The organism is Pseudomonas sp. NCCP-436 (assembly GCF_019656335.1).
Lineage (GTDB): Bacteria > Pseudomonadota > Gammaproteobacteria > Pseudomonadales > Pseudomonadaceae > Aquipseudomonas.
Window position 1 is genome coordinate 1 of sequence record NZ_BPLZ01000021.1, and the last position, 48001, is coordinate 48001.

46 protein-coding genes and 1 tRNA gene are annotated in these 48001 nt (G+C 59.2%); 31 read left to right on the top strand and 16 right to left on the bottom strand.

All coding sequences use genetic code 11. From position 1 onward, the window contains the following. Positions 1 to 157: DUF5447 family protein (locus NCCP436_RS16420; RefSeq protein WP_220805085.1), on the bottom strand; the 157-nt coding region annotated here is incomplete at its 3' end. Between the two features lie 14 nt (positions 158 to 171). Further along, entirely contained in the window at positions 172 to 444 is a 273-nt protein-coding gene (locus NCCP436_RS16425; RefSeq protein WP_220805044.1) for a helix-turn-helix domain-containing protein, read from the bottom strand. A 450-nt stretch (positions 445 to 894) separates the two neighbouring features. Between NCCP436_RS16425 and NCCP436_RS16430 the strand changes: the two genes are divergently transcribed. Then, positions 895 to 1548, top strand: coding sequence for a hypothetical protein (locus tag NCCP436_RS16430; RefSeq protein ID WP_220805045.1), 654 nt, complete (start codon positions 895 to 897; stop codon positions 1546 to 1548). A 23-nt stretch (positions 1549 to 1571) separates the two neighbouring features. Beyond that, the gene (locus tag NCCP436_RS16435) at positions 1572 to 1907 is read left to right on the top strand and encodes a hypothetical protein (protein ID WP_220805046.1); all 336 of its coding nucleotides are present in this window, start codon (positions 1572 to 1574) and stop codon (positions 1905 to 1907) included. A gap of 145 nt (positions 1908 to 2052) precedes the next feature. On the opposite strand, the gene NCCP436_RS16440 is transcribed toward NCCP436_RS16435, so the two are convergent. From NCCP436_RS16440 to NCCP436_RS16450, 3 genes are all read right to left on the bottom strand, one after another. Beyond that, complete coding sequence (locus NCCP436_RS16440; protein ID WP_220805047.1) at positions 2053 to 2790, bottom strand: retron Ec48 family effector membrane protein; 738 nt, start codon at positions 2788 to 2790, stop codon at positions 2053 to 2055. Beyond that, the gene (locus tag NCCP436_RS16445) at positions 2783 to 3976 is read right to left on the bottom strand and encodes a reverse transcriptase family protein (protein WP_220805048.1); all 1194 of its coding nucleotides are present in this window, start codon (positions 3974 to 3976) and stop codon (positions 2783 to 2785) included. The genes NCCP436_RS16440 and NCCP436_RS16445 overlap by 8 nt, the downstream gene beginning before the upstream one ends. A gap of 649 nt (positions 3977 to 4625) precedes the next feature. Then, positions 4626 to 5093, bottom strand: a complete 468-nt coding sequence (locus NCCP436_RS16450; protein ID WP_220805049.1) for an Lrp/AsnC family transcriptional regulator — start codon at positions 5091 to 5093, stop codon at positions 4626 to 4628. A gap of 196 nt (positions 5094 to 5289) precedes the next feature. Between NCCP436_RS16450 and NCCP436_RS16455 the strand changes: the two genes are divergently transcribed. From NCCP436_RS16455 to NCCP436_RS16465, 3 genes are all read left to right on the top strand, one after another. Beyond that, positions 5290 to 8757, top strand: a complete 3468-nt coding sequence (locus NCCP436_RS16455) for an indolepyruvate ferredoxin oxidoreductase family protein (RefSeq protein WP_220805050.1) — start codon at positions 5290 to 5292, stop codon at positions 8755 to 8757. Positions 8758 to 8837: 80 nt separating this feature from the next. Beyond that, complete coding sequence (locus NCCP436_RS16460; RefSeq protein ID WP_220805051.1) at positions 8838 to 9944, top strand: Glu/Leu/Phe/Val dehydrogenase dimerization domain-containing protein; 1107 nt, start codon at positions 8838 to 8840, stop codon at positions 9942 to 9944. Between the two features lie 76 nt (positions 9945 to 10020). Then, positions 10021 to 10095: transfer RNA gene (locus tag NCCP436_RS16465), tRNA-Arg, on the top strand. Between the two features lie 178 nt (positions 10096 to 10273). On the opposite strand, the gene sstT is transcribed toward NCCP436_RS16465, so the two are convergent. Then, positions 10274 to 11497, bottom strand: coding sequence for a serine/threonine transporter SstT (sstT, locus tag NCCP436_RS16470; RefSeq protein WP_220805052.1), 1224 nt, complete (start codon positions 11495 to 11497; stop codon positions 10274 to 10276). 323 nt (positions 11498 to 11820) lie between these two features. Here sstT and NCCP436_RS16475 point away from each other — a divergent pair, with 323 nt between their 5' ends. Both NCCP436_RS16475 and NCCP436_RS16480 read left to right on the top strand, forming a co-directional pair. Continuing rightward, a complete protein-coding gene (locus NCCP436_RS16475) occupies positions 11821 to 13062 on the top strand; it encodes a glutamine synthetase family protein (protein ID WP_220805086.1) in 1242 nt (413 codons plus the stop codon). A gap of 197 nt (positions 13063 to 13259) precedes the next feature. Continuing rightward, positions 13260 to 14582, top strand: a complete 1323-nt coding sequence (locus tag NCCP436_RS16480; RefSeq protein ID WP_220805053.1) for an MFS transporter — start codon at positions 13260 to 13262, stop codon at positions 14580 to 14582. 24 nt (positions 14583 to 14606) lie between these two features. Here NCCP436_RS16480 and NCCP436_RS16485 read toward each other — a convergent pair whose 3' ends face one another. The 4 genes from NCCP436_RS16485 to flgA form a co-directional block, all read right to left on the bottom strand. Beyond that, the gene (locus NCCP436_RS16485) at positions 14607 to 15356 is read right to left on the bottom strand and encodes a flagellar brake protein (RefSeq protein ID WP_220805054.1); all 750 of its coding nucleotides are present in this window, start codon (positions 15354 to 15356) and stop codon (positions 14607 to 14609) included. Between the two features lie 90 nt (positions 15357 to 15446). Further along, positions 15447 to 15914 carry a flagella synthesis protein FlgN gene (locus NCCP436_RS16490; protein ID WP_220805055.1) on the bottom strand — a complete coding sequence of 156 codons (468 nt, stop codon included), beginning with the start codon at positions 15912 to 15914 and terminating at the stop codon, positions 15447 to 15449. A 50-nt stretch (positions 15915 to 15964) separates the two neighbouring features. After that, a complete protein-coding gene (flgM, locus tag NCCP436_RS16495) occupies positions 15965 to 16300 on the bottom strand; it encodes a flagellar biosynthesis anti-sigma factor FlgM (protein ID WP_220805056.1) in 336 nt (111 codons plus the stop codon). Positions 16301 to 16435: 135 nt separating this feature from the next. After that, on the bottom strand, positions 16436 to 17191 hold the full coding sequence (flgA, locus tag NCCP436_RS16500; RefSeq protein ID WP_220805057.1) for a flagellar basal body P-ring formation chaperone FlgA: 756 nt from the start codon (positions 17189 to 17191) through the stop codon (positions 16436 to 16438). A gap of 77 nt (positions 17192 to 17268) precedes the next feature. Here flgA and NCCP436_RS16505 point away from each other — a divergent pair, with 77 nt between their 5' ends. The 13 genes from NCCP436_RS16505 to flgL all read left to right on the top strand — a co-directional run bounded on the left by NCCP436_RS16505 (position 17269) and on the right by flgL (position 30826). Beyond that, positions 17269 to 18201, top strand: a complete 933-nt coding sequence (locus tag NCCP436_RS16505) for a chemotaxis protein CheV (protein WP_220805058.1) — start codon at positions 17269 to 17271, stop codon at positions 18199 to 18201. Positions 18202 to 18243: 42 nt separating this feature from the next. Then, positions 18244 to 19071 carry a protein-glutamate O-methyltransferase CheR gene (gene cheR / locus NCCP436_RS16510; protein WP_220805059.1) on the top strand — a complete coding sequence of 276 codons (828 nt, stop codon included), beginning with the start codon at positions 18244 to 18246 and terminating at the stop codon, positions 19069 to 19071. Between the two features lie 241 nt (positions 19072 to 19312). Further along, entirely contained in the window at positions 19313 to 19714 is a 402-nt protein-coding gene (gene flgB / locus NCCP436_RS16515) for a flagellar basal body rod protein FlgB (protein ID WP_220805060.1), read from the top strand. Between the two features lie 11 nt (positions 19715 to 19725). Next, positions 19726 to 20169, top strand: a complete 444-nt coding sequence (gene flgC / locus NCCP436_RS16520) for a flagellar basal body rod protein FlgC (RefSeq protein WP_220805061.1) — start codon at positions 19726 to 19728, stop codon at positions 20167 to 20169. Positions 20170 to 20191: 22 nt separating this feature from the next. Continuing rightward, positions 20192 to 20857, top strand: coding sequence for a flagellar hook assembly protein FlgD (gene flgD / locus NCCP436_RS16525; RefSeq protein WP_220805062.1), 666 nt, complete (start codon positions 20192 to 20194; stop codon positions 20855 to 20857). A 39-nt stretch (positions 20858 to 20896) separates the two neighbouring features. Beyond that, positions 20897 to 22444 carry a flagellar hook protein FlgE gene (locus NCCP436_RS16530; protein WP_220805063.1) on the top strand — a complete coding sequence of 516 codons (1548 nt, stop codon included), beginning with the start codon at positions 20897 to 20899 and terminating at the stop codon, positions 22442 to 22444. 210 nt (positions 22445 to 22654) lie between these two features. Next, positions 22655 to 23395: a flagellar basal body rod protein FlgF gene (locus NCCP436_RS16535; RefSeq protein WP_220805064.1), complete on the top strand. Its 741-nt coding sequence runs from the start codon at positions 22655 to 22657 to the stop codon at positions 23393 to 23395. A gap of 46 nt (positions 23396 to 23441) precedes the next feature. Next, positions 23442 to 24227, top strand: coding sequence for a flagellar basal-body rod protein FlgG (gene flgG / locus NCCP436_RS16540; RefSeq protein WP_220805065.1), 786 nt, complete (start codon positions 23442 to 23444; stop codon positions 24225 to 24227). A gap of 40 nt (positions 24228 to 24267) precedes the next feature. Further along, complete coding sequence (gene flgH / locus NCCP436_RS16545) at positions 24268 to 24966, top strand: flagellar basal body L-ring protein FlgH (protein WP_220805066.1); 699 nt, start codon at positions 24268 to 24270, stop codon at positions 24964 to 24966. A gap of 86 nt (positions 24967 to 25052) precedes the next feature. Next, positions 25053 to 26252 (top strand): flagellar basal body P-ring protein FlgI, encoded by a 1200-nt coding sequence (locus NCCP436_RS16550; RefSeq protein ID WP_259651515.1) that lies wholly within the window; start codon positions 25053 to 25055, stop codon positions 26250 to 26252. Positions 26253 to 26262: 10 nt separating this feature from the next. Further along, entirely contained in the window at positions 26263 to 27423 is a 1161-nt protein-coding gene (flgJ, locus tag NCCP436_RS16555; protein ID WP_220805067.1) for a flagellar assembly peptidoglycan hydrolase FlgJ, read from the top strand. A gap of 9 nt (positions 27424 to 27432) precedes the next feature. Continuing rightward, positions 27433 to 29508 carry a flagellar hook-associated protein FlgK gene (flgK, locus tag NCCP436_RS16560; protein WP_220805068.1) on the top strand — a complete coding sequence of 692 codons (2076 nt, stop codon included), beginning with the start codon at positions 27433 to 27435 and terminating at the stop codon, positions 29506 to 29508. Between the two features lie 73 nt (positions 29509 to 29581). Continuing rightward, on the top strand, positions 29582 to 30826 hold the full coding sequence (gene flgL / locus NCCP436_RS16565) for a flagellar hook-associated protein FlgL (protein ID WP_220805069.1): 1245 nt from the start codon (positions 29582 to 29584) through the stop codon (positions 30824 to 30826). 58 nt (positions 30827 to 30884) lie between these two features. Here the strand turns inward: flgL and NCCP436_RS16570 are convergent, their stop codons facing one another. Continuing rightward, the gene (locus tag NCCP436_RS16570) at positions 30885 to 32228 is read right to left on the bottom strand and encodes an NCS2 family permease (protein WP_220805070.1); all 1344 of its coding nucleotides are present in this window, start codon (positions 32226 to 32228) and stop codon (positions 30885 to 30887) included. A 589-nt stretch (positions 32229 to 32817) separates the two neighbouring features. Here NCCP436_RS16570 and NCCP436_RS16575 point away from each other — a divergent pair. From NCCP436_RS16575 to NCCP436_RS16590, 4 genes are all read left to right on the top strand, one after another. Further along, on the top strand, positions 32818 to 33582 hold the full coding sequence (locus NCCP436_RS16575; RefSeq protein ID WP_220805071.1) for a GntR family transcriptional regulator: 765 nt from the start codon (positions 32818 to 32820) through the stop codon (positions 33580 to 33582). Between the two features lie 94 nt (positions 33583 to 33676). Next, entirely contained in the window at positions 33677 to 34126 is a 450-nt protein-coding gene (locus NCCP436_RS16580; protein ID WP_220805072.1) for a YcgN family cysteine cluster protein, read from the top strand. A gap of 101 nt (positions 34127 to 34227) precedes the next feature. After that, on the top strand, positions 34228 to 35463 hold the full coding sequence (locus NCCP436_RS16585; RefSeq protein WP_220805088.1) for a hypothetical protein: 1236 nt from the start codon (positions 34228 to 34230) through the stop codon (positions 35461 to 35463). A gap of 86 nt (positions 35464 to 35549) precedes the next feature. Further along, positions 35550 to 35855 carry a hypothetical protein gene (locus NCCP436_RS16590; protein WP_220805073.1) on the top strand — a complete coding sequence of 102 codons (306 nt, stop codon included), beginning with the start codon at positions 35550 to 35552 and terminating at the stop codon, positions 35853 to 35855. A 14-nt stretch (positions 35856 to 35869) separates the two neighbouring features. On the opposite strand, the gene NCCP436_RS16595 is transcribed toward NCCP436_RS16590, so the two are convergent. After that, positions 35870 to 37915, bottom strand: a complete 2046-nt coding sequence (locus tag NCCP436_RS16595; RefSeq protein ID WP_220805074.1) for a S9 family peptidase — start codon at positions 37913 to 37915, stop codon at positions 35870 to 35872. A 188-nt stretch (positions 37916 to 38103) separates the two neighbouring features. Between NCCP436_RS16595 and NCCP436_RS16600 the strand changes: the two genes are divergently transcribed. The 3 genes from NCCP436_RS16600 to NCCP436_RS16610 all read left to right on the top strand — a co-directional run bounded on the left by NCCP436_RS16600 (position 38104) and on the right by NCCP436_RS16610 (position 39975). Next, positions 38104 to 38526 (top strand): MFS transporter, encoded by a 423-nt coding sequence (locus NCCP436_RS16600; protein ID WP_220805089.1) that lies wholly within the window; start codon positions 38104 to 38106, stop codon positions 38524 to 38526. 149 nt (positions 38527 to 38675) lie between these two features. Next, positions 38676 to 39449, top strand: a complete 774-nt coding sequence (locus NCCP436_RS16605; protein ID WP_220805075.1) for a class II glutamine amidotransferase — start codon at positions 38676 to 38678, stop codon at positions 39447 to 39449. Position 39450: 1 nt separating this feature from the next. After that, complete coding sequence (locus tag NCCP436_RS16610) at positions 39451 to 39975, top strand: DUF2937 family protein (RefSeq protein WP_220805076.1); 525 nt, start codon at positions 39451 to 39453, stop codon at positions 39973 to 39975. A gap of 53 nt (positions 39976 to 40028) precedes the next feature. Here the strand turns inward: NCCP436_RS16610 and NCCP436_RS16615 are convergent, their stop codons facing one another. Both NCCP436_RS16615 and NCCP436_RS16620 read right to left on the bottom strand, forming a co-directional pair. Continuing rightward, complete coding sequence (locus tag NCCP436_RS16615; RefSeq protein WP_220805077.1) at positions 40029 to 41207, bottom strand: VWA domain-containing protein; 1179 nt, start codon at positions 41205 to 41207, stop codon at positions 40029 to 40031. A gap of 135 nt (positions 41208 to 41342) precedes the next feature. Then, entirely contained in the window at positions 41343 to 42188 is an 846-nt protein-coding gene (locus NCCP436_RS16620) for a MoxR family ATPase (protein WP_220805078.1), read from the bottom strand. A 295-nt stretch (positions 42189 to 42483) separates the two neighbouring features. On the opposite strand from NCCP436_RS16620, the gene cysK reads away from it, so the two are divergent. Further along, a complete protein-coding gene (gene cysK, locus NCCP436_RS16625) occupies positions 42484 to 43455 on the top strand; it encodes a cysteine synthase A (RefSeq protein WP_220805079.1) in 972 nt (323 codons plus the stop codon). A gap of 63 nt (positions 43456 to 43518) precedes the next feature. Here the strand turns inward: cysK and NCCP436_RS16630 are convergent, their stop codons facing one another. Together NCCP436_RS16630 and NCCP436_RS16635 are read right to left on the bottom strand one after the other, a co-directional pair. After that, complete coding sequence (locus tag NCCP436_RS16630) at positions 43519 to 43992, bottom strand: peroxiredoxin (protein WP_220805080.1); 474 nt, start codon at positions 43990 to 43992, stop codon at positions 43519 to 43521. Between the two features lie 69 nt (positions 43993 to 44061). Continuing rightward, positions 44062 to 44619 carry a glycine cleavage system protein R gene (locus NCCP436_RS16635; protein WP_220805081.1) on the bottom strand — a complete coding sequence of 186 codons (558 nt, stop codon included), beginning with the start codon at positions 44617 to 44619 and terminating at the stop codon, positions 44062 to 44064. Positions 44620 to 44820: 201 nt separating this feature from the next. On the opposite strand from NCCP436_RS16635, the gene dapA reads away from it, so the two are divergent. From dapA to NCCP436_RS16650, 3 genes are all read left to right on the top strand, one after another. Then, complete coding sequence (gene dapA / locus NCCP436_RS16640; protein ID WP_220805082.1) at positions 44821 to 45699, top strand: 4-hydroxy-tetrahydrodipicolinate synthase; 879 nt, start codon at positions 44821 to 44823, stop codon at positions 45697 to 45699. 17 nt (positions 45700 to 45716) lie between these two features. Next, on the top strand, positions 45717 to 46832 hold the full coding sequence (gene bamC, locus NCCP436_RS16645) for an outer membrane protein assembly factor BamC (RefSeq protein WP_220805083.1): 1116 nt from the start codon (positions 45717 to 45719) through the stop codon (positions 46830 to 46832). An 89-nt stretch (positions 46833 to 46921) separates the two neighbouring features. Further along, positions 46922 to 47791, top strand: a complete 870-nt coding sequence (locus NCCP436_RS16650) for a phosphoribosylaminoimidazolesuccinocarboxamide synthase (RefSeq protein WP_220805084.1) — start codon at positions 46922 to 46924, stop codon at positions 47789 to 47791. Positions 47792 to 48001: the final 210 nt, after the last annotated feature.

Below are 48001 nucleotides of genomic sequence, written 5' to 3' on the forward strand. Positions count from 1 at the left end.
GACCATTTACCTTGGACCATTGCGCGGGGCGGCACTCGGTGCATGGTGTGGATCGGGAGATAGCAGGCTTGGGCGGTTCCCAGGTGCGGTTTACCCAGCACACAGAGCAGTCGCAGTTTGCGGCGTGTGGCTGGCGTAGATACCGAGAGAGATTCATGGTCAGTCGCCTGCTTAATCATCGGAGTAATCCCCCGCGCAGAAGATGGTTTTGCCTCGGTCGAGGTCGCGGCGGATGCGGTGCAGGTTGATGACGCGGTGACGGCCGATCTTCACGGTCGGCAGGGCGTGGCTTTCGATCCAGCCGCGCACCACGTCTTCGGTGATCTGCTCCATGCCCAGGAGCTGAGCCAGCACGTATTTCGTGCAGAACGGTGCGTCGCGGAAATCCGTTACGCGTTGGGTGTCTCCCGAAATCGAAAGCCCCACTACACCAGACTGTTCCATAGCTGTACCTTATGTTTCACCAATGACGGCAAATTATATGAATTTGCCATATGTGCAAACCATAAGGGCAATTTGTCATTTTGTACATATGACATGCCATGAGTATTTGTAATGACGGACAAGCTGTCTGATAGAGCCCTTCAACTGATCAACGCTGCGAGCTTGGTAGAGCTTTCAAAGGCTGGAGAGACCGACTACCCGCGCTGGGTGAACATTAAGCGGGGGAGGGCGCGTGTCGGTGCGGATGAAATCGAGATACTAGGGAAGCTATACCCTAGCTATAGGTGGTGGTTGCTTACTGGCGAAGTGATGCCAGAGAATGGCCAGACGAGCCCCGCCTATGACGAAGCCAACCGAAACTTGGCCAATCCAAACGCGGGATAGCGATCACCCAGGAAGTAGCTAGACGCTGGTACGCCCGTAATAGGACAGAGCAAGCAAAGGACTGACATGAGAGCTGAAAGAGATGATGCCCCGTTCTTGCAACGAGGACGGAAGAAGCGGAATGAAATAGCAAAGTGGCTTTTCGCTGGCTTGGTCGGCTCAGGCATAACGCTCGCAGCGCTGTACGGTGCTGGATTGAAAATTCCATTGAAAGACGGATTTGCACCCTCGCAGATTGAACCGCAGCAAGCGAACGAGTGGAGTTCCGCCGTACCGGAGCCATCAAGCCCAACTGCAGAGGAAATGTTTTGGGCCGAAATTGCCAAGCGAGAGCAGGAAGAGCGAGAGCGTAACCAGCCGAAGCAAACCGTCTTCAACGATCAGAACTATATTCCGCGTGGGGCCACGAATACCTACACGCCTGCAACCATACCGCAAATGTCATACAACCAAGGTTCCAGCACCCAACCACGCCAGGTGACTAAGCGAACCCATAGCTCCAATTGGTACTGGGAAAACGGGCACAACAAGCGCCGTATAAGCGGGCGGTTTGAGTGGGTAGAGGTAGACGGCTCTATTGAGTGGGGCAGTGTTTGCCGTAACTACCGCTCAGGTTCTCTGGAATATCGAGATTGCCGAAAGGGCGCAAAAGTCGCATTCAAGAACATGTGCGGCAGCTACCGCCCTGCATGCGCAGCAGAAAACGGATTTCGCCCATAGCTTTGTTCCTAGGGAGGAGAAAAATGAACAGGATGTTGTTGGCGCTAGCGCTGACCATAAGCTCCACTCTAGCCCTTGCAGAAGAATCCAAGCCCGTTGCCACCCAAGTGGGTGATGCTCTCAGACCTGCTGCCGAAGCCTACGGCAAAGGCATGCAGAAGCTGGTGAACGAACTGTTCGCTGGATCCAAAGGCCCCATGGGCGAAGCCGCCCGAGCCAATCTCAAAGCCCAAGATAAACGAGAACGCGAAGCCAATCGCGGGGTTCGTCGCACCATGAAGGAATGCATCAAACCTGGGAACGTCATTGATGATGACGTGAAAGAGTGCATAGAGGGTTTGCGAGCCAAAGAGTGGTGAAGTGCGCAGGAGACCTAGACTCCTTGGCTCAGTAAGGTGGTTGTAGCGGATTTGGTATGGCTGTTAAGCGGGGAAACGGTCTATCGCAAAAGCCAATATATATTCGAAGCTATGCTCGTGCGGTATTGTTAACTGCTGTGAACAGTCAAACATATTTCCGCTTCAGTAATTCAGGTACTTTGTCCGAGTAGCAAAAAGATTTATTAACACTATTTATCAAGGAAAAAATCTGATCCTCTATCTCGTAGAATTCATTCCTAGGCTGATGGCTCAAGGATATTCCAATGGAAAGCACGGCTTGCATTATGCGCTGTTGATGTGGCATGTATCTAAAAGAGCCTTGAGTGGCTGTTTTGGCTTGTTCGTTTGAGCAAGATATTTCTCCGTTTAATTCGTCGATCAATTTGCAGTATTCGTCTGATATGTTTGTTTTTCCAGTGCGCGAGTTAGAGAAGATTAGGTTGTACCAAACAAAGACATCTACAGATGCTGGGGAAATACGATTGCGCTTGGATATTTCAGAGGATATGTAGTTTTGGAATGTGGAAAAATGTGATATGTGGTTTGATAGTGCGGTAGCGCTCGCGCTGTTTAGGAAGCTCATTAAGGCAACTATAATGCCTCCGACGGTTGCTAGGCTGACTAAGAGATTAAGTGTTGAGTCTAATATTTGAAACGATTGCTCGAATAGGGTAAAAAATCTTTCCACGCAAGCGTTGTGAAGGCAGAAAGATCTAGTAAACTCGCCTCCAAAAAATCCAGTGACAAAAAATACAATTGCGCTGGTGGTTAGTCCGATTAGGGTGACGGCAATTAGGCCGGCTGCCAAGTAATTTAGGTATGGATAGTCATTCCATAAGTCTTTGATTTTTTTCTTAATCATATGAGGGTTTCAAGCCTTTAAGGGATGCCCTGATTTCCTTGGCTGATGCAGGAAAAGAACGCTCAAGGACAATTAATCTTTCCTGTAACTTGTAATAACGTTTGGCGTACCAATAGGTATCTCTTTTCGAGTCCTTGTCACGCATGAGCCGCTTGAGCATGGCTCTAGCGCGATCAATATCCTTCTTGGACGGCAAGGGAAAAACTTTGCGTAGTCGGTCCAGTAGCGGCTGGTGCCTATTGTGGCCAACTCTTACTAGCTTATTGACTCTGCCCATGCAGCGGTTAAAGTCATGCCTATAAGCATGTGTGGTTCTATAGCCACGCTCTGAGGCAAGTGACTCTATATTTTTAACTGCGGCTCTAATTCTGGAAACCTCCCCAGATGGAAGTCTGGGCTGAGGGAAGGAAACCCTTAATCCGTGTACGCTTAGAGGCTCGCTAGAAATATAGATAGATTTGGTCTTTGCGACATTAAGTGGAAGCTCTTTGGCGGTTAGCATGCCTTTAATAATGTCTAGTGCGTAGCTGAAGTCGTAGTTGTTGGACTTCGAGGAGACTGTAATGTCATCTACTAAACGTGTATACGTAAGACCTTTTCGTGAAAGTTTTTCAACTACTGAGCCTTCAACATCGTAAAGGCACAAGCTTGCAAGGTAACTAGATGTTAATGCGCCCTGGACTGGTCGAGAGTGAAAGCAGCAGATATTAGTAAGTGTCTCGGATACTTCTTGGTCGAACTTCAAAAAATTTCTAAAAATGTCGAGTACTAAGTCTTCATGTATGTTGTCGAAAAAGTCCTTGATATCTACCTTTAAAATGCTTTTTGCGCCACAATGTTTTGCTGCGCATGAAACATAATCTTTATTAATTATATGTGTCATGCTTTGATCAAGTTGATTTGGTACTGAGCCAAATAGATGATCGGGCCATTTTATGACGCTTGGCTTGGAAAATATTCTTTTATTTATTCTTCTTTGGATTTTTCTGAGAAGAAAGTGTGGGTTGTGAACAATTCTGTCAGTGCCATCGCTTTTTGCGCGAGTACTAACTTTATATTTTTCTTCATCAGAAAGAGAGAGTGCGCTGTAGATTTCTGATAAGGAAATATCAAGTGCACTACATAGGTTTTCAATGCTTGCGATTGAGCGTTTTGAAACCTTTTTGGGTGCGAGCTGAGTAGCCATACAGAATCCATTAAAAATAGGTTTGGCCAACCCATACTCAAGGGTGCAGCGAAGGATGGTGCATTCATCGATCAGATCGCTGGCAGCTGCCATCCTTCACATGGCCAAACCCACCGTCCCTGTCTCCTCCAGGTTTTTCGGAGGGGATCGGAGGTGCGAGCCTCCGGACAAGCCCAAAGCTATGCTTCAGACGCTCGTAACGAGCAAATTCCAGGATCTAATAAAATCGATTGCAGCACATAAGCGGTACGCTTACGCACAAATCATGCTACATACAGGAAAACAGGATGGCAATAGGCCTCTAGCGGGTGACTACATCGGTCGAAATTTTTGGAAAGGACTGGTGTAACCAGCATGGGGGAGGGGCGTAAGCCCCGTTTTATGTGGCTCTCTGGCTCAGTGGGGCGGCCTGTAGCGGATTCATAATGCTGATGTCCCAGGTTCAAGTCCCGGTGTAGCCACCATAAAATTCAAGGGGTTAGCGCAAGCTAGCCCCTTTTTATTTGGGTCGGTGTCCCCTGGCTGTCCCTTTCTTCGACTGCCCCACCAGCTGATCTCATAGCCCGCATTGATGACGATGTGCCCGAACAGGATTCGCGGTGCCCGGCCGTTGCATCGCTGTACGATCTTTGACGCTGTGTGGCGTAGCTCAGTCCAGTGGCAGCTCGGTGGTGCGTTTGACCTCGCTCATGGCGATATGGGAGTGCGCCTCTTGAACATGCGGACGCTGCAGCAGGTGGTCGCGCAGGAAGCGTTCGTAGTCGGCAATGTCCCGAGCTATTACCTTGAGCAGGTAGTCCGAGCCGCCTGCCATGCTGTAGCACTCCAACACCTGCGGATAGCCCACTACAGCCTGCTCGAACTCATCCAGATTGCCGCGGCCGTGGGCCGACAGCTTGATGTCGACGAATACCGTGATGCCGAAACCCAGCCGCTTGTGGCTGAGCAGGGCGACCTTGCGCTCAATCAGCCCTTCCTCCTGCATGCGGTTGATCCGCCGCCAGCAGGGCGACTGTGACAGCTCGACCTTTTCTGCCACCTCGGCGGCGGAGAGATCGGCGTTGTGCTGCAGCAGGCGGAGGATCCGGCGGTCGATGGGGCTTAACTTGTCCTGCATGAACAATTCTCTTTTATTGGATTTATTGGATTGATCATGCGAAGTATGGCCGTTCCTTCGTGAAAATAGAAAGAAAAAAGCTGAACCCTCCAGTCATGCTTTAGGCATCCGCTGCAGCGATCCTGCGGCAGGTGTTAGCGGAGCGTGCCTACCGTCGCGCTCCATGTGCTCGCCATAAAAATAAAAGGAGCGCTCCATGTCACTGGCCGAAATCCGTCTGGATGACAAATACCGTCTTGCCACCGGTCATCTCTACCTGACCGGTACCCAGGCGTTGACCCGCCTGCCCATGCTGCAGCGTCAGCGTGATGCCGCCTTCGGACTCAATACTGCCTGCTTCATTTCCGGTTACCGTGGTTCGCCCCTGGGGGGGCTGGACAAGAGCCTCTGGGACGCACGCGAGTATCTCAAGGAAAACCACATCCATTTCCAACCGGGGGTCAACGAGGAGCTGGGCGCCACTGCGGTATGGGGCAGCCAGCAGGCCAACCTGTTCCCGGGCGCCCGCTATGACGGCGTGTTCGCCATGTGGTACGGCAAGGGCCCGGGGGTCGATCGCAGTGGCGACGTGTTCAAGCATGGCAACTCTGCCGGTGTATCAAAGCATGGCGGTGTACTGCTGCTGGCCGGTGACGACCATGGTTGCAAGTCCTCGACCATTGCCCACCAGAGCGAGCATGCGTTCATCGCCGCGTCGATTCCGGTACTGAACCCGGCCAACGTTCAGGAAATTCTCGACTACGGCATCATCGGCTGGGAGCTGTCGCGTTACAGCGGCTGCTGGGTGGCGCTCAAGACTATTGCCGAGAACGTCGACTCTTCGGCCGTGGTGGACGTCGATCCACTGCGCATCCAGGTGAAGATCCCCGAGGATTTCCAGTTGCCGGAGGATGGGGTGCATATCCGTTGGCCGGATCCGCCCCTGGCGCAGGAAAAGCGCCTGAACGTCTACAAGATCTACGCTGCGCGGGCCTTCGCTCTGGCCAACAATCTCAATCAGGTCAAATTGGACTCTCCCAATCCGCGGCTGGGCATCATCACCACCGGTAAGTCCTACCTAGACGTGCGCCAGGCGTTGGATGACCTCGGTCTGGATGAGCAGCTCTGCGCTCAGGTTGGCCTGCGCGTGCTCAAGGTCGGTATGAGCTGGCCGCTGGAGCCGGTTTCGGTGCATCAGTTCGCCGAAGGGCTGGACGAGATTTTGGTGGTAGAGGAGAAGCGCAGCATCATCGAGGATCAGTTGACCGGCCAGCTCTACAACTGGCCGGTGGGCAAGCGCCCGCGGGTGGTCGGCGAGTTCGACGAGCACGGCAACTCGCTGCTGCCCAACCTCGGCGAACTGACTCCGGCAATGATCGCCCGGGTGATCGCCAGACGTCTGGCGCCGATCTACACCAGCGCCACCATCGAGGAACGCCTGGCCTTTCTCGATGCCAAGGAGGCGGCGCTGGCCGCGCCCAAGCACCATACGGTGCGCACGCCGCATTTCTGCTCCGGCTGTCCACACAACAGTTCGACCAAGGTGCCTGAGGGCAGTCGTGCTCTGGGCGGTATCGGCTGTCACTACATGACCCAGTGGATGGATCGCAGCACCGATACCTTCACGCAGATGGGCGGCGAGGGGGTTACCTGGATCGGTCAGGCACCCTTCACTGATACCCCGCATGTGTTCCAGAACCTGGGGGATGGTACCTACTTCCACTCCGGCCACTTGGCTTTGCGCGCGGCCGTGGCCGCCGGGGTCAACATTACCTACAAGATCCTCTACAACGACGCGGTGGCCATGACGGGCGGTCAGCCTATCGACGGCGAGCTACGTATCGATCAACTGAGTCAGCAGGTCTATGCCGAAGGTGTCCGGCGCATAGCCCTGGTCAGTGATGAGCCGGAAAAATATCCGAGCCGCTCCACCTTCGCTCCAGGGGTGACCTTCCACCACCGCCGCGAACTGGATGCCGTGCAGCGTGAGCTGCGCGAGTACAAGGGCGTGTCGGTCATCCTCTACGATCAGACCTGTGCCACCGAGAAGCGCCGCCGGCGCAAGCGCGGCAAGCTGGCCGATCCGGCCAAGCGCGCCTTCATCAACCCAGCAGTGTGCGAGGGTTGCGGCGATTGCAGCGTGAAATCCAACTGCCTGTCGGTGCTGCCGCTGGAAACCGAGCTGGGGCGCAAGCGGCAGATCGACCAGAACGCCTGCAACAAGGACTTTTCCTGCGTCGAGGGCTTCTGCCCTAGCTTCGTCACCGTGCATGGCGGTGACCTGCGCAAGCCTGAGGCGGTCGGCCGCGGGGCGCTGTTCGTCGCCTTGCCGGAGCCGAAGCAGCCGGCCCTGTCGCGGCCGTGGAATATCCTCCTGCCGGGTGTTGGCGGCAGTGGTGTGACAACCGTTGGCGCTCTGCTGGGCATGGCCGCGCATATCGAGGGCAAGGGTTGCACGGTGCTGGATCAGGCAGGGCTGGCGCAGAAGTTCGGTCCGGTAATCACCCACATCCGCATTGCTGCGCGGCAGAGCGACATCTACGCAGTACGCATCGCCGCCGGCGAGACCGACCTGTTGCTGGGCTGTGATCTGGTGGTTTCGGCCAGCGAGGAGGCACTGGCCAAGCTCAATGACAAGATTGCCCATGCCGTGGTCAACAGCCACGAGGCACCGACAGCCGAGTTCACCCGCAACCCGGATGCGCAGGTGCCGGGTGCAGCCATGCGCGAGGCCATCAGTGAGGCGGTGGGCGCTGACAAGACCCGTTTCGTCGATGCTACTCGCCTGGCTACCCGGCTGCTGGGCGACAGCATCGCCACCAACCTGTTCATGCTCGGTTTCGCCTACCAGCAGGGGCTGGTGCCGGTTTCAGCCGAAGCCATCAACAAGGCCATCGAACTCAACGACGTATCGGTGGAACTCAACCAGCAGGCCTTCCTCTGGGGGCGGCGTGCTGCCCACGATCTGACCGCGGTGGAGAAGGTCGCCGCGCCGGAAGTGATTGAGGCGCCTCACTGCCGGACACTGGATGAAATCGTCGCCGATCGCGTGCAGCGTCTGACTGCTTACCAGAATGCCGGCTACGCCGAGCGCTATCGCGAACTGGTCGATCGGGTGCGTCGGGCTGATCAGGACACTGAGCAGCGCCTGAGTAAGGCCGTAGCCCGTTACTACTTCAAGCTGCTGGCTTACAAGGACGAGTACGAGGTGGCGCGGTTGTACAGTGATGAGGCCTTCCGCAAGCAGCTTGAGCAGCAATTTGAGGGTGACTACCGCCTGCAGTTTCATCTGGCACCGAGCTGGCTGAGCAAGCCGGATGCGGTCACCGGTCAACCGCGCAAGCGCAGCTTCGGCCCGTGGATGCTCAAGGCTTTCGGGGTGCTGGCGCGTCTGAAGTTCCTTCGTGGGACTCCCTTTGATCTCTTTGGTTATAGCGCCGAGCGACGTCTGGAGCGTGAGCTGATCGAGGAATACGAGGCCAACGTGGCCTATCTGCTTGGCGAGCTGAAGGCTGACAACTACCGCACGGCCTTGGCACTGGCCGAGCTGCCGGAGCAGATCCGTGGTTACGGCCACGTCAAGGAAGCGAGCGTGGCCCGGGCGCGTGAGCAGGCCGGGCAGCTCAAGGTGCGTTTACGCGTCAGCGAGATTGTCGCCGTGCAGCTGTTCGAGCCGGCTGCCTGATCCCTTTCTCTCTCCTTGTCCCTCTCCCTTATGGGGGAGAGGGAGCTTTTGAATAATCAGAACAAGAACGAGGTAGCAGCATGTCCGTTTTCACGCACGTTGATTTCGACCAGCACGAACAGGTGGTTTATGGCTACGACCGGGCCAGCGGTCTGAAGGCCATCATTGCCATTCATGACAGTACCCTGGGGCCGGCCCTCGGAGGCTGCCGGATGTGGAACTACACCAGTGACGAAGAGGCCCTGCGCGATGTGCTGCGTCTGTCCCGAGGCATGACCTATAAGTCCGCACTGGCCCGTCTGCCGCTGGGTGGTGGCAAGGCAGTGATCATTGGCGATCCGCACACCGGCAAGAGCGAGGCGCTGTTCCAGGCCATGGGCGATCTTGTCGACAGCCTGGGCGGGCGCTACATCACTGCTGCCGACTCGGGCACCGGGGTGAACGAGATGCGCATCATGGCCGAGCGTACCCGTTATGTGGCTGGCGCTGGGCAGCGCGAAGCTTTCGATGGCGGCAGCCGCGATGGTGATCCATCACCGTCCACAGCCTACGGTGTGTTCATGGGGATTCGTGCGGCGGTTCAGCATCGTCTGGGGCGCAGTGATCTGGACGGCATCCGCGTGGCCATCCAGGGGGTGGGGCAAGTTGGTTTTCACCTTGCCCGGCTGCTTCGTGAGGCCGGTGCCAGACTGTGGGTGACCGACATCCTGGAGGCCAACGTCCAGCGAGCGGTCAGCCAGTTGGGGGCTACAGCGGTAGCCCAGCATGACATTTATGGTCTCGACGTAGATGTATTCGCTCCCTGTGCATTGGGTGCGATCATCAATCTGCAGAGCATTGAAGCGTTGCGGGCACCGATCATTGCGGGGGCGGCCAATAACCAACTGGCAGATAGCAGTCTGGCCGAGACGCTGCGCCGTCGTGATTGCCTGTATGCGCCGGACTACGCCATCAATGCCGGTGGAATCATTGATGTCTGTTATGAGCGTACCGGTGGCAGCGTGGCTGAACTAAAAGCTCACATTGAAGGAATCGGACAGACCCTGACGGAAATCTTCCAACGTGCCGAGCGTGAAGGTGCTACCACCTGCGCAGTAGCAGACAGCATGGCGCTGGAGCGGCTGCGTAGCGGGGCATCGTGGGTATCTGCCGGTACACCTGCAAGGACGCAAAACTGGCAGCGCTGAAGCAAATGCCGCTTGTGACATGACAAATGGAAACATCGTAGTTAAGATGCCGCCCGGCCGTTGCCAATACGGCCGTGTCCCCTTAGTTCAACGGATAGAATAAGCCCCTCCTAAGGGCTAGATGCTGGTTCGATTCCAGCAGGGGACGCCATAGACATTCTCCCGCATCCTCCCGGATAAGACGGGAACCAGGACAAACCGGCCGCTCGAGCCGGTTTTCTTTTGCCTGCAGTTTTTGCTTAAGGTGGGTGCACTGACTTTGACGGAAGCAGGTTGCTGCCTGTCTGACCGCTGCCGCGGGAGGATAAGAAGAGGGCGCGCCTGAAGCCTCAGTTGCGATGTTGTTCTTGCGCCATGCAGGCAGCTGCAGTGAACAGGACGTCGGTGGAGGAGTTCAGCGCGGTTTCCGCAGAGTCCTGGACGATGCCGATGATGAAGCCGATGGCTACCACCTGCATGGCGACATCGTTGGGTATCCCGAACAGTCCGCAAGCCAGTGGGATCAGCAGCAGCGAACCGCCGGCCACACCGGAAGCTCCGCAGGCGGAGATGGTGGCAACCACACTCAGTAGCAGGGCGGTTGGCAGATCCACGGCAATGCCCAGAGTGTGTACAGCCGCCAGGGTCAGCACGCTGATGGTGATGGCGGCACCGGCCATGTTGATGGTGGCACCGAGCGGGATGGAAACCGAATAGGTTTCCTCGTGCAGATTCAGATCCCGGCACAGCTGTAGGTTGACCGGAATGTTGGCAGCCGAGCTGCGAGTGAAAAAGGCGGTGATGGCGCTGCCGCGTAGGCAGGCCAGCACCAGCGGATAGGGATTGCGGCGAATTTTCCAGTACACCAACAACGGGTTGACCAGCAGTGCCACCAGCAGCATGCAGCCGACCAGTACGACCAGAAGGTGCAGGTAGCTGAGCAGCGCCTGCAGCCCCGAGTCGGCCAGTGTGGTGGCGACCAGGCCGAAAATGCCCAGTGGCGCCAGGCGGATCACCATACGGACGATACGGGTTATACCGTTGGCTAGTTCACCGAGCAGTCGCCTGCTGCTTTCGCTGGCATTGCGCAGTACCAGGCCGAGTGCGATGGCCCAGGCCAGAATTCCAACGTAATTGGCGTTGAGCAGGGCGTGGATCGGATTGTCCACCAGGTTGAACAGCAGGGTGCGCAACACTTCGATGATGCCGCCGGGCGGGCTCAGTTCGGCGGCCGGGCTGCTCAGAACCAGCGTCGAGGGAAGCAGGAAGCTGGCAATCACGCTGATCAGAGCTGCCGAGAAAGTGCCGATCAGGTACAGCACCAGAATCGGACGAACATGGCTCTGCTGGCCATGCTGATGATTGGCAATGGAGGCGGTTACCAGCACCAGAACCAGCACTGGCGCTACAGCCTTAAGCGCTGCAATGAACACATCGCCGAGCAGGGCGACGGAGCGGGCCGTCTCTGGGGCAAGCAGGGCCAGGGCGATACCGGCGATCAGGCCGATGGCGATCTGGCCCACGAGGCTGATTGCAGTAACTCGGCGTAGGATGGGGTGAGGGGAGGTTGTCATGTCGCAGTCTCTGTGGGCTGGAGAAGCCGCCCGGATGGGGCCGTAAAAGCGCGCGACTCTAGCACAGTCGGTTCAGCCATCCGGGAAGTGCTGCCGGTCATGGGCGATAGGCTGCAATAGGTTGTCGCATACACGCAAACTTTAGGTGCTTGAAATATTGAACATGTGCTGCCTATTTTGTGCAGACGGCCCTCACTCGTGGGCCATTGGCCTATATACAAGGATATTCAAGCATGAGCCTGACGCTGGAAGCGCTGTTGCGCGGAATCGATGAAGTCGACTGCGTAACCCCTGATCTCAACGGCGTGCCACGTGGCAAGGTGATGACCCGGCGTGGCTTCAGTGAAGGACAGCGTCTGCAACTGGCGCGTGGTGTGCTATTGCAGTGCATCATGGGAGGCTATCCATCGGCCCGTTTCTACGGTGGCGACGATGGCGATCTGCAGCTTTGTGCTGATCCTCAGCGGATCTACCGGCTGCCTTGGAGTGAACCGCCTCGAGCCCTGGCAATCTGCGATGCGAATGAGCTGGACGGTCGTAGTTCGGGCTTGTCGACACGAGGACTGCTCAAGCGTGTATTGGCCAGCTATGCTGCATTGGGGTTGCAACCGGTAGTAGCGACTGAGCTAGAGTTCTTCGTGTTCGCCGCGCATGGCAATCCAGAACAGCCGTTCCGCCCGCCGCAGGGGCTCGACGGCAGTCGCGAGGATGGTGCGGCAGCCTTCAGCGTGAGCAGCGTCAATGGCCTGAGGCCGTTCTTTAGCGAAGTCTGCCGCTGCATGGAGGAGCTTGGCCTGCCACGCGACACCTTTATGCACGAGATGGGCGTCAGTCAGTTCGAGATCAATCTGCTACATGGCGACGCTCTGCTGCTGGCCGATCAGACGTTCCTGTTCAAACACCTGCTGCGCGAAGTGGGCCTCAAGCACGGTCTGTCCGTGGTGTGCATGGCCAAGCCGCTGGCGCATACTCCGGGTAGTTCGATGCACATCCATCAGAGTGTGGTCGAACAGGGAAGCGGCCGTAACATTTTCAGTGACGAAAAGGGCGAGGCAACTCCAGCCTTTTATCATTTCCTCGGTGGCCTGCAGGCGGCTCTGGCCGACTTCACGCTGCTCTTTGCGCCGAATGTCAATTCCTACCAGCGCCTGTTTCATCCCTATGCCTCGCCCAACAACGCCTGCTGGTCCCATGACAACCGGGCGGCGGGTCTGCGCATTCCGGCCAGTGCACCGGTGGCACGACGTGTGGAGAATCGTCTGCCCGGAGCCGACGCCAACCCCTATCTGGCGCTGGCGGCCAGCCTGGCGGCCGGTCTCTACGGGTTGCGTCACGGACTGCAACCCAGTGCTCCGATTCAGGGAGAGTTCGAAGTTCCGGAAGAATTGCGTCTACCCTGTACCATGCAGGCTGCCATTGAGCGTCTCAGTCGTAGCGAGTTGGCAACCGAACTGTTCGGCAGCGAGTTCGTCGAAGGCTATATCGCCAGCAAGAGCCTGGAACTGACCAGCTTCTATGATGAAATTACCCCTTGGGAGCGTCGTGTCCTGGCGGCTCAGGTCTGATGCTTGCCTCTGGCAGGCTGTAACGGCTGTTTGTGGCGAGTCTATCTGCCAGGATCTTCAGTGGCGTGGGGAAGAGTGATGCCTGATGACGGTTTCCAGTACTGCAGCGCTTATAGGCGTTCGCGCGGTGCTGCCTGCTCGCTCGCTGAACCTCCGTCCTTCTTTTCCTTTATGCGCTCAAGGAGCCCCGCTCGCCAATGGCATTGATCTGGAAGTCGTTCCGCTCGCTGTATTTCGCCACTCTGCTGATGTTGCTGGGGTCGGGCCTGCTTAGCACTTATCTGGCTCTGCGCCTTGCCGACACCGTGGATGGCCTGTGGGTCGGAGCGTTGATGGCGGCCAACTATTTCGGCCTGGTACTGGGCGGCAAGCTGGGACATCGGCTGATTGCCCGGGTTGGGCACATTCGCGCATATGTCGCCTGCGCTGGTGTGGTGACAGCGGCAGTACTGGGGCATGGACTGGTCGAGTGGCTGTGGGTCTGGCTACTGCTGCGAATGCTGGTTGGCCTGGGGATGATGTGCCAGTACATGGTGATCGAGAGCTGGCTCAACGAGCAGGCTGACGCCAAGCAGCGCGGTCTGGTGTTTAGCGGCTATATGGGAGCGTCCTACCTGGGACTGATCCTTGGCCAGCTCACCCTGGTGGTGCACCCCAGTCTGGGGCTGGAACTGCTGATGCTGGTGGCCCTGTGCTTTGCTCTGTGTCTGGTGCCGGTGGCCTTGACCCGGCGCTTGCACCCGGCGCCGCTGGTGCCGGCACCGCTGGAGATGCGCTTCTTCCTGAAACGTGTGCCGCTATCGCTGACTACTGTGGCGGTGGCTGGTCTGCTGATCGGATCGTTCTACGGCCTGGCTCCCCTATATGCTTCCCGTATGGGGCTCTCCACCGAGCAAGTGGGGCTGTTTATGGGCTGCTGTATCCTTGCCGGCCTGCTAGTGCAATGGCCGCTGGGCTGGCTATCGGATCGCCGAGATCGGGTACGCCTGATACGGGGCTGTGCGGTGTTTTTGTTTTTGACTGCACTACCATTGGCGGTACTGCCGAAGGTATTTCTTCCATTGCTGATCGCTGTCGGTTTTTTGGCGAGTCTGATGCAGTTCAGTCTTTATCCTCTGGCAGTGGCGCTGGCCAATGACCACGTCGAGCCGGAGCGGCGCGTATCGCTGACGGCCATGTTGCTGGTTACTTTCGGCGTGGGAGCCTGTGCCGGGCCGCTTCTGGCGGGTGTGCTGATGCGCTTTTTGGGTGCCAACATGCTATACGCCTTCGTCTGCTTCTGTGCGCTGATCCTGATCTGGCGCATTCGTCCGGAAGTGGTAACCCACAAGCATCAGGTTGAGGATGCGCCGCTGCAGCACATGGCCATGCCCGGTGATGTGGCGAGCTCGCCGCTAGTGGCGGCGCTGGATCCACGGGTAGATGAACAGACGGTACAGGAGCAGATGCAGGAGCCGGCTGCTGAAGCGGGCGGGGAACCCACGGGGGAAACGGAGCAGGACCCACGGATGCCAGGTTGAGCGACTATCCGTGATAGATCTGGATCAGAGTGGTAGATCGCTTTCTACGCGGCGCGCTTCGCGCTGCAACTGGTAGACGAAACGCTCGACCTGGCGCTGATCCAGTCCGCTCATCTGGTTGAAACGGATGCCAACGAAGGTTATATCGAGCTTTTCCTCGTACACCACGTGGCGTAGCTCAACCGCGCAACTGAGCGAGCCAAACGGCAGGTGGGTGGTCAGGCGCTCATGCACTTGGCCATTGCTCAGCAGATGGCAGAGGTTGCCGGCAAAGCGCAGCTTGCAGCCGGTGGCGGAAATATCCAGCAGATGACCGTGCAGCGGCTCGCGCAGCTTGTCGCCGTTGAGCACCACTTTCACCTGATCACTGTGCTTAAGCTGTGCCCGATAGGCACCGCGGCGCTGGTGATAGAGCACTTCCTGAGGCAGGGGCGTCCAGTAGCAGGGCGCGCCTTCTAGCTCGCCGAGCTGCACCTCATGTTCACAGCTCCAGGCTACGCGGACGCCGTCCCGATAGGCCTCGACCTTGAAGCCTTCTCCTTGCCTGAGAAAGCGTTCTCCGTCAGTCGGAATGATTTCGTCCAGGGCGATGCGACATCGTTCGCGATCTACTTCTACCAGATAACTCCGATAGCGCTGGTTACGGTTGTTAAACTGAATCACCAGTGGCGAATGGCTTTGCTGTAGCTGGCGCAGGGTGGAGACGATCTCCACAAGGGTCACGAGCACCTTGGGAGGTTGCGCTTGGCTCTCTTCGTTGAACGTGCTGAACACAGTTCGGAACTCTCCGAGTCAAAGACTAATATGGCACTAGCATAATGGCAAAGTGCCTCCATGTCCCTGTGCTTTTCGCTTGCGACCGCCTCAGGCTTGGCTGAGAGGACGTTGCTGCGCGACTCTGGCAGTGCTGCCGCGACTGTCGTAGAGTCCGGGAGTATCCCCGCCACGCAGGATGCCGAGCAGGTTTCCGACCGTAGCCTGATTGGCACGGATCAGGCGGCCGTTGCGCAGGTTTGCTTCCTGGCAGCGCTGCAACAGCGAGGCCAGCTCCTCACTACGAGCCAGCAGCTGACCGCCCAGGGATGAACCTGCAGCCAGCGTCTCCAGGCCATGGCGGTCGGCACTGAAGCCTGCTTGCTGCAGCAGGCGGCTACGCTCGCTGCCATGCTGCTGGAGCAGGGTAAGTAGGGGGTGCTTGTCCTGCAGCAGACCTTCCAAGCGCGACAGATCGCGCTCGGTCAGGGCCTGATGCTCGGCTTCGATCAGCTCAAGCAACTGCCCGGCGGTGCCGATATCGGCAGTGAAAAGATCAAGCAGGGTGATGTCTTGCATGGCGGGCTCTTGGGGGTCGGGCGTCCAACACCCCCAGCGCAGCCCGGAGACTAGCGCTGGGATTCAAAATCAAGCAGCTTCTGGGCGACGCGCGTGCTGTCTACCTGATAGCTGCCGTCGGCAATGGCCTGCTTCAACTGAGCGATGCGCTCCTGGTTGATCACGGGCTGATCCTTCAGGCGTTCGCTGATGTTCTGCAGTTGCTGGGCTTCATGGCTAAGCTGCACGGACTCACCGCGGCTGCCGTTCTGTTCGCCGCTGGTGCTGATAGGTTCCTTGCTCGACTGCTGTGCCGACTCGCTGCGCTGGCTGGCTTGAGTCGTGCCGGCGCGCCCGGTAGAAGCGGGCGTGTTGGCATTGTTCAGCCGGTTGAAGTCAATGACCATGGTGCAGAACCTCGGGTGTATTGGTGGACGCTTGCCAAGCTTTTCGGCCACCGCCGGGAAAACTTTAGGATTAATTTTATGTGCCAGTGAAGCAGTTTAGGAGATCGCCTGGCTACCGTACTACAAGAAACATGCCTACATGGCAACTTCTACCTGTCCCGGCCCCACTACCCGGGCCCGGATCACCCGCTGCGAGCGTAGGTTGCGCACACTTATCTGCTGCCCAGGAGTCCCGTCACTGAGGGCTTCGCCAGGCATGCGCACACTAACCGTGCCGCTGCGGGCGCTGATGACCACCTGATCACCACGGCGTATTATCTCGACGCTTTGCAGATGCCCTGGTGCCAAAACCTGGTTGCTCCCCAGTTGGCGCGTCAATTTTTTGCCGATGGCCTGGGCCGGATCTGTAAGGAAGTTCTGCCCCAGCGTCCCCACGTCCTGTTCCACCAAGCGCAGGTCTTCTGCGCGCAGTACGCTCTGGCGCCTGAGTGGTCGGGTTGCAACCAGAACCGGGCGGTAGAGGCGAACCTCGGCAGGAACGAAGACGGTCCATGGTGAGTTACCGTCGCAGCGTACCCGTGTGGTGATGCGGCCCAGTGGCTGGGAAGGACTTTCCAGTGTCACATTCAGCTGCTGGCTGCAAACCGGCAGACGCAGACGTGGGTCGAGCCGGTTGATACGAATTTCATGACGCCCCGGGATCTCGCTACGCTGTAGATAATCTCGGACAAGTTCCTCAAGAAAGGACTCGGTGGCGCCGATAAGCTCTTGGCTGCTGGTATAGGTTGTCGCCATGGCGCTATAGCCGACTGCCGGCAAAACGAGTAAAAGTGACAGTGCGGTAAGGCACTTTGCCAGTAGCTGACGAAATGATGACGTTATTGGCTTCATGACCAAGATGTAGCAAGCCTCGTGCCGCCTGCTAGGCTGCTAGGGGTAGGTGTTACTAGACGAGAAGGAGTCCGGGTATGGCCGGATTGATGGATTCGGTTAACCAGCGAACGCAGCTGGTGGGGCAGAATCGCTTGGAGTTGCTGTTGTTTCGCCTGGATGGCCCTCAGCTGTACGGCATCAATGTGTTCAAGGTGAAGGAGGTGTTACAGTGCCCCAACCTGACGATCATGCCCAAGTCCAGCCGGGTAGTGCGGGGGGTGGCCAACATCCGTGGTGGCACCATCCCCATTCTTGATTTGTCTATTGCCACCGGGCGGATGGCTCTTGGCGACCTCGAGAGCAGCTTCGTCATCATTACCGAGTACAACACCAAGGTTCAGGGTTTTCTGGTGCGTTCCGTCGAACGCATTGTCAACATGAACTGGGAGGAAATTCATCCGCCACCCAAGGGTACCGGCCGCGACCACTATCTGACGGCGGTGACTCGACTGGATCAGCAACTGGTCGAGATCATCGATGTGGAGAAGATCCTTGCCGAGGTAGCGCCCACCTCCGAGGTGATCTCCGATGGCGTGATCGATGAGCAGGTTCAGAGCAAGGCGGTGACCAAGCACGTGCTGATTGTTGACGACTCGTCGGTAGCGCGTAAGCAGGTGTCACGCTGTCTGCAGACGGTGGGGGTGGAAGTTACGGCGCTGAATGATGGCCGCGAGGCGCTTACCTATCTGAAGAAGATGGCCGATGACGGGCGTAATCCGGATCAGGAGCTACTGATGTTGATCTCCGATATTGAGATGCCGGAGATGGACGGCTATACCCTGACTACCGAGATTCGAAACGATCCGCGCATGCAGAAGCTGCATATCCTCCTGCATACTTCGCTTTCCGGGGTGTTCAATCAGGCGATGGTGAAGAAAGTCGGCGCTGACGACTTCCTGGCCAAGTTCAAGCCGGATGATCTGGCGGCTCGAGTAGTCGATCGGATTCGGCTGTCGGAAGGGGGCTGAGGGGAAACTCTCGGTGAATGTTATGTGTGTGAGGCGGCACTAGTGTCTTCAGGCAATGTGGATTTCGAGCAGTTCCGGGTTTTCTTGGAAAAGGCCTGCGGTATTCTGCTGGGCAGCAATAAGCAGTACTTGGTATCCAGCCGTCTGAACAAACTGATGGAGCAGAATGGCATCAAGACCCTCGGCGAGCTGGTGCAGCGTATGCAGAGCCAGCCTCGCGGAGGGCTGCGTGAGCAGGTGGTCGACGCCATGACGACCAACGAGACGCTGTGGTTCCGGGATACCTATCCGTTCGAAGTGCTCAAGAGCCGGGTCTTGCCCGAACTGATCAAGGCCTATCCGGGGCAGCGGTTGCGCATCTGGTCGGCCGCCTGCTCGTCGGGGCAGGAGCCGTACTCGCTGGCGATGGCTATTGACGAGTTCGAGAGAACCAATCTGGGTCAGTTGAAGGCGGGTGCTCAGATCGTCGCGACCGACCTGTCGCCCTCAATGCTCGCAAACTGCCGTTCGGGCGAGTATGACAGCCTGGCAATGGGGCGCGGTCTGTCGCAGGAGCGCCTGCAGCGCTACTTCGATCCCAAGGGGCCAGGGCGCTGGCAGGTCAAGCCGCTGATCAAAAGTCGCGTCGAATTTCGCCCGCTGAACCTGCTGGACAGCTATGCCACCCTCGGTAAGTTCGACATCGTGTTTTGCCGCAATGTGCTGATCTACTTTTCCGCCGAAGTGAAGAAGGACATCCTCACGCGCATTCATGCCACGCTTAAGCCGGGTGGTTATCTGTTCCTCGGAGCATCAGAGGCACTCAACGGGTTGCCTGACAAGTACCAGATGGTGCAGTGCAATCCGGGGATCATCTACCGGGCCAAGTAGGCCGGGATGAACCGACACAAACGGGAGGCCATGGCCTCCCGTTTGTGTTTGCGTCTGGCTGCTCTGGGAGCTGTCAGGCTTTGCCGCCTGTTTGCCAGTAGGCGGTAAGGCTTTGCCGCTTTTCTGCCTGGATGTCGCTAAAGTTTATTCAAGCTTTTGAATTTATTGATGTTTATTGGTTGGCACGGCCTTTGCTGAGTGTTCTCCAACAGTAAATCCGGATTGCCGGTGAGGGCGCCACATGAGCATCAATTTTGACAATGCACTTGGTATCCATGAGCGGGCACTTGGCTTTCGCGCTCAGCGCGCCGAGGTTCTGGCCAACAACATCGCTAACGCGGACACTCCGCACTACAAGGCACGTGACCTGGATTTCGCCAGCGTGCTGGCCGAGCAGAGTGCGCAGCGTGGCAGTGTCTCGCTGAACCGTACTCACGATCGTCATATTCCGGCCGAAGGGATCCAGAGTGGTGAGGGGCAGGCCTCCTACCGTGTGCCCTTCCATGCGTCGCTGGATCAGAACACCGTCGATCTGCAGGTCGAGCAGGCCAACTACGCCGAGAACGCGGTTCACTTTCAGGCGAGCTTCACTTTTCTCAATAGCAAGTTCAAAGGGCTGACCACCGCTCTGCGCGGCGAATAAGGAGCGTAATCATGTCTCTCGCCAATGTTTTCAACATCGCCGGAACCGGCATGAGTGCCCAGAGCACTCGGCTCAACACCATTTCCAGCAACATTGCCAACGCTGAGACGGTGTCCTCAAGTCTGGATCAGACCTACAGGGCTCGTCATCCAGTGTTTGCCACTGTCTACCAGCAGGCTCAGAACGGTGACCGTGGATCCTTGTTCGCGGAGCAGGATGAGGTCGGCCGTGGTGTGCAGGTGCTGGGAGTTGTCGAGGATCAGAGCAGTCTGCAGCCTCGCTACGAGCCAGATCATCCCATGGCCAATGCTGACGGCTATGTCTATTACCCGAATGTCAACGTGGTCGAGGAAATGGCGGACATGATTTCTGCCAGTCGTGCGTTTCAGACCAACGTTGAAATGATGAATACCGCCAAGCAGATGCTGCAGCGGGTACTGACGCTGGGCCAGTAGGCCATCGCGAGGAAGATAGAAAATGAGCACAGTCAGTAGTGCTGGCTCGGTACTGGATCAGTACCAGCATCAGCAGGCAACCGGGCAGAACAAGGAGCTTGGTAAGAGCGAATTTCTTAATTTGCTGGTGGCGCAGCTCAACAACCAGAATCCGCTGGAGCCTCAGGGGAATGGTGAGTTCATTGCTCAGTTGGCCCAGTTCAGCCAGTTGGAGGGCATCGAGAATCTCAACAATAGTATGGGGGCGCTGCTGTCTACCTATCAGTCTTCACAGGCCCTGCAGGCCTCTTCGCTGGTCGGTCGCAAGGTGATCGTGCCGACTGACAAGGCGGTGGTCGATACCAGCGAAAGCTTTAAGGCGAGCGCCGTTCTTCCGGTAAGCAGCAGTAATGTGTACGTCAACGTCTACGACAACTCCGGCGCGTTAGTGAGCCGGATCAATCTGGGGCAGCAGGAAGCTGGCAATGTCAGTTTCATCTGGGATGGCAAGAACAGCAATGGCGAGCTGATGCCGCCGGGTACTTATAAGTTCGAGGCCCAGGCTACCTACGGTGACGAAGCCAAGGGGCTTTACACCCTGCTGCCGGCCAATGTCGACAGTGTCATCCTCGGGGGGAGCGAACTGCTGCTGAATCTTGCAGGGCTTGGCAGTGTCCCGCTGTCTAGCGTCCAGGTCATCGGCCAGTAATTTCAGGTTCTGCCGGAAACCCCGGCGAAGGAGTCTTGCATGTCTTTCAACATTGGCCTCAGCGGTTTGCGCGCTGCCTCCAAGGATCTCAACATCACTGGTAACAACATTGCCAACGCCGGTACTGCAGGGTTCAAACAGTCACGGGCGGAGTTTTCCGATGTCTATACGGCCTCCATTCTCGGCGGCGGTAGCGTGAAGCAGGGCAGTGGGGTGCTGCTGTCGAACGTCTCGCAGCTGTTCAATCAAGGGAACATCAACTACACGCAGAACGTGCTGGACCTGGCCATTAACGGCAACGGTTTCTTCCAGGTCAGCAACAATGGTGCGCTGAGCTATACCCGTGCCGGCTATTTTGGTACGGATCGAGAGGGTTATATCGTCGATAACTTTGGTTACAACCTGCAGGGCTATTTGGTTGATGCCAACGGTGTGCTGCAGCCGGGTGTGGTGGGCAACCTGCGTGTTGATGCTACCAACCAGGAGCCGCGCGCTACCTCCCAGGCCGAGCAGCGTTTCAATTTGAACTCGCGCCTGAGCGAGCCGGTTAATGGCCCGTTCAGCCCGACGGATCCGACGACCTATAACTCGTCCACTTCGTTCAATATCTACGACACTCAGGGCAATGCCCATGTGTTTTCTCAGTACTTCGTCAAGACCGGGCCGAACCAGTGGCGCATGGATGTACTGATTGACGGTGCTCATCCCAAGGCTGGTGAGGCGAATCTGGCGGCGCGAGAAGTATTGGAGGGTGGTGGTACTCCTGCCGCTGTACTGGCTGCAGCTCTCGGAGCTCTGGAGGACCCCTCGGATTTTCGCAGTCGTATTGATGCGCAGGTATCGCCGATGCTTGCTGCGGTGCCGGCACCGACTTCCGAGGACATTCTCGCTGCTATCGTACGGGTGGGGAACAATTCGCCTATCTCTATGGAGCTGGAGTTTGATGCTGCGGGCAAGCTGCAGCCCATAGGTGCTTCGGCCAACGTCTATGACCCCAATGTCAATCCTGCCCCACCGATGACGGCGGATCACTTCTGGGTCATCAACCAGGATGGCACTCTGACCTTGCGGGGGAATCAGTGGACGCCTTCGACGCTGTCGGGAGATCCGGCTATTCCGGTAGCCAATGGTGCTTTGCCCAATACTGAAGGTATGCGGCTGGATATCCGTGGTGCCACCCAGTATTCCAGCAGCTTTGCCGTCAACAGTGTGGTGCAGGATGGCTACACCACTGGTGAACTGGCGGGGCTGGAGGTGGACGAGAACGGCATGATCTATGGCCGTTATACCAATGGCCAGTCCAGGGTGCAGGGGCAGCTGCTATTGGCAGATTTCGCCAACGTGCAGGGCCTGACTCCGGTTGGCAAAACCCAGTGGGTGGAGTCGCTGGCCTCTGGTGAGCCGGTGCGCAACCCGCCACGATCCGGCACTTTGGGGGCTGTGCAATCGGGGGCTCTGGAGGACTCCAACGTTGAGCTGTCGGATCAACTGGTTAACCTGATCGTTGCTCAACGCAATTATCAGGCCAACGCCAAAACTATCGAAACCGAGAGTGCCATCACCCAGACCATCATCAACCTGCGCTGATGAGTCTCATCCGTGACAAAGCGGCAAGACAGACTTGCCGCTTTGTCTTGTCTGAACCGGCAAAACCTCGCCGCTTATTTTCATTCTTTTCTGCGTGCTCATAAAAAATCCTTTTTAATCAGTATCTTGTATTTGTTTTTGTGGGTGGCATGGGCTTTGCTTGGGAGTCTGTGAAAGAGCCAAGGGTTCGTCGCTCACTCGGAGAAACAGATGGACAAGATGCTGTACGTCGCCATGACCGGTGCGCAGAACAACACACTGGGTCTGCGTGCTCATGCCAACAACCTGGCCAACGTTTCCACCTCGGGATTTCGTCGTGACTTCGAGCAGGCACGAGCTATGCCGTTGTTCGGTGAAACCTTTCCTGCGCGAGTGTTTGCCATGAGCGAGCGACCGGCGACGGATTTCCGCCCAGGCTCGTTGCAGGAGACCGGGCGCGATCTTGACGTTGCCATCGGCGGGCAGGGCTGGATTGCCGTGCAGGCACCGGACGGCGGTGAAGCCTATGTGCGCACTGCCAGTCTCAACATTGACGCTTTGGGAATTCTGCGTACCGGCAACGGCTTGCCGGTAATGGGCAATGCAGGGCCGATTGCCGTGCCGCCGGAGCAGAAGGTGGAGATTGGCCAGGACGGCACCATCAGTATTCGTGCGCTGGGTGAAGCCCCCAATGTGTTGGCCGAGGTCGACCGCATCAAGCTGGTCAACCCGGATCCGAAAAGTCTGGAGAAGGGCACTGACGGCCTGATCCGGGTCAGGGGGCAGGCTGCCGCAGAGCCGGACGCCACTGTGCAACTGACTTCCGGCTTCCTTGAGGCGAGCAACGTCAATGCGGTGGAGGAGATGACGGCGATTCTTTCGCTGTCTCGTCAGTTTGAGTTGTCGGTGAAGATGATGCGCACCGCCGAAGATAACTCCGCCGCCATGGCTCGGGTTTTGCAGATTAGCTAATTACCAGAACGCGGCGTCATGAAAACGACGCCCGAGGAGAGACGATATGCTTCCGGCACTGTGGGTCAGCAAGACCGGTCTGTCCGCCCAGGACATGAACCTGACCACCATTTCCAACAACCTGGCCAATGTCGCCACTACCGGCTTCAAGCGTGACCGCGCCGAGTTTGAGGATCTGCTGTACCAGATCCGCCGGCAACCTGGCGCGCAGTCCAGTCAGGACAGCGAGCTGCCTTCCGGTCTGCAGTTGGGAACCGGGGTGCGCGTGGCCGGTACGCAAAAGATCTTTACTCCCGGTAGTCTGCAGACAACCGAGCAGCCGTTGGATCTGGCCATCAACGGTCGTGGCTTCTTCCAGATCCTGCAGCCGGACGGCACCATCGCCTATACCCGTGATGGCAGCTTCCATCTCAATGCCGATGGCCAGATCGTCACCTCGCAGGGCTTTGCCCTGGAGCCGGCCATCGTTCTTCCTGGGGAAGTGCGTACCTTCACTGTCGGTGAGGACGGTACCGTGTCGGTTACCACTGCTGGCAACCCGCAGCCGCAGATAATCGGCAACATCCAGTTGGCCGACTTCGTCAACCCGGCCGGCCTGGAAGCTGTCGGCAACAACCAGTTCCTCGAGACTGCCTCCAGCGGTGCGCCGCAGGTGAGCAATCCGGGGCTCAACGGTGTGGGTACCACATTGCAGAACACTCTGGAGAACTCCAACGTCAGCGTAGTAGAGGAGCTGGTCAACATGATCACGACCCAGCGGGCCTACGAGATGAACTCCAAAGTGATCTCCACAGCCGATCAGATGCTGTCGTTCGTGACGCAGAACCTCTGATTTTCCTGATTTCGCTCTGAATGCCGCGAGGTATGTGGCCATGACCCGGAAAATGCTTTGTCTCCCCCTGCTGGCCTGGATTCTGCTGGCCAGTGGCTGCGTGGCGCCAACTGCCAGGCCGGATGACCCCTATTACGCCCCGGTGCTGCCGCGCACGCCGTTGCCACAGGCGCAGAATAACGGCGCCATTTACCAGGCGGGGTTCGAGAACAATCTATATAACGACCGCAAGGCGTTCCGTGTGGGGGACATCATCACCATCACCCTCAATGAGCGCACCCAGGCAAGCAAGAATGCCAACAGCAATATCCAGAAGGACAGCAGTGCCAATCTGGGGCTGACCTCGCTGTTTGGCTCCTCTGTTTCGGCCAGCAATCCGCTGACCGGCGGTAGCATGGATCTGGGTGTCAATTTTAATGGCGAGCGTGAGGCTTCTGGCTCCGGGCAGGCCGGGCAGAGTAACAGTCTGTCTGGTTCGATCACCGTAACCGTGGCGGAAGTGCTGCCCAACGGCATTCTCGCGTTACGTGGGGAAAAGTGGATGACGCTCAATACGGGAGATGAGCTGGTGCGCATTTCCGGGCTGGTGCGAGCCGACGATATTGCGACTGACAACACCGTGTCCTCCACCCGTGTGGCTGATGCGCGGATTACCTACTCCGGTACCGGCGCCTTCGCCGATGCCAGCCAGCCGGGCTGGCTGAGCCGCTTCTTCCTCAGCCCGATGTGGCCGTTCTGAGCAAGGGTATGATGATGAAACTGCGCATGTCCCCAGCCGTCACGAGTTCTGCTCGTGAAGCTTTCAGCCTTCCTCGGCGTGACTCTATGGCGCGCAGCTCGCTGCGCCAGCCCGCTGCTCGGACACTGTCCTGTCGTCAGCAATTCGCTCTGGAGTCACGCGGCTACCGGCGTCGTGGTGCCAACGACTGGCTGTTGCTGGCGACTTTGCTGCTGTGCCTGTTGCTGAGCCTGCCGGTGCATGCCGAGCGGCTCAAGGATCTGGCGACCATCCAGGGTGTGCGCAGCAACCAACTGATCGGCTATGGCCTGGTGGTCGGTCTCAATGGCAGTGGCGACCAGACTACTCAGACGCCCTTTACTGTGCAGACCTTCAACAACATGCTGGCGCAGTTCGGCATCAAGGTACCGCCAGGTGGCAACGTGCAGTTGAAGAACGTTGCTGCAGTCTCGGTGCATGCTGAGCTGCCGCCGTTCGCCAAGCCAGGTCAGACTATCGACATCACCGTATCTTCTATCGGCAATGCCAAGAGTCTGCGTGGCGGCAGTCTGCTGATGACTCCGCTCAAGGGGATCGACGGCAACGTCTACGCCATTGCTCAGGGCAATCTGGTGGTTGGCGGCTTCGACGCGGGTGGTGCCGATGGTTCACGGATCACCGTCAATGTGCCGTCGGCCGGTCGCATTCCTGGCGGTGCCACGGTAGAGCGGCCGGTGCCCAGCGGTTTTGACCAGGGCAACTACCTGACACTGAACCTCAACCGCCCGGATTTCACCACGGCAAAAAACATTGTCGACCAGATCAATAATCTACTCGGCCCTGGCGTGGCTCAAGCCATCGATGGCGGCTCGATCCGCGTCAGTGCGCCATTGGATCCGGCACACCGGGTCGACTACCTGTCGGTGCTGGAGAACCTTGAGGTGGAGGCCGGCAAGGCAGTGGCCAAGGTCATCATCAACTCGCGTACCGGCACCATCGTCATTGGTCAGGATGTGCGCGTGCAGCCGGCTGCGGTAACTCATGGCAGCCTGACTGTGACCATTACCGAGGACCCCATCGTCAGCCAGCCGGAAGCCTTTTCCGGAGGTCAGACTGCGGTGGTGCCGCGCTCTCGCGTAGGAGCCGAGCAGGAGGCCAAGCCGATGTTCAAGTTCGGCCCGGGCACCAGCCTCGACGAGATCGTTCGCGCCGTTAACCAGGTAGGCGCGGCGCCTTCCGACCTGATGGCGATCCTGGAAGCGCTCAAGCAGGCTGGCGCATTGCAGGCCGAGCTGATCGTGATCTGAGGAGGCATTCATGGACTCACGACTTTCTGCCGGCCTGCTCGGCACGGGAATCAGCCCGCTTGACAGCGGCGCCGTCACCGATCTGAACCGTCTCAACCAGTTCAAGGTGGGCGGCGACACCGAGCAGAACATCCGCAAGGTGGCTCAGGAATTCGAATCGCTGTTCATGAATGAAATGCTTAAGGCCATGCGCTCAGCCAACGCAGTGTTCGGCGAGGATAACTTCCTCAATAGCAGCGAGAGCAAGACTTACCAGGACATGCATGACCAGCAGTTGGCCGTGACCCTATCCAGGGAAGGCCGTGGTATTGGCCTGGCTGATGTGCTGGTGCGACAGATGTCGAAGCTCAAGCAGGGCCCCAGCCGACCCAATCCTTTTGCCCAGATCGAACAGCCAGCGGCCAGTGATGAGCCGCTGGTCGCTACTGACCCGTTACGTGATGATGCGGCGTTACTCAACCGGCGTCGCCTTGCTGTGCCGGGCAAGCTGACTGATCGCTTGCTGGCCGGTATTGTGCCGACTGCGGCAGAAACTTCGGACAAGAGTCTGGCAGGCGAGGACTGGATTGCTGCGCGGCCTCGGACTGAGCCGGCATTGTCCAGCGGCAGCACTGATACCTTTGCCGGCCGCCGCCTGGCCCAGCCGCCACTTGCTCCGGGCAAGGCTGCCTTTAGCTCACCGCAGGAATTTGTTGCCACCATGCTACCCATGGCCGAAGCGGCCGCGAGCAAGATTGGTGTGGATCCTCGCTACCTGGTCGCGCAGGCCGCGCTGGAAACCGGCTGGGGCAAGTCCATCATACGTACCGGTGATGGCGGCAGCAGTTACAACCTGTTCGGCATCAAGACACACCAGAGCTGGAATGGCGATTCGGCACGAGTGCTGACCACCGAATACCGCGATGGCAAGCCCGTGCGCGAGGTGGCGAAGTTCCGCGCATACGACTCCTATGCCCAGAGCTTCGAGGACTACGTCAGCTTTTTGCAGAGTAATGGTCGTTACCAGAAGGCCTTGAGTGCTACGGAGAACCCCGAGCGCTTCGTCCAAGAACTGCAGCAGGCGGGTTATGCAACGGATCCGAATTACGCACGCAAGATCTCGCAGATTGCCCGCAAGATGCAGACCTATCAGGCTGTGGCTGCCGCCGACGGCGCCACCGCGAGAATTTGAGGTTGAAGCATGGCTGATTTGATGAGCATAGGCCTTTCCGGGCTCGCAGCGTCCAAGACCTCGCTGACTGTCACTGGCCACAACATCACCAACGTCAACACGCCGGGGTATTCACGCCAGGATACCTCGCAGGCGGCGCGGGTACCGCAGTTCAGTGGTGCCGGTTACATTGGCACGGGAACCTCGCTGACGGACATTCGTCGCAGTTACAGCGAATTTCTTACCACTCAAGTGCGCAGCAGCACGGCGCTGAGCGCCGACGTTAAATCCTACCTCGGGCAGATCAGCCAGCTCGATTCGCTTCTGGCCGGCTCGACCACCGGCATTACGCCATCATTGCAGAAGTTCTTCGGTGCTCTGCAGACGGCGGCCGAAGACCCTGCCAATATTCCGGCGCGGCAACTGGTGTTGTCCGAAGCCGAAGGCCTGGCGCGTCGCTTCAACGGTCTGTATGCCAGCCTCAGCAGCCAGAACGAATTCACCAACAAGCAGATGCAGGTGGTTACCGAGCAGGTCAACCGTCTGGCCGGCACCGTTGGCCAGCTCAATGAGGCTATCGGCCGCGCGTCAGCAGCCGGCGGTGTGCCGAACGATCTGCTGGACGCCCGAGACGAGGCGGTTCGCCAACTTTCCGAGTACATCGGCGTTACCGTAGTGCCGCAGGACGACAACACCTTCAACCTGTTTATCGGCAGCGGCCAGCCGCTGGTGATTGGCAATTCCGTGTCGCGAGTCGAGGCGGTTCCTGGTCGCGGCGATCCGACCCGTTTCGATATTGATTTCATCAGCGGTGGCTCGCGTCAGAGCATCACCACTCAGATTACCGGTGGAGAGCTTGGCGGCCTGCTGCGCTACCGTGAGGAAGTGCTGGACGCCAGCTTCAATGCCCTGGGGCGTCTGGCCATGGTGATTGGCGAGGAGCTCAATGCCCAGCTCGGCCAGGGGCTGGATCTGAAGGGTGATGTTGGCGTCAATCTGTTCAAGGACAGCAACAGCTCGGATTTGCTTGGTCACCGCGTGCGTGCCTTCAGCGACAACATTTCCCAGGTTTCCGGCACACTGTCGATTGACAACCATCGTCTGCTGCATGCCAGTGACTACCGCCTGGAGTATGACGGCAGTACCTATCGCGCGCGGCGCCTCAGTGACAATGCGGAGATTACGGTCGATGCGAGCAACTTCCCCGAGCTACGCTTCAGCGACGCAACGGGCAATGATCAGGGCTTCAGTGTCACTCTGAGCGGCGCTCCTTTTGCCGGAGATCGCCTGTTGCTGCAGCCGACCCGTAACGGCTCACTGGACATTGCGGCGGTACTTGATCAGCCCGATCAACTGGCCCTTGCGGCGCCGCTGCGTAGCGAAGCGCACATCCAGAATCGTGGCACCGGGCAGATCGGCCAGCCCACTGTGCTCTCGGTCATCGACCCGGCTAACCCGCCTGCAGGTTATCCGGCAGGCAGTTACTTGTCCGATGCGCTGCAGCAGGCCACGGTCGAAGCGGTTGGCAGTCTGACCATGCGCTACGATGAGGCAACTGGCGAGCTGGTGTTTCAGGCGCCGCTGCCGGCCGGGGTATCGGTTACTCCGGCAGCACTGTCGGTCACTCCGGGGCAGAACAACACGCTCAGCTATGAGCTGGAAGTCAGCGTCGGCGGTGTGACCCAGAGCTTTCGTATCGAGCAGAGCTTCAGTGGGCGTCCGCAGGAGGGTGATACCTTCAGCGTCGGTCACAATGACAAGGGCGTATCCGACAACCGTAATGCTCTGGAGTTGGTCAACCTGCAGACTCGTGAGCTGGTTGGAATCCGTCAGGGCGCAGCGGGACTGTCCGGGATGAACCTGACCGACGCTTACGGCGATTTGGTCGAGCGGGTCGGCACGCTGACCGCCCAGGCACGTCTCGACGATGATGCTACCAGTGCCATCCTCAAGCAGGCCACTGACAGCCGCGATTCGCTGTCAGGTGTCAATCTGGACGAGGAAGCGGCCAATCTCATCAAGTTTCAGCAGTACTACCAGGCATCAGCACAGATCATTCAGACGGCACGCACCCTGTTCGACACACTGATCAGTTCCGTCCGCTGACGGTGGGCACTCGCTGCAGGCGTTGGTTACCAACAGGGTATGTTTCGAAAGGCGGTAATACAGAGGCTTCGATATGCGTATCTCCACTATCCAGGCGTTCAACAACGGCGTAAACGGCCTGCAGCGCAACTACTCGAACGTGATTCGTACCCAGGAGCAGATCAGCACGGGCAACCGTATTCTTACTCCGGCCGACGATCCGGTGGCCTCGGTTCGACTGCTGCAGCTGGAGCAGCAGCAGAGTGTGCTTGGTCAGTACAAGGACAACCTCACTGCGGCGCAGAACAGTCTGCAGCAGGAAGAGGTCACGCTGAACTCCATCAATACCGTGCTGCAACGCGTGCGCGACCTGCTGGTGGAGGCAGGTAACGGCTCACGCAGCATGGAGGATCGGCAATCCATCGCTGCCGAGCTGGCCGAGCGGGAAAAGGAGTTGCTCGGTCTTATGAACACTCGCAATGCCCGCGGCGAGTACATCTTCGCCGGCTATCAGGGTAAGACCCAGCCATTTTCCGTTCAGCCTGACGGCAGTTATCTGTATGCCGGCGACGATGGCCAGCGTGAGTTGCAGATCGCCAGTTCGCTGCAGATTCCCATCAGCGACAGTGGCCGGGCACTGTTCGAGAGTGGTAGCAATGCTGCGCGCCTGAGCATCAGTCCGGCCGACGGCACGCTCAGCGGTGCACTGGTCGATGACGAGGTGTCCTTCGCGCGCTTTCCGCAGGGGGGAATTCGCCTGGACTTCAACGACCCGGACGATCCCTACAGCTACGAGCTGATACCGGTGGATGAGCTGGGCAATGACGGAACTCCGATTCCCGGACGGCTCAACGAGGATGAAGACACCCTGGTGCGTTATCAGGGCGCTGCCTTCTATGTGAATGGAGTGCCTGAGAATCTTCCGGCCACTTTTACCGTTACGCCGCCGGATGATGATCCGCAGACTGCGCCGGCCAACAAGGTGGGCATCCTTGACACCATCGCCACGGTACGCAAGGTGCTGGAGCAGGCTACGGATCAGCTCGAGGGCAGTCGTCAGGTGCGCGATGCTGTCGCGCTTGGGCTGACCAACCTGGATAACGGCATGACGGTACTGGATCAGGGGCGGGGCAAGATCGGCGCACGTCTCAATGTGATCGAGACGACTCTGACTGACAACGAGGATGTCACGCTGGTCAACCAGTCCGTGCAGGCCGAACTGCGTGAGCTGGACTATGCCGAGGCGCTATCGCGGCTGTCGTTCCAGTCCATCGTGCTTGAGGCTGCGCAGCAGAGCTATGTGAAAATCGCCGGGCTGAATCTGTTCAATCACATGTAACCATACGGCAGGTTCAGCGGAAGGAAAGCGGGCCGGGAGAATCCCGGCCCGGTCGTTTTCAGAGGAAGGCGAACTTGGCGATGAAGATGATGCACAGCACGTAGAGGCTAACCGAGACCTTGTCGCGCTGACCGGTCAGCAGCTTCAGTGTGGCGTAGGTGAGGAAGCCCAGGGCGATGCCGTTGGCGATGGAGAAGGTCAGCGGCATCATCACCACGGTGACGATGGCCGGAATGGTATCGGTGTGATCCTTCCAGTCGATGTGTGCCATGCCGCTCATCATCAGCATCGCCACGTAGATCAGTGCACCGGCAGTGGCATAGGCAGGGATCATGCCGGCCAGCGGTGCGAAGAACATCGCGCAGAGGAACAGGAAGCCGACTGTGATTGCCGTCAGCCCGGTGCGGCCGCCTGCAGCGACACCTGCGGCACTTTCCACGTAGCTGGTTACCGGCGGGCAGCCGACCACGGCACCGACCACACTGGAGGTGGAGTCAGCCTTCAGTGCTCTCGACAGGTTCTGGATTTTGCCGTCCTCGTCTACCAGGTTGGCACGATGCGCCACGCCCATCAGGGTACCGGCGGTGTCGAACATGTTGACGAAGAGGAAGGCCAGAATCACGCTGACCATTGCCACGTTGAGCGCGCCAGCCACGTCCATGGCGAGGAAGGTCGGCGCCAGGCTCGGCGGCATCGATACCAGTCCACCATACTCCACCAGGCCCAGAGCCCAGCCGATGGCGGTTACGCCGAGCATGCTGAAGAGAATCGCGCCGAATACGTTGCGGTGGCTAAGTACGGCGATCAGCAGGAAGCAGATAGCGGCCAGCAGAGCCGACGGGTCGCCAAAAGAGCCCATGGTCAGCAGAGTAGCCGGACTGTCGACCACTATGCCGGCGGTCTTCAGGCCAATCAGCCCGAGGAACAGACCCACCCCGGCACCCATGGCGAAGCGCAGGCTCATGGGAATGCTGTTGAGCAGCCATTCGCGGATCTTCGACAGGCTCATGATCATGAACAGTACGCCGGAAATGAACACAGCGCCCAGCGCTATCTCCCAGCTATAGCCCATGTCACCGACTACCGTGTAGGTGAAGAAAGCGTTCAGCCCCATGCCCGGCGCCAGACCCACCGGCCAGTTGGCGTACAGTCCCATCAGAAAGCAGCCCAGTGCCGCACCGATACAGGTAGCGACGAAGGCCGCACCATGATCAATGCCGGCGGCAGCCATGATGTTGGGATTGACGAAGATGATGTAGGCCATGGTGACGAAGGTCGTCAGGCCTGCCAGTAGTTCGGTCCGAATAGTGGTGCGGTGCTCGGTCAGCTTGAAGAATCGGTCCAGTAGGCCGGTTCTTTCCACCACTTGAGTCGCCTGTTGTTCTTGTTTGACGCTTTCCACAGCGGATACTCCTCATTTCTTTTGTTGTGTACCGCCCAGAGCCCTGTGCAAGACCCACGACTCTCTGAGGCAGGCGGTGTCGTATGTAGTGCTTCCTCGCCTAGTTATTGACCGAGCGGTCAAGAAGTCACTCGATCGCGATTATCCTGTTGTATACAAAAAAATCAATAAATGTTTTCACTGTTGCATCTATGCAACGTTAGCCAATTGCTGAGTAGATAGCGGTCGGATATGTCGACAATCCGTCTTTTACAAGCATTTAATCCCTGAAAATCAATAGGATGCCGACTTCGGCGGGGTGACATGGAACTGTGCGAGAGAGGTCCGATAAGGAGGATCGCAGCCCTATATCGGTAACGGGTCTGAGATGGGCTTCCATTATGAAGAAAGAATTGAAACTTTCCGAAAGATCAGCCGGTATTTTCTGCTGGAAAAACTGTCAAGAAAGCAACGCATCACAGATGCGCTGATTGGTTGCTTTGTGTACAATTGGCCTACTTTTCCTCCGAGTTTTCCGCTCGGAGCTCGTCAGATACCGGATAGTTCACAGTAGAGTCGCATACGGCGATTCTCATTGACGCGAGCCAGCATGAACGATCAATTGCAGCCTCTGAAGAAGCAGCCGCGACTTGGCAAGAGCCGTAGCGGGACGCAGGACGATGTCGTATACGCCCACATCTTCGATGCCATCCTTGAACAGCGGCTGGCGCCTGGCACCAAGCTGAGCGAGGAAGCGCTGGGAGAGATCTTCGGCGTCAGCCGTACCATTATCCGCCGTGCCCTGTCGCGTCTGGCCCACGAGGGCGTGGTGCTGCTGCGGCCAAATCGCGGTGCCGTGGTGGCCAGCCCTAGCGTCGACGAAGCCCGGCAGATTTTTTACGCCCGTCGCCTGGTTGAGCGCGCCATTACCGAACTGGCAGTGCAATATGCCACCGCCGAGCAACTGGCCGAATTGCGCCAGATGGTACGTGACGAGCAGGACTGCTTTTCCCGCGGTGATCGTGGCGCCGGTATCCGGCTGTCTGGGGAGTTTCACATCAAGCTGGCCGAGGCTGCCCGCAATGCACCGCTGGTGAGCTTCCAGCGCAGCCTGGTGTCGCAGACCTCACTGATCATCGCCCAGTACGAAAGCGGTGGCCGTTCGCATTGTTCATACGATGAGCACAACAAGCTGATCGACGCCATCGAGGCAGGTGATGCCGAGCGTGCGGTACACCTGATGATGCACCATATGGATCACATCGACAGCAAGCTGAATCTGGACGAAGACAGCGCCTCGGATGATCTGCATGCGGTGTTTTCGCACCTGCTGCAAACCCGCAAGAAAACAGGTCGCAACGCTGCCAGTCGTTGATCCTGACGCTCGCCGCCACCGCAGCGGCGGGCTTTCCCTCGGCGGGCCGTGCGGCTAGACTGCCGCGCCATCACCATCCCTGATTGTTGCTGCCATGGCTGCTCAAGTCGAACCCTTCTGGAAACGCAAGACTCTTGACCAGCTCGATGCGGCAGAGTGGGAGTCGCTGTGCGATGGCTGTGGTCTGTGCTGCCTGCAGAAGCTAGAGGATGAGGACGACGGTAGCGTCTACTACACCAGCATCGCCTGTCGTCTGCTTGACTTGCAGAGCTGCCGCTGCAGCGACTATCCCAATCGCACTCGTCATGTGCCGGACTGCATCCAGCTCACCCCGGATCAGGCTGGGCAGTTTCACTGGTTGCCACCGACCTGTGCCTATCGTCTGATCAGCGAAGGCAAGGATCTGCCGCTTTGGCATCATCTGGTCTGCGGCGACCCGGAGGCGGTGCATGCCGAGCGTATTTCCCGGGCCGGGCGCATGCTTAGTGAAGACAGTGTGGCGGAAGAGGACTGGGAGCAGTACCTGATCTTTCGCGCTGGTTGATTCCGCGCCGGGCCCGTGGCAAATCTGTGTTCGTGCGCGGAATTGCCTGCTCGCACCGGGGTCATACCGCCATCCGACTGCCCGTCTCTGGAGAACCCATGATGCGTCTGTTCCGTCTGTCGCTGTATGCCTCCCTACTGTCTGCCAGCCTGAGTCTGCCGGCCTGGGCCGCAGTACAGAAGGTCGACCTTGATTATCTGGTGCGCTTTTTGCCGGAAACCGGCCAGGCCGAGGTACGCATCACCCTGGAGAAAGGCGAGCGAGTACGCAAACTGGATTTCAACCTGGGGGAGGAGGGGCGCTATAGCGATTTTCAGGCTGATGGTCAGTGGTCGCAGGAAACCCCGGGGCGAGGCCTGTGGCAGCCGGCCGAAGGGCGGAGCAGTCTGAGCTACCGTGTGCGCATTGAGCACGAGCGCAAGCCCGGACGCTATGACGCGCGGATGACGCCGGACTGGGCGCTGTTTCGCGGTGATGATCTGGTGCCGGCAGCGGCGCTGGATCAGGTGGACAAGACCGAGTTGGTATCGCGCTTGCAGTTCGAGCTGCCCAAGGGCTGGAAGAGCGTGGAGACCGGCTGGCCGCGTATCGGCAAGAACCGCTTCCGCATCGACAACCCGCAGCGCCGCTTCGACCGCCCGACCGGCTGGATGCTGGCTGGCAAGTTGGGTACCCGGCGCACGCGCCTGGGCGATACCGATATCACCATCGCCGCGCCAGTGGGCGAGGGCATGCGGCGTATGGACGTGATGACCCTGCTGACCTTCGTCTGGCCGCAGATGCAGCAGGTGTTCCCGCGCGATCCGAGCAAGCTGCTGATTGTCGGCGCGGGCGATCCGATGTGGCGCGGCGGCCTGTCGGCGGCCAACTCCTATTTCATGCATTCGGATCGCCCGCTGGTCAGCGAGAACGGCACCAGTTCCCTGGTGCATGAACTGGTGCATGTGTTTGGGCGTATCTATGGCCGCGATCGCAGCGACTGGATCGCCGAGGGGCTGGCCGAGTACTACGCCATTGAGCTGATGCGTCGTGCCGGCGGCATAAGCGAAGATCGCTATCAGAAGATCCGTGAGCAGCTGATCCGCTGGAGCAAGCCTGTGCGCAGTCTGCGTACCGACAACTCCAGCGGCCCGGTTACCGCCCGGGCGGTTCTGTTGCTGCAGGAGCTGGACCGGGAGATTCGGCAGAAGACCCGGGGCAAGGGCGCGCTGTCACTGGACGACGTGACCCGAGGCTTGATGCGCCTGGATCGGGTCAGCACACAGGACTTTATCGACATTACCGAGAACGTTATTGGCGGGCCATCCAAGACCCTGGATACACGTCTGCTGCGTTGAGGCAGCGGATCGCTCATCGATCCGGCTGAACGCCACAGGCGGAGGCATTGCCTGATGCTGGTAGGAGTCATTGTCTGGGAGTACCCATGCATCTGCCCCGTTCTGCCGTGCTGCTACTTGTCTGTGCCTGTAGTCCCCTGGCCGGGGCGCAGCAGGCTATCACCACGCCGCCGTCTGCCGCGCCAGGGAGCGCCACGCCGCAGCCATACGGCCAGCCACTGGGGCCTGCCTTGATCCGGCGGCAGGGTTCGACACCGCTGTTGCCGCCGTTGCCAGTGTCGGCTCAGCCGGATGAGCGTTCAGGCGTATCAGGTGATCGACCGCTGCCTCTTCTTGAGGAGCAGTTGCGGCGCAACGGTCGGGGATCGCCGACGCAGCATCGGCAGGACTGAGCGCCGAAGGCTGCTCAGTGACCAGGCGCTACGCCCAGCACGCGGAACAGGAAGGCATACTCCAGAGCCACATCGCGGATGCCCTGGTAGCGTCCGCTCATGCCGCCGTGTCCGGCTTCCAGATCGGTCTTGAGCAGTAGCAGGTTGTCATCGGTCTTGCTGGCGCGCAGTCGGGCTACCCATTTGGCGGCTTCCCAGTACTGCACGCGACTGTCGTTGTAACCGGCCACGGCCAGGATGGCCGGGTAGGCCTGGGCGCGCACGTTCTCGTAGGGCGCATAGGCGCGGATGCGTTGGTACACGTCTGGCTGATTCGGGTCGCCCCACTCGTCGTACTCGGTGATGGTCAGCGGTAGATCCGGGTTGAGCATGGTGTTGAGCACATCGACGAAGGGCACCTCGGCGATGGCAGCGGCGAACAGCTCTGGCCGCTGGTTTAGTACCGCGCCAATCAGCAGGCCGCCGGCGCTGCCGCCACTGATGGCCAGTTGTGCCGGATTGGTCAGGCCGTCGGCAATCAACTGTTCGGCGCAGGCGATAAAGTCGTCGAAGGTGTTCTGCTTGTGCTCCATTTTGCCGGCACGGTACCAGTCCTCACCCATTTCGCCACCGCCACGGACGTGGGCGATGGCGAAGATAAAGCCGCGCTCAAGCAGGCTTAGGCGGGCATGGGAGAACCAGGGGTCGAGGCTGCTGCCATAGGCTCCGTAGCCGTACAGGTACAAGGGTGCCGGTGTGCCGGCGGCGAACACCTCGCGGCGTGCCACCAGGCTGATCGGCACCTGGCTGCCGTCGCTGCTGGTGGCCCAGAGACGGCGGCTTTCGTAGGCCTCGGCGTCGAACGGGCCTTCCACCGGTGTTTGTTTGAGCACCTGCTGCTCGCCGCTTGCCAGTGTCAGCTGGCGAACCTGCGCGGGGCGGCCCAGCGCCTCGTAACGCAGGCGGATCGCTTCGCTGTGAAATTCCAGGCTGTCCTGAATGTAGAGGCTGTAGGCCGCGTCCGGCAGTCGCACGCGGTAGGTCGCGGCGCCTTGCGGCTGAACCTCCAGTACCGGCAGGCCACCTTCGCGCAGGGAGAGTACCAGGGCGTGCTGCTTCAGGGTCACGCCTTCGAGCATTACCTGTTCGTTATGGGCGCGAATCTGCTGCCAGTAGGGGCGCTGCGGAGTTTCTTCCGGCGCGCGATACAGTGCGAAGTTGATACCGCACAGGTTGCTGCGGATCAGCCAGCACCACTGTCCATCGAGCATGCCGTGATCGGCATCGTACTCGTGGCCTTCCAGGCGCTGAGCCAGGCAGGTGAAGTTGCCCTGCGGCTGATCGGCATCAAGCACCCAGACTTCGCTGGTGGTCTTGCTACCCAGTTGCAGGATCAGTTGGCGCTCGGAGCTGGAACGATAGCAGTGCAGGAAGAAGCGACCGTCGCCTTCCTCAAATACCAATTCGGCCCCTTCGCTGCCCAGGCGGTGGCGGTACAGTCTATGGGGACGGTGGGTGTCGTCCAGTTCGCCGAAAAACAGTGTCTGGCTGTCGTTGGCCCAGGTCATGCTGCCGTCGCAGCGTTCGAAGGGCAGTTCGCTGACCAGGCCGCTGTCCAGCTCCTTGACGTACAGGCGGTAGGTCTCGTCGCCGCTGTTGTCGAGGCTGTAGGCCAGGCGCCGCTGATCCGGGCTGATGTTGAAGGCGCCGATGGCCAGATAGCCGTTGCCGGCCAGTGCATTGGGGTCGAGCAGCAGAGTTTCGCTGGCACTGTCGATCTCCAGCGTGTCGTCGGCCGGTCGACGGCAGCGATAGTGACGCGGGTACTCGTCGCCGGCAGTGGTGCGTTGGTAGTAGAGGTAGTCGCCCCAGGGGGTAGGCAGCGACAGGTCGGTCTCGCGGAGGCGCCCCCGGATTTCCTCGAAAAGCGCCTCGCGCAACGCTTTCTGTGGTTCCAGCACGGCCTCCAGGTAGGCATTCTCCGCCTGCAGATAAGCCAGTACTTCATCGGTGTCGCGATTTTCCAGCCAGCGATATGGATCGGTGCCGGCTTCCTGGCGGGCGAGGGGGGCAGCGGTCATGGTGCAACTCCAGTGTGGGCGCAGCGACGCCCGGACACTACCGACCGATGGTAAAGACATTGCTTGCAGGCCTTGAGCCTGCAGCGTGCCCCGCCGTCTTTGCGGAAGTGCCCGGCAGGGGCGCCGAGCCGGATAAAAGCCGCTATCATAAGCATCCTTTTGCCAGACCTGCCATGTCGCACCTGCTGATGATGAACGAAAACGATTATGTGCTTGCCTGGGCCGCCTATGGAGTGGCCGCGTTGGGTTGTCTGCTGGTGTGGATGCGTATGACCCGCTGGATGTGGCGCTACCTGCGCGAACCGCTGCGGGTACTGATGGCGGTGTTGCTGCTGAGTCCAACCATTGTTGATCCTGCGCGCGAGTTGTTTGCGCCGGCCATTGCCGTTACTGCCATGGATCTTTTGCTCAAGGTTGGTAATAACGCCTGGCGGGCGGTGGCGGATCTGGCTCTCTATGGGTTGATTGCTTTGGGTGTCTATCTGGTATTCGTGGCCGTGCGCTGGCCCATTGAGCGTTGGTGGCGTGGACGCAGGGCTGTGAAGCCAGCCGTGCCGGAGGATCCTCGTACTCTGCGCGAGCGCCTGGCAGACGATGATATGCCCGGCTGACGCCTGGAACCACGCCTCTGACCCCTTGCGGCCCGGGGCTTGCCGGGTCAGCATGCTGCCATCACCCTAAAGAAGGCCCGTGACCAGCATGGCATGCAGCCTGGCTGAAACACCGTACCCGCTTGTTCCAGGCAAGGAGACCTGACCCGATGTGCGAATTGCTCGGCATGAGCGCCAATGTTCCTACCGATATCGTTTTCAGCTTTACCGGGCTGATGCAGCGTGGCGGACGTACCGGCCCGCATCGAGACGGATGGGGCATCGGCTTCTACGAAGGGCGGGGGCTACGCGTGTTTCAGGATCCGCGGGCAAGCAGCGAGTCTGAGGTGGCGCAACTGGTGCAGCGCTATCCGATCAAGAGCGAGGTAGTGATCGGCCACATCCGTCAGGCCAACGTCGGCAAGGTTTGTCTGGCCAACACTCATCCCTTTGTGCGCGAACTGTGGGGGCGCAACTGGTGCTTTGCCCACAATGGCCAGTTGGCAGGACTCGAAGGCGCTACCAGCTTCTACCGGCCAGTCGGCGATACCGACAGCGAGGCGGCCTTCTGCGATCTGCTCAACCGCGTGCGCCGAGCCTTCCCCGAGCCTGTATCTGTGGAGATGCTGTTGCCTGTGCTGGTAGCGGCCTGTTCCAGCTACCGCCAACTGGGCGTATTCAATTGCCTGCTTAGTGACGGAGACTGGCTGTTCAGTTTCTGTAGCAGCAAGCTGGCGCATATCACCCGGCGTGCGCCATTCGGTCCGGCGCAGCTCAAGGACGCCGATCTGAAGGTGGATTTTCAGGCGGAAACCACACCTGATGACGTGGTCACGGTGATCGCTACCGAGCCTCTGACCGAGAACGAGCAGTGGTCGCTGTACCAGCCAGGAGAATGGCGGCTTTGGCGGCGTGGCGAGTGCCTCGCCCATGGGCGGGCCTGAGATGTTGCGCAGTTATCTGCGACTTGTGCTGTTCGCCTGCGGCCTGTTGATTGGAGTGCAGGTCCCCGCTTTTATCGACGACTACGCCAAGCGGGTGGAGGCCCATCGTATCGAATCGCAGCAGAGTCTGGAGGGCTTTGCCGAAACCGCCGGACGCTTCTTCGATGGTGATCTGCAGGCACTGGTGGCGCACTACTGGGCCAGCGTTGATCCGGTAATGCGCAGCGACGCCCAGAGCATCGAATACCTGGTGCAGCGCGCGGCCCTGCTCGAGCGCGAATGGCTGGCAATGCAGGGTGCCTGGTACCGTCAAGTCTGGCACCTGGTCAGTGCTGCTGACCGGCAGTTGCTGGATGAAACCCTGCGAGCCTTCCGCTATCAGGTACTGCTGACACCGCAGGCGATTCTCTGGGGTCTGTGTGGAGCGCTGCTGCTGGCCTGGTTGCTGGAGTCGCTATTGCTGCTCGCCGGCGAGCTGTTGGGCGCTGGGCGTACCCGACGTGTCCGGCAGCGGCACTGGAACTGAGTCTGCACGGACAAACGCCGCGATGATCACGGCGGTTTCGTTTCCGCTTGTGGTTACTTGGACAGATAGCGCATGCCTTCCTCCAACCCCTGCAGGGTCAGCGGATACATGCGATCTTCTATCAGCTCGCGCACCAGTCCGGTGGAGGCCGTGTAGTCCCAGGTCTGTCGCGGATAAGGGTTGATCCAGATGAGTTTCTTGAACTTCTCGGTAAAGCGCCTCATCCAGACGTAGCCGGCTTCCTCGTTCCAGTGCTCGACGCTGCCGCCGGGCTGGGTTATCTCGTAAGGCGCCATGGCGGCATCACCGACGAATACCACCTTGTAGTCGGCGCCGTACTTGTGCAGCAGGTCGAGGGTGGAGGTGCGCTCGCTGGTGCGACGCAGATTGTTTTTCCATACGCTTTCGTAAATGAAGTTGTGGAAGTAGAAGTACTCCAGGTGCTTGAACTCGGTTTTGCAGGCGGAAAACAGTTCCTCACAAACCTTGACGTGGGCATCCATCGAGCCGCCTATGTCCAGCAGCAGAAGCAGCTTCACCGTGTTGCGTCGTTCCGGACGCATCTGGATGTTGAGCAGGCCGCCATCCCTCGCGGTATGGTCGATGGTGCCGTCCAGATCCAGTTCCTCGGCCGCGCCCTCGCGGGCGAACTTGCGCAAGCGGCGCAGGGCGATCTTGATGTTGCGGGTGCCCAGTTCTACCTGATCGTCGAGATTCTTGTATTCACGCTGATCCCAGACCTTAACCGCCCGGCCCTGGCGTTTGCCGGCATCGCCGATGCGAATGCCCTCGGGGTTGTAGCCGCCGGAGCCGAACGGGCTGGTACCGCCGGTGCCGATCCACTTGTTGCCGCCTGAGTGTTTCTCCTTCTGCTCCTCGAGGCGCTTCTTGAATTCCTCGATCAGTTTGTCCAGGCCGCCGAGGCTCTGAATTTGTGCGCGCTCTACCTCAGTCAGGTGGCGTTCGAACTCCTTGCGCAGCCATTCTTCGGGAATCAGCGCCTCAAGATGTTCGTTGAGGTTCTCCAGGCCCTTGAAGTAGGCGCCGAAAGCACGGTCGAACTTGTCGAAGTGGCGTTCGTCCTTTACCAGAATCGCACGGGCGAGGTAGTAGAACTCGTCCATGTCGGCGAACACGACGTTGTGCTTGAGCGCGTTGATCAGGTCGAGCAGCTCGCGCACCGATACCGGCACCTTGGCTGCGCGCATTTCGTTGAACAAATTGAGTAGCATGCTATGCCCTCATAGAAGTCTGTGACTGCCTGTAGCCACTGTCCGAACCAGAGGAAGGGAATGCGAGCTAGAGTCAGGCAAGGCGAGAGCACTGCGAGCCTGCTCTCAACGCAGCCTGGTCGCCGCGCCTGATTTTCAGCGCGAGGCGCGGCGGGCCATGAAGGCCAGGCGCTCGAGCAGCTGCACATCCTGCTCGTTCTTCACCAGAGCACCGGCCAGTGGCGGGATAGCCTTGGTCGGGTCACGCTCGCGCAGTACGGCCTCGCCGATGTTGTCGGCCATCAGCAGCTTGAGCCAGTCGACCAGTTCGCTGGTGGAAGGCTTTTTCTTCAGCCCTGGTACCTTGCGCACGTCGAAGAATACGTCGAGTGCCTCGGAGACCAGTTCAGCGCTGATGTTGGGGTAGTGCACGTCGACGATTTTCTTCAGCGTCTCGCGATCCGGGAAGGCGATGTAGTGGAAGAAACAGCGGCGCAGGAAGGCGTCCGGCAATTCCTTCTCGTTGTTCGAGGTGATGATGATGATCGGACGCTGCTTGGCCTTGATGGTCTCGTTGGTTTCGTAGACGTAGAACTCCATCTTGTCGAGTTCCTGCAGCAGGTCGTTGGGGAATTCGATGTCGGCCTTGTCGATCTCGTCGATCAGCAGGATCACGCGCTCGTCGGATTCGAACGCCTCCCACAGCTTGCCCTTCTTGATGTAGTTGCGAACGTCGTGAACCTTTTCCGAGTTCAGTTGCGAGTCGCGCAGGCGGCTGACCGCGTCATACTCGTATAGCCCCTGATGTGCCTTGGTGGTGGATTTGATGTGCCAGGTGATCAACTTGGCGCCGAAGGCGTCGGCCAGCTGCTCGGCCAGCATGGTCTTGCCGGTGCCCGGTTCACCCTTGACCAGCAGCGGGCGCTGCAGGGTGATGGCGGCGTTGACCGCGAGCTTGAGGTCGTCAGTGGCGACGTAGGACTGGGTGCCTTCGAACTTCATTGGAAAATCCTCGGAACGGTAACGCGCGGGGCCGGCCCGCAGCAGAAATTCAGAGCGCGACTATAGCGCGCCGTGCTGGCGACTGTGAACGCAGGCGTGCCATTCAGTCACTGAATGGTCGGTCACCCGTTTCAGCGCCTGCATGACTAAGCCTGGCGTCGTTCTATCGACCTTCTCCGGCGTAGTGTCTGATGGCCGGTTTGCTGCCAGGCGTGGCTGTTCGGCTGGACTGCTGCCGCTCTCGGGCTTAGGCTGATGTCTTTTCCCGCTGCCGATCCGCTTTAAGGAAAGAACCATGAGCCGTATCTTCGCTGACAACTCCCAGGCCATTGGCAATACGCCGCTGGTAATGATCAACCGTCTGGGACCCAAAGGCGTGACCATCCTGGCCAAGATTGAGGGGCGCAACCCGGCCTATTCGGTCAAGTGCCGTATCGGTGCCAACATGATCTGGGATGCCGAGGAGCGTGGTGTTCTTAAGCCGGGCATGACGATTATCGAGCCTACTTCTGGCAACACCGGAATTGGCCTTGCCTTCGTCGCTGCTGCTCGTGGCTACAAGCTGGTGCTGACCATGCCGGCCTCCATGAGCCTGGAGCGGCGCAAAGTGCTCAAGGCGCTTGGTGCCGAACTGGTGCTGACCGAACCGGCCAAGGGGATGAAAGGAGCCATTGAGAAGGCCAGTGAACTGGCCGCGGCCAATCCCGACTATTACCTGCCGCAGCAATTCGACAACCCGGCCAATCCGGCGATTCACGAGAAGACCACCGGCCCGGAGATCTGGCGTGATACTGAAGGGGCCATCGACGTGCTGGTTGCCGGTGTCGGTACTGGCGGCACCATTACTGGTGTGTCGCGTTTCATCAAGCAGACCCAGGGCAAACCTATTCTTTCCGTGGCGGTGGAACCAGTGGGTTCACCGGTGATCAGTCAGACTCTGGCCGGCGAAGAGGTCAAGCCGGCACCGCACAAGATCCAAGGTATCGGCGCTGGTTTTGTGCCGAAGAATCTGGATCTGTCGCTGATTGATCGGGTCGAGCAGGTCGGCGACGACGAAGCCCGGGCCATGGCCCTGCGGCTGATGCGCGAAGAGGGGATCCTCTGCGGTATTTCCTGTGGTGCGGCGATGGCGGCTGCAGTACGCCTGGCCGAGAAGCCGGAAATGCAGGGCAAGACCATCGTGGTGATCCTGCCGGACTCCGGCGAGCGTTACCTGAGCACCATGCTGTTCGACGGCCTGTTCACCGAGCAGGAATTGCAGCAGTAAACAGCAGTACCATGGCGCCCGCAGCTCTCAGGTTGCGGGTGCTGTCAGCCTGGCCCTATTCCATCAGCCACGATGTAGCGCCTCGGCGGCGGCCAGTACCTTGTCGACGTGGCCTGCTACCTTCACATTGCGCCATTCGGCGCGCAGCACGCCGTCCTTATCGATGAGGAAGGTGCTGCGCACGATCCCCATGTATTCCTTGCCGTAGTTTTTCTTCAACTGATAGACGCCGAACAGATCGCACAGCTCGTGCGAGTCGTCGCTGATCAGCTCGAAGGGAAAGTCCTGCTTGCACTTGAAGTTCTCGTGCTTCTTCAGACTGTCCATCGATACGCCGAAGATCAGGGTATTGGCGGCCTGAAACTGCGCGAAGCGGGCACGGAAGTCCAGACCTTCGGTAGTACAGCCGGGGGTGGAGTCTTTGGGATAGAAGTACAGTACTACCTGCTGCCCTCTGAGTTCGGACAGCTTCACCAGTTGGCCGCTGGTGGCCTGGGCCTGGAAGTCAGCAACGGGATGGTCGAGAGTTACGGCCATGGAGGCTCCTTGAACAGTGCAGACCGGCGAAGCCTGCCAGCGTGCCGGCAAGCCTTGCTGTAACGGCTTTTAGGGAGTTTGTGGGCGCCAGGGTTCGATCAGCGCATCCAGGTTGAGCGCATCGGCGAAGTCCAGAAATTGGTCGCGCAGCCAACTGATCTGGGTGCCCGGCGGAAGCGTTACGGTCAGTGTGGCGTTGAGCATGGTGCCGCCGGTTTGCGGTGCCTGGTAGGTATCACAGGTCAGGTTCTCTAGTTCGACCCTGTGATCAATGAAGAACTGACACAGCTCGTTGAGGATGTCCGGGCGATACACCGCGCTGACATAGGCGACGTACGGGAGCGCCTGCGGTCGGGCATCGGCCACGGCACTGCGAATCAGATGCACGGAAAAGTCATGGCGCTTGGCCAGTAGCGGCAGGCTGGACTCAAGACGCGCCAGCGCGTCCCAGCTACCGGATACTTGCAGCACCAGTGCGCTGAACTCGCCGTGGCGGCTCAGCCGGGTGCTGACCACAGCACAGCGATTCTCGTGGCTGGCACGGCTGAGCAGGTTGGTCAGAGCCATGGCATCACGGCCAAGAGCGCTGATGACGAGAAACTGTTCGCGAACGGGAGGGGTGGACATGCAGCTTTCCTAACAGCAATGAGCGGTCTGCGTCCGGAATCTAACGGACCAAATGCGAGAGGGTAGCGAAAAGCGCCGTCAAGTGGAATGGCGGGTGCCGGAGAGCTGTTGTTTCTGCTTCGTTCGGGGCCTTCAGTTGCTTGTGCCGGACAGGTGGCCCCAGTACCATTACGGCTCAATTTTTCCGGCAGGAGTGGTTGCATGATTGCGGGCAGTATGGTGGCACTGGTTACGCCCATGGACGCGCAGGGTGGTCTGGATTGGGAAGCCCTGAGCAGACTGGTGGATTTCCACCTGCAAGAGGGCACCAACGCCATTGTCGCGGTCGGCACTACGGGTGAGTCCGCCACGCTGGACGTTGAGGAACATATCGAAGTCATCCGGCGTGTGGTGGATCAGGTGGCCGGGCGTATTCCGGTGATCGCCGGTACTGGCGGCAACTCCACTCGTGAGTCGGTGGAGCTGACCCGGGCGGCGAAGGAGGTCGGTGCCGACGCCTGTCTGCTGGTGACCCCGTACTACAACAAGCCGACCCAGGAAGGCTTGTACCAGCATTTCCGTCATATCGCCGAAGCGGTGGCCATTCCTCAAATTCTCTACAACGTGCCAGGGCGCACCGTCTGCGACATGCTTCCGGAAACCGTCGAGCGCCTGTCGAAGATCGACAACATCCTTGGCATCAAGGAAGCCACCGGCGATCTGCAGCGTGCCAAGGATGTGCTGGATCGTGTCGGCAAAGACTTCCTCGTTTACTCCGGCGACGACGCCACGGCTGTCGAGCTGATGCTGCTGGGTGGCAAGGGAAACATCTCGGTAACAGCCAACGTCGCTCCGCGCGCCATGAGCGAGCTGTGTGCCGCTGCGGTACGCGGTGAGGCCGCCATTGCCCGGGCCATCAACGATCGTCTGATGCCGCTGCATAAGGCGCTGTTCCTCGAATCCAACCCGATTCCGGTGAAGTGGGCGCTGCACGAGATGGGTCTGATGGGCGACGGCATCCGCCTGCCGCTGACCTGGCTCAGCCCGCGCTGTCACGAACCGCTGCGCCAGGCCATGCGCCAGTGCGGTGTACTGGCTTAACCCTAAGGATTGTACGCATGAAGCGACTGGCCGGATTCTCCGCCCTTGCTCTGATCGTCTCCAGCACCAGCGGTTGCGGCTGGCTCTGGGGCTCGGATGGCTATTTCCGTGATCGCGGCAGTGATTACCTCGAAGCGCGCGAAACCGCGCCGATGCACTTGCCTGCCGACGTGCAGGCCAAGCGCCTGGATCCGCTGCTGCCGATTCCGGCGCAGATTCCCAGCCTTGGCGAAGTGCACGGCAAGTTCGAGGCGCCGCGTCCGCTGGCCATGCAGGTGCGTGCCGACGAACGCGAGTTCAGCCTGCAGCGCAGTGGTGACTCGAGCTGGATCGTGGCGCAACGTGTTCCGGCGGAAGTCTGGCCTCTGGCCCGTCAGTTCTTCGAAGCCAATGGTTTTCGCATTGACGGCGAGCGCCCGCAAGTCGGTGAGTTCACCACCGCCTGGCAGCGCTACGACGAGCTTTCCTCACGCATGGCACGCAGTTTGAGCAGCCGGATATCCGGAGTCGCCGCCGATAGTGAAACCCGGGTGCGCGTGCGCATTGAGCCGGGCGTGCAGCGCAATACCAGCGAAATCTTTATCAGCAGTGCCGAGCGCCCAGCTGGCAGCGTGAGTGAGGTCGGATTCGCTGCGCGTGGAGGTAATGCCGGCCTGGAAGCAGCGCTGCTCGATGAAATGCTGGTCAGTATGGCCCGGGAGCAGGGCGGCTCGGTTTCCCTGCTCGCTGCCCGCGACTTCGACGCTCCCAGCCGCGTCAGCCTGAGCGAGGATGGCAGTGGTAACCCGGTACTCAACCTGGGGGCCGACTTTGATCGTGCCTGGTCCGGCGTCGGTCGTTCGCTGGAGCTGGCCGATGTTCGGGTTGATGACCTCAACCGTAGCCTCGGTCTCTACTACATCAACTTGGCCGAAGGGGCTCGCAGCAATGAGCAGAAGCCGGGCTTCTTCAGCCGGCTATTCGGCAGCGAGCCGAGCAAGGAAGAGCGTGAAGCCCGTGCCGAGCGCTACCAGATTCGTCTGACCCCAGTGGGCGATGGCGTCCAGGTTACCGTTGAAAAGGATCTCAACACCGTCGCCCCGGACGACGTTGCCCGCCGTGTACTGGGCCTGATCCAGGACAACCTCGGCTGATCGGCGCAACGCGTGCCTGAGCCGTCACTCGATGGGCGAAACTCTAAAGGGTTTCGCCTGTTTTGTTTGCCAGAAACGGAAATGCCGACATGAGCACACCCACCACCCTGAGCTTCAAGAAAATCTACTCGGGCAAGGTTCGCGACCTCTACGAAATCGACGACAAGCGCATGCTGATGGTGGCCAGCGATCGCCTGTCGGCATTTGACGTGATTCTTGAACAGCCGATTCCGGACAAGGGCAAGATCCTCACCGCCATCTCCAACTTCTGGTTCGACAAGCTGGCGCACATCGTGCCCAACCATTTCACCGGTGACCGTGTGGAGGACGTCGTGCCTGCTGCCGAACTGCCGTTGGTGGAAGGTCGGGCTGTCGTTGCCAAGCGCCTCAAGCCGGTAGCCGTCGAAGCCATCGTACGTGGCTATATTGTTGGTTCCGGCTGGAAGGAATACCAGAAGAGCGGCACTGTGTGCGGCATCGCCTTGCCGGCTGGCCTGAAGGAAGCGGCCAAGCTGCCACAGCCGATCTTCACGCCGTCGACCAAGGCTGCCGTTGGCGACCATGACGAGAACATCAGCTTCGAGCAGTGCGAAGCCATCATTGGCGCCGAACTGGCCGCCAAAGTTCGTGACACGGCGATCAAGCTGTACACCACGGCTGTGGAATACGCCGCTACCCGCGGCATCATCATCGCCGACACCAAGTTCGAATTCGGCCTGGACGAAGACGGCACCCTGACCCTGATGGACGAAGTGCTAACTCCTGACTCCAGCCGCTTCTGGCCGGCCGACAGCTATGTTGAAGGCACCAACCCGCCGAGTTTCGACAAACAGTTCGTGCGTGACTGGCTGGAGTCCACCGGCTGGAACAAACAACCCCCGGCCCCGGCCGTACCGGCCGATGTAGCGCAGAAGACCGCCGACAAGTATCGCGAAGCGCTGACACGTCTGACCGAATAAGTGTAGGCACCTGCAAAACAACAACGCCGCGCTCCCTGAGGGGAGCGCGGCGTTTTATGTCCTGGGACGGGAGAGTTTCCCCCCGGCGATTTTCAAGGTAGTTGTCGCGTGAGCGTATCACGCTGCCTTTGATGTTTGCTGCAGTACCGCTTCCCGCTCCGGGTTCAGGCACACGATTGGTGCCAGCACCCAGTTCCTGATGTTGCCGCT

What these genes read in the sequence shown, in the direction of transcription:
- NCCP436_RS16615 (WP_220805077.1), bottom strand. Translation starts at nt 41,207, where the DNA reads ATGCTACTCAATTTGTTCAACGAAATGCGCGCAGCCAAGGTGCCGGTA.
- NCCP436_RS16600 (WP_220805089.1), top strand. Translation starts at nt 38,104, where the DNA reads ATGATGAACGAAAACGATTATGTGCTTGCCTGGGCCGCCTATGGAGTG.
- NCCP436_RS16435 (WP_220805046.1), top strand. Translation starts at nt 1,572, where the DNA reads ATGAACAGGATGTTGTTGGCGCTAGCGCTGACCATAAGCTCCACTCTA.
- NCCP436_RS16580 (WP_220805072.1), top strand. Translation starts at nt 33,677, where the DNA reads ATGGCTGCTCAAGTCGAACCCTTCTGGAAACGCAAGACTCTTGACCAG.
- NCCP436_RS16425 (WP_220805044.1), bottom strand. Translation starts at nt 444, where the DNA reads ATGGAACAGTCTGGTGTAGTGGGGCTTTCGATTTCGGGAGACACCCAA.
- flgH (WP_220805066.1), top strand. Translation starts at nt 24,268, where the DNA reads ATGACCCGGAAAATGCTTTGTCTCCCCCTGCTGGCCTGGATTCTGCTG.
- dapA (WP_220805082.1), top strand. Translation starts at nt 44,821, where the DNA reads ATGATTGCGGGCAGTATGGTGGCACTGGTTACGCCCATGGACGCGCAG.
- cysK (WP_220805079.1), top strand. Translation starts at nt 42,484, where the DNA reads ATGAGCCGTATCTTCGCTGACAACTCCCAGGCCATTGGCAATACGCCG.
- bamC (WP_220805083.1), top strand. Translation starts at nt 45,717, where the DNA reads ATGAAGCGACTGGCCGGATTCTCCGCCCTTGCTCTGATCGTCTCCAGC.
- NCCP436_RS16480 (WP_220805053.1), top strand. Translation starts at nt 13,260, where the DNA reads ATGGCATTGATCTGGAAGTCGTTCCGCTCGCTGTATTTCGCCACTCTG.
- NCCP436_RS16550 (WP_259651515.1), top strand. Translation starts at nt 25,053, where the DNA reads ATGGCGCGCAGCTCGCTGCGCCAGCCCGCTGCTCGGACACTGTCCTGT.
- NCCP436_RS16450 (WP_220805049.1), bottom strand. Translation starts at nt 5,093, where the DNA reads ATGCAGGACAAGTTAAGCCCCATCGACCGCCGGATCCTCCGCCTGCTG.
- flgD (WP_220805062.1), top strand. Translation starts at nt 20,192, where the DNA reads ATGAGCACAGTCAGTAGTGCTGGCTCGGTACTGGATCAGTACCAGCAT.
- NCCP436_RS16430 (WP_220805045.1), top strand. Translation starts at nt 895, where the DNA reads ATGAGAGCTGAAAGAGATGATGCCCCGTTCTTGCAACGAGGACGGAAG.
- NCCP436_RS16575 (WP_220805071.1), top strand. Translation starts at nt 32,818, where the DNA reads ATGAACGATCAATTGCAGCCTCTGAAGAAGCAGCCGCGACTTGGCAAG.
- NCCP436_RS16585 (WP_220805088.1), top strand. Translation starts at nt 34,228, where the DNA reads ATGCGTCTGTTCCGTCTGTCGCTGTATGCCTCCCTACTGTCTGCCAGC.
- NCCP436_RS16535 (WP_220805064.1), top strand. Translation starts at nt 22,655, where the DNA reads ATGGACAAGATGCTGTACGTCGCCATGACCGGTGCGCAGAACAACACA.
- NCCP436_RS16595 (WP_220805074.1), bottom strand. Translation starts at nt 37,915, where the DNA reads ATGACCGCTGCCCCCCTCGCCCGCCAGGAAGCCGGCACCGATCCATAT.
- flgC (WP_220805061.1), top strand. Translation starts at nt 19,726, where the DNA reads ATGTCTCTCGCCAATGTTTTCAACATCGCCGGAACCGGCATGAGTGCC.
- NCCP436_RS16620 (WP_220805078.1), bottom strand. Translation starts at nt 42,188, where the DNA reads ATGAAGTTCGAAGGCACCCAGTCCTACGTCGCCACTGACGACCTCAAG.
- NCCP436_RS16505 (WP_220805058.1), top strand. Translation starts at nt 17,269, where the DNA reads ATGGCCGGATTGATGGATTCGGTTAACCAGCGAACGCAGCTGGTGGGG.
- NCCP436_RS16445 (WP_220805048.1), bottom strand. Translation starts at nt 3,976, where the DNA reads ATGGCTACTCAGCTCGCACCCAAAAAGGTTTCAAAACGCTCAATCGCA.
- NCCP436_RS16490 (WP_220805055.1), bottom strand. Translation starts at nt 15,914, where the DNA reads ATGCAAGACATCACCCTGCTTGATCTTTTCACTGCCGATATCGGCACC.
- NCCP436_RS16475 (WP_220805086.1), top strand. Translation starts at nt 11,821, where the DNA reads ATGACCCGGCGTGGCTTCAGTGAAGGACAGCGTCTGCAACTGGCGCGT.
- flgM (WP_220805056.1), bottom strand. Translation starts at nt 16,300, where the DNA reads ATGGTCATTGACTTCAACCGGCTGAACAATGCCAACACGCCCGCTTCT.
- NCCP436_RS16635 (WP_220805081.1), bottom strand. Translation starts at nt 44,619, where the DNA reads ATGTCCACCCCTCCCGTTCGCGAACAGTTTCTCGTCATCAGCGCTCTT.
- flgB (WP_220805060.1), top strand. Translation starts at nt 19,313, where the DNA reads ATGAGCATCAATTTTGACAATGCACTTGGTATCCATGAGCGGGCACTT.
- flgJ (WP_220805067.1), top strand. Translation starts at nt 26,263, where the DNA reads ATGGACTCACGACTTTCTGCCGGCCTGCTCGGCACGGGAATCAGCCCG.
- NCCP436_RS16460 (WP_220805051.1), top strand. Translation starts at nt 8,838, where the DNA reads ATGTCCGTTTTCACGCACGTTGATTTCGACCAGCACGAACAGGTGGTT.
- NCCP436_RS16650 (WP_220805084.1), top strand. Translation starts at nt 46,922, where the DNA reads ATGAGCACACCCACCACCCTGAGCTTCAAGAAAATCTACTCGGGCAAG.
- flgA (WP_220805057.1), bottom strand. Translation starts at nt 17,191, where the DNA reads ATGAAGCCAATAACGTCATCATTTCGTCAGCTACTGGCAAAGTGCCTT.
- NCCP436_RS16440 (WP_220805047.1), bottom strand. Translation starts at nt 2,790, where the DNA reads ATGATTAAGAAAAAAATCAAAGACTTATGGAATGACTATCCATACCTA.
- flgK (WP_220805068.1), top strand. Translation starts at nt 27,433, where the DNA reads ATGGCTGATTTGATGAGCATAGGCCTTTCCGGGCTCGCAGCGTCCAAG.
- flgG (WP_220805065.1), top strand. Translation starts at nt 23,442, where the DNA reads ATGCTTCCGGCACTGTGGGTCAGCAAGACCGGTCTGTCCGCCCAGGAC.
- NCCP436_RS16630 (WP_220805080.1), bottom strand. Translation starts at nt 43,992, where the DNA reads ATGGCCGTAACTCTCGACCATCCCGTTGCTGACTTCCAGGCCCAGGCC.
- NCCP436_RS16605 (WP_220805075.1), top strand. Translation starts at nt 38,676, where the DNA reads ATGTGCGAATTGCTCGGCATGAGCGCCAATGTTCCTACCGATATCGTT.
- NCCP436_RS16590 (WP_220805073.1), top strand. Translation starts at nt 35,550, where the DNA reads ATGCATCTGCCCCGTTCTGCCGTGCTGCTACTTGTCTGTGCCTGTAGT.
- NCCP436_RS16455 (WP_220805050.1), top strand. Translation starts at nt 5,290, where the DNA reads ATGTCACTGGCCGAAATCCGTCTGGATGACAAATACCGTCTTGCCACC.
- sstT (WP_220805052.1), bottom strand. Translation starts at nt 11,497, where the DNA reads ATGACAACCTCCCCTCACCCCATCCTACGCCGAGTTACTGCAATCAGC.
- NCCP436_RS16530 (WP_220805063.1), top strand. Translation starts at nt 20,897, where the DNA reads ATGTCTTTCAACATTGGCCTCAGCGGTTTGCGCGCTGCCTCCAAGGAT.
- flgL (WP_220805069.1), top strand. Translation starts at nt 29,582, where the DNA reads ATGCGTATCTCCACTATCCAGGCGTTCAACAACGGCGTAAACGGCCTG.
- NCCP436_RS16610 (WP_220805076.1), top strand. Translation starts at nt 39,451, where the DNA reads ATGTTGCGCAGTTATCTGCGACTTGTGCTGTTCGCCTGCGGCCTGTTG.